Source organism: Caballeronia hypogeia, from assembly GCF_001544875.2.
Taxonomy (GTDB): domain Bacteria; phylum Pseudomonadota; class Gammaproteobacteria; order Burkholderiales; family Burkholderiaceae; genus Caballeronia; species Caballeronia hypogeia.
On record NZ_FCOA02000020.1, the window covers coordinates 1 to 57671 of the forward strand.

Annotated in this window: 45 protein-coding genes and 1 pseudogene (1 of these 46 running past the window's edge); 17 read left to right on the forward strand and 29 right to left on the reverse strand. The window is 60.8% G+C overall.

What is annotated here, in order from left to right:
* The first annotated feature begins 691 nt into the window (after positions 1-691).
* Positions 692-3004: a two-partner secretion domain-containing protein gene (locus AWB79_RS24920; RefSeq protein WP_061170118.1), complete on the forward strand. Its 2313-nt coding sequence runs from the start codon at positions 692-694 to the stop codon at positions 3002-3004.
* Positions 3005-3310: 306 nt separating this feature from the next.
* Here the strand turns inward: AWB79_RS24920 and AWB79_RS24925 are convergent, their stop codons facing one another.
* The 15 genes from AWB79_RS24925 to AWB79_RS24995 form a co-directional block, all read right to left on the reverse strand.
* Positions 3311-3898: a hypothetical protein gene (locus AWB79_RS24925; RefSeq protein WP_061170119.1), complete on the reverse strand. Its 588-nt coding sequence runs from the start codon at positions 3896-3898 to the stop codon at positions 3311-3313.
* A 40-nt stretch (positions 3899-3938) separates the two neighbouring features.
* On the reverse strand, positions 3939-4859 hold the full coding sequence (locus AWB79_RS24930) for a lytic transglycosylase domain-containing protein (RefSeq protein ID WP_198399091.1): 921 nt from the start codon (positions 4857-4859) through the stop codon (positions 3939-3941).
* A complete protein-coding gene (gene virB11 / locus AWB79_RS24935; RefSeq protein WP_061170120.1) occupies positions 4846-5868 on the reverse strand; it encodes a P-type DNA transfer ATPase VirB11 in 1023 nt (340 codons plus the stop codon). Before virB11 ends, AWB79_RS24930 begins: the two co-directional genes overlap by 14 nt.
* Positions 5869-5878: 10 nt before the next feature.
* Complete coding sequence (locus tag AWB79_RS24940; RefSeq protein ID WP_061170121.1) at positions 5879-7129, reverse strand: TraB/TrbI/VirB10 family type IV secretion system protein; 1251 nt, start codon at positions 7127-7129, stop codon at positions 5879-5881.
* A gap of 1 nt (position 7130) precedes the next feature.
* A complete protein-coding gene (virB9, locus tag AWB79_RS24945) occupies positions 7131-7856 on the reverse strand; it encodes a P-type conjugative transfer protein VirB9 (RefSeq protein ID WP_374728565.1) in 726 nt (241 codons plus the stop codon).
* A 78-nt stretch (positions 7857-7934) separates the two neighbouring features.
* Positions 7935-8609: a VirB8 family type IV secretion system protein gene (locus tag AWB79_RS24950; protein WP_061170123.1), complete on the reverse strand. Its 675-nt coding sequence runs from the start codon at positions 8607-8609 to the stop codon at positions 7935-7937.
* Entirely contained in the window at positions 8606-9466 is an 861-nt protein-coding gene (locus AWB79_RS24955) for a TrbL/VirB6 family protein (protein WP_061170213.1), read from the reverse strand. The genes AWB79_RS24950 and AWB79_RS24955 overlap by 4 nt, the downstream gene beginning before the upstream one ends.
* Positions 9467-9468: 2 nt before the next feature.
* The gene (locus AWB79_RS38455; RefSeq protein WP_074169423.1) at positions 9469-9864 is read right to left on the reverse strand and encodes a flagellar basal body-associated FliL family protein; all 396 of its coding nucleotides are present in this window, start codon (positions 9862-9864) and stop codon (positions 9469-9471) included.
* A gap of 250 nt (positions 9865-10114) precedes the next feature.
* The gene (locus AWB79_RS24965) at positions 10115-10777 is read right to left on the reverse strand and encodes a TrbJ/VirB5 family protein (RefSeq protein WP_374728563.1); all 663 of its coding nucleotides are present in this window, start codon (positions 10775-10777) and stop codon (positions 10115-10117) included.
* A 2-nt stretch (positions 10778-10779) separates the two neighbouring features.
* A complete protein-coding gene (locus AWB79_RS24970; protein WP_061170214.1) occupies positions 10780-13413 on the reverse strand; it encodes a VirB4 family type IV secretion/conjugal transfer ATPase in 2634 nt (877 codons plus the stop codon).
* Between the two features lie 22 nt (positions 13414-13435).
* The gene (locus AWB79_RS24975) at positions 13436-13735 is read right to left on the reverse strand and encodes a VirB3 family type IV secretion system protein (RefSeq protein ID WP_061170126.1); all 300 of its coding nucleotides are present in this window, start codon (positions 13733-13735) and stop codon (positions 13436-13438) included.
* Entirely contained in the window at positions 13732-14109 is a 378-nt protein-coding gene (locus AWB79_RS24980) for a TrbC/VirB2 family protein (RefSeq protein WP_061170127.1), read from the reverse strand. The genes AWB79_RS24975 and AWB79_RS24980 overlap by 4 nt, the downstream gene beginning before the upstream one ends.
* 27 nt (positions 14110-14136) lie before the next feature.
* Positions 14137-14436 (reverse strand): hypothetical protein, encoded by a 300-nt coding sequence (locus AWB79_RS24985; RefSeq protein WP_198399093.1) that lies wholly within the window; start codon positions 14434-14436, stop codon positions 14137-14139.
* Between the two features lie 229 nt (positions 14437-14665).
* Positions 14666-14944 (reverse strand): hypothetical protein, encoded by a 279-nt coding sequence (locus AWB79_RS24990; protein WP_061170128.1) that lies wholly within the window; start codon positions 14942-14944, stop codon positions 14666-14668.
* Between the two features lie 53 nt (positions 14945-14997).
* Positions 14998-16503: a replication initiation protein gene (locus AWB79_RS24995; RefSeq protein ID WP_061170129.1), complete on the reverse strand. Its 1506-nt coding sequence runs from the start codon at positions 16501-16503 to the stop codon at positions 14998-15000.
* A gap of 1364 nt (positions 16504-17867) precedes the next feature.
* Here AWB79_RS24995 and AWB79_RS25000 point away from each other — a divergent pair.
* From AWB79_RS25000 to AWB79_RS25020, 5 genes are all read left to right on the forward strand, one after another.
* On the forward strand, positions 17868-19088 hold the full coding sequence (locus tag AWB79_RS25000) for a ParA family protein (protein ID WP_061170130.1): 1221 nt from the start codon (positions 17868-17870) through the stop codon (positions 19086-19088).
* On the forward strand, positions 19085-20062 hold the full coding sequence (locus AWB79_RS25005) for a ParB/RepB/Spo0J family partition protein (RefSeq protein WP_061170131.1): 978 nt from the start codon (positions 19085-19087) through the stop codon (positions 20060-20062). Before AWB79_RS25000 ends, AWB79_RS25005 begins: the two co-directional genes overlap by 4 nt.
* A 1192-nt stretch (positions 20063-21254) precedes the next feature.
* Entirely contained in the window at positions 21255-21581 is a 327-nt protein-coding gene (locus AWB79_RS25010; RefSeq protein WP_061170132.1) for a hypothetical protein, read from the forward strand.
* Between the two features lie 744 nt (positions 21582-22325).
* Positions 22326-22529, forward strand: coding sequence for a cold-shock protein (locus AWB79_RS25015; RefSeq protein ID WP_061170133.1), 204 nt, complete (start codon positions 22326-22328; stop codon positions 22527-22529).
* 349 nt (positions 22530-22878) lie between these two features.
* Positions 22879-24915 (forward strand): site-specific integrase, encoded by a 2037-nt coding sequence (locus tag AWB79_RS25020; protein WP_061170134.1) that lies wholly within the window; start codon positions 22879-22881, stop codon positions 24913-24915.
* A 109-nt stretch (positions 24916-25024) separates the two neighbouring features.
* Here AWB79_RS25020 and AWB79_RS39665 read toward each other — a convergent pair whose 3' ends face one another.
* Positions 25025-25600 (reverse strand): hypothetical protein, encoded by a 576-nt coding sequence (locus AWB79_RS39665; protein WP_157695840.1) that lies wholly within the window; start codon positions 25598-25600, stop codon positions 25025-25027.
* Positions 25601-25695: 95 nt separating this feature from the next.
* On the opposite strand from AWB79_RS39665, the gene AWB79_RS25030 reads away from it, so the two are divergent.
* Entirely contained in the window at positions 25696-26277 is a 582-nt protein-coding gene (locus tag AWB79_RS25030; protein ID WP_061170136.1) for a recombinase family protein, read from the forward strand.
* 107 nt (positions 26278-26384) lie between these two features.
* On the opposite strand, the gene AWB79_RS25035 is transcribed toward AWB79_RS25030, so the two are convergent.
* Positions 26385-27644, reverse strand: a complete 1260-nt coding sequence (locus AWB79_RS25035; RefSeq protein WP_061170137.1) for a putative Na+/H+ antiporter — start codon at positions 27642-27644, stop codon at positions 26385-26387.
* 280 nt (positions 27645-27924) lie between these two features.
* On the opposite strand from AWB79_RS25035, the gene AWB79_RS25040 reads away from it, so the two are divergent.
* The 3 genes from AWB79_RS25040 to AWB79_RS39670 are packed head-to-tail and all read left to right on the forward strand — an operon-like array spanning position 27925 to position 28933.
* Positions 27925-28197, forward strand: a complete 273-nt coding sequence (locus AWB79_RS25040; protein ID WP_061170138.1) for a CopG family ribbon-helix-helix protein — start codon at positions 27925-27927, stop codon at positions 28195-28197.
* On the forward strand, positions 28185-28475 hold the full coding sequence (locus AWB79_RS25045) for a type II toxin-antitoxin system RelE/ParE family toxin (RefSeq protein WP_061170139.1): 291 nt from the start codon (positions 28185-28187) through the stop codon (positions 28473-28475). The genes AWB79_RS25040 and AWB79_RS25045 overlap by 13 nt, the downstream gene beginning before the upstream one ends.
* Before the next feature lie 20 nt (positions 28476-28495).
* Complete coding sequence (locus tag AWB79_RS39670) at positions 28496-28933, forward strand: hypothetical protein (protein WP_157695841.1); 438 nt, start codon at positions 28496-28498, stop codon at positions 28931-28933.
* A 21-nt stretch (positions 28934-28954) separates the two neighbouring features.
* Here the strand turns inward: AWB79_RS39670 and AWB79_RS25050 are convergent, their stop codons facing one another.
* The 4 genes from AWB79_RS25050 to AWB79_RS25065 all read right to left on the reverse strand — a co-directional run bounded on the left by AWB79_RS25050 (position 28955) and on the right by AWB79_RS25065 (position 32140).
* Complete coding sequence (locus AWB79_RS25050; RefSeq protein ID WP_061170140.1) at positions 28955-29254, reverse strand: hypothetical protein; 300 nt, start codon at positions 29252-29254, stop codon at positions 28955-28957.
* A 13-nt stretch (positions 29255-29267) separates the two neighbouring features.
* Positions 29268-30350, reverse strand: coding sequence for an IS630 family transposase (locus AWB79_RS25055; protein ID WP_061170141.1), 1083 nt, complete (start codon positions 30348-30350; stop codon positions 29268-29270).
* Between the two features lie 423 nt (positions 30351-30773).
* Positions 30774-31592 (reverse strand): bile acid:sodium symporter family protein, encoded by an 819-nt coding sequence (locus tag AWB79_RS25060; RefSeq protein WP_157695842.1) that lies wholly within the window; start codon positions 31590-31592, stop codon positions 30774-30776.
* Positions 31593-31738: 146 nt separating this feature from the next.
* Positions 31739-32140, reverse strand: a complete 402-nt coding sequence (locus AWB79_RS25065) for a YidH family protein (RefSeq protein WP_198399094.1) — start codon at positions 32138-32140, stop codon at positions 31739-31741.
* A 423-nt stretch (positions 32141-32563) separates the two neighbouring features.
* On the opposite strand from AWB79_RS25065, the gene AWB79_RS25070 reads away from it, so the two are divergent.
* The 4 genes from AWB79_RS25070 (at position 32564) to AWB79_RS25080 (ending at position 37306) form a co-directional block, all read left to right on the forward strand.
* Entirely contained in the window at positions 32564-33988 is a 1425-nt protein-coding gene (locus AWB79_RS25070) for an anaerobic sulfatase maturase (RefSeq protein ID WP_082862460.1), read from the forward strand.
* Between the two features lie 171 nt (positions 33989-34159).
* Positions 34160-35650 carry an arylsulfatase gene (locus tag AWB79_RS25075; protein ID WP_061170143.1) on the forward strand — a complete coding sequence of 497 codons (1491 nt, stop codon included), beginning with the start codon at positions 34160-34162 and terminating at the stop codon, positions 35648-35650.
* A gap of 703 nt (positions 35651-36353) precedes the next feature.
* Complete coding sequence (locus AWB79_RS40575; RefSeq protein ID WP_232470999.1) at positions 36354-36989, forward strand: hypothetical protein; 636 nt, start codon at positions 36354-36356, stop codon at positions 36987-36989.
* On the forward strand, positions 36938-37306 hold the full coding sequence (locus AWB79_RS25080; protein ID WP_232471000.1) for a hypothetical protein: 369 nt from the start codon (positions 36938-36940) through the stop codon (positions 37304-37306). Before AWB79_RS40575 ends, AWB79_RS25080 begins: the two co-directional genes overlap by 52 nt.
* Positions 37307-37410: 104 nt before the next feature.
* On the opposite strand, the gene AWB79_RS25085 is transcribed toward AWB79_RS25080, so the two are convergent.
* The gene (locus tag AWB79_RS25085) at positions 37411-38304 is read right to left on the reverse strand and encodes an IS4/Tn5 family transposase DNA-binding protein (protein WP_063963536.1); all 894 of its coding nucleotides are present in this window, start codon (positions 38302-38304) and stop codon (positions 37411-37413) included.
* An 818-nt stretch (positions 38305-39122) separates the two neighbouring features.
* On the opposite strand from AWB79_RS25085, the gene tnpA reads away from it, so the two are divergent.
* The 3 genes and pseudogenes from tnpA to AWB79_RS25090 all read left to right on the forward strand — a co-directional run bounded on the left by tnpA (position 39123) and on the right by AWB79_RS25090 (position 40580).
* Positions 39123-39446 carry an IS66 family insertion sequence element accessory protein TnpA gene (gene tnpA, locus AWB79_RS41180; RefSeq protein WP_445343939.1) on the forward strand — a complete coding sequence of 108 codons (324 nt, stop codon included), beginning with the start codon at positions 39123-39125 and terminating at the stop codon, positions 39444-39446.
* Positions 39447-39490: 44 nt separating this feature from the next.
* Positions 39491-39748, forward strand: a complete 258-nt coding sequence (locus tag AWB79_RS40965) for a hypothetical protein (RefSeq protein WP_198399095.1) — start codon at positions 39491-39493, stop codon at positions 39746-39748.
* A gap of 97 nt (positions 39749-39845) precedes the next feature.
* Positions 39846-40580, forward strand: a pseudogene (locus tag AWB79_RS25090) (Crp/Fnr family transcriptional regulator).
* A gap of 409 nt (positions 40581-40989) precedes the next feature.
* Here the strand turns inward: AWB79_RS25090 and AWB79_RS25095 are convergent.
* From AWB79_RS25095 to AWB79_RS25125, 7 genes are all read right to left on the reverse strand, one after another.
* Positions 40990-41667, reverse strand: coding sequence for a carbonic anhydrase (locus tag AWB79_RS25095; RefSeq protein WP_061170145.1), 678 nt, complete (start codon positions 41665-41667; stop codon positions 40990-40992).
* Positions 41639-42997 (reverse strand): DUF2254 domain-containing protein, encoded by a 1359-nt coding sequence (locus tag AWB79_RS25100; protein ID WP_082862461.1) that lies wholly within the window; start codon positions 42995-42997, stop codon positions 41639-41641. The genes AWB79_RS25095 and AWB79_RS25100 overlap by 29 nt, the downstream gene beginning before the upstream one ends.
* Positions 42998-43686: 689 nt before the next feature.
* Positions 43687-45780 carry a site-2 protease family protein gene (locus AWB79_RS25105; RefSeq protein WP_061170146.1) on the reverse strand — a complete coding sequence of 698 codons (2094 nt, stop codon included), beginning with the start codon at positions 45778-45780 and terminating at the stop codon, positions 43687-43689.
* Positions 45780-47129, reverse strand: a complete 1350-nt coding sequence (locus AWB79_RS25110; protein ID WP_061170147.1) for an efflux RND transporter periplasmic adaptor subunit — start codon at positions 47127-47129, stop codon at positions 45780-45782. The genes AWB79_RS25105 and AWB79_RS25110 overlap by 1 nt, the downstream gene beginning before the upstream one ends.
* A 10-nt stretch (positions 47130-47139) precedes the next feature.
* A complete protein-coding gene (locus AWB79_RS25115) occupies positions 47140-47907 on the reverse strand; it encodes an efflux RND transporter periplasmic adaptor subunit (RefSeq protein WP_061170148.1) in 768 nt (255 codons plus the stop codon).
* Positions 47888-49516 (reverse strand): TolC family protein, encoded by a 1629-nt coding sequence (locus AWB79_RS25120; protein WP_232471003.1) that lies wholly within the window; start codon positions 49514-49516, stop codon positions 47888-47890. Before AWB79_RS25120 ends, AWB79_RS25115 begins: the two co-directional genes overlap by 20 nt.
* A 22-nt stretch (positions 49517-49538) precedes the next feature.
* A protein-coding gene (locus AWB79_RS25125) for a cadherin-like domain-containing protein (protein ID WP_061170149.1) crosses the window boundary here: on the reverse strand, positions 49539-57671 show its 3' portion. The gene runs 2367 nt beyond the window's last position; the window shows 8133 of its 10500 coding nt (coding positions 2368-10500); the start codon falls outside the window, past its right edge — the gene reads right to left on this strand; the stop codon is at positions 49539-49541.

Sequence of the window (57671 nt, forward strand, 5' to 3'; positions counted from 1 at the left end):
CGGTGCTCGATGCTTGCCCATTTTGGCACCCCCTTTTTCCAAAGGATAGGTGTCCGTTTTGGCGGGTCAATCTCAAAAAGGACGCGTCGAGGACATGAGAGGCACTCGAATTTTGCTGCCCGTTTGACCGAATAGCGGCCATCTGCCTCGATGTCGGCGACCGTCTCTTCATGGCCGAGAACAGCAGCTCGATGAGCCTTCTACAGAGCTGACATTTAGGTCGCTCGCGTGAGCTTTTTCTATGATCTGTCTGAAAGCGAACAAACGGCCATGAAGGGACCTTGTTTCGTGGCATCGCTCGCACCTTCAGAAGGCCGGTCAACTCAGTAAACTGTCATTCGGAATACGCGGGCAGTACCGACGGGTAGCGAGCGCCTACGACTTGCTTCCGTTGCCGAGCTTCGGCCGTTCAGCGCACGGCCCGTTGCCCCCGCAGGTACAGGAGACAGAGTTTGGGCGTCGTCGAGCAAGTGATCAAGGATCGTAGCCGCCGCACAAGAGATGGTCGCGACCTCAAATGATCACGTACACGTTGCCGACTTCCGGACTATTATCCGCTCATGACTGGATAAGCTACGCTTGCACGGTGACTGGATGCCCGCTGGGTGCGGCTGTCAGGGCAAAGGAGGGAAACATGCAACGCTCGGCGTCGTGTTCATGTATTCGCGCCCCAAGTCAAAGTTATTGCCCGATGCGATCGTTCGTGCTCGGCCTGACGTTTGCCTACGCCATCGCTGGATACGCCGCTCCGCCGCTTCCGAGCGGGGGACAGTTCGTCGCAGGCAGCGGGGCTATAGTGACCGGCGGCCAGTCGGTCACGATCAACCAGACGTCGTCGCGCGGCGTCATCGACTGGCGCAACTTTTCGATCGGGTCGTCGCGCACGGTGACCTTCAACAACGGCAGCGGCGCGACGCTCAATCGGGTGACGGGCGGCGATCCGTCCGCGATTGCGGGGCAAATGCACGCGAGCGGCAGCGTTTATCTCATCAATCCGCAGGGTGTGCTCGTGGCTCCCAACGGCGTGATCGCGACGGGCGGGCGCTTCGTAGCATCGGCCCTGACTATCGATCCGAACGCCTTCATGCAAGGCGGGCCGCTCACTTTTTCGGGCGGAGGCAACGGTGCGGTAATCAATCTCGGCAAAATCGGTTCGAGCGGCGGCGACGTGTTGCTCGTGTCGCGCATGGCGGTGATTAACGCCGGAAGCATCGATGCGCCGAAGGGAACGGTTGAACTGGTGGCAGGCAATCAGGTGCTGTTGCAGGACGCGTCCGGCGGGCAACAGGTATTCGTGCAAGCAGGAAGCGGTGGCACGGTGATAAACGCGGGCACGATCGAGGCGGCGCAAGCCAGCTTGCAAGCGGCTGATGGCAACGTGTATGCCCTCGCGGGCAACAGCGCTGCGATACGTGCGACCGGCACTACGACCCGCGATGGTCACGTCTGGCTCGTCGCCGACAAGGGCGAAGTTCATGCGGACGGCACGATCATCGCGACGAATGCGGACGGTAGCGGCGGTGCCGTTGACACGCGCGCATCGACGCTCGACATTGGCAACGCGACGGTGCTTGCGGGCCATTGGACGTTGAGCGCGCCGATATTCACGATCGACGGGAACGCTGCCAGTGCCATCTCGCGCAGCCTAGGCAAGGGCACATCGACGAACGTTATGACGACAGGCGCGAACGGCGATATCACAGTGAACGGCAACGTCGAGTGGCAAGGCGGCGCATCGCTTGCGCTGAATGCCGCGCATAGCGTGTCGATCGTCCCCGGTGCGGGTATTCGCAACATCGGCGGCGGCAATCTGACCGTTCGCGCCGATGCAACGGGTGTCAACAACGGCGGCGGCGCCGGCAATCAAGGCACGATCGATTGGTCGCGAAGCAGCGGCATCGTCAGTCTGTTCTACGACATGAACAGTAGTTATTCGGCCGGCACTCTGCTCGCCAATCGATGCTGGCCGGGCTTGCCCTTCAGCGGCTACGTCACGCAGATCACGGCGTACAAGCTCGTGAACAACGCCACGGACCTCGGGAATGTGTCGCGCGATCTGAAGGGCAACTACGCGCTCGGCAAGGATATCGACCTGAAGACGACGCAGAGTACCTCCTTCAATCCGATCGCCCCGGCCGACACCGCACCGTTTGCCGGGCAGTTCGATGGCTTCGGCCATGTCGTCAGCAACCTGAATATCCAGGTCCCAATTCAGGGATACGTACGGTATGCCGGGATGTTCGGCGTGATCGGATCGGGCGGCGTCGTGCGGAACCTCGGGGTGGCGAACGCCAGCGTCGAGGGCGGTATGGGCGGCAGTTACGGCGCGCTCGCCGGCCGCAACGATGGCGTCATCGCGTATGCATGGTCAACCGGTGGAGTCGGGTCGGGTGCGCCGTTCGGCGGCATCGGGGGCGGCGGTCTCGTCGGGTGGAACAAGGGCACGATAGAACGGTCGTGGAGCGGCGCATCGGTCGGCGGCAATGGTTCCTATGGTGGTCTCGTCAACCAGAACGATGGCTGGATCGTGCAGTCCTATGCGAGCGGTTCGATCAACGTCGGCGGCTCACATGGGAGCGGCGGAGGTCTGGTCGGCGTGAACACCGGGCTCATTCAGCAATCGTATGGCACGGGCCGTGTCGGCTCGCTGGTAGGAGACGGCGCACTGGTCGAATACAACGCCAGCACGGGCGTAATCGAGGAGTCTTTTGCCGTGGGGTGGTCCAGTGATCGACCCACGCCCGATACCTATGGCGCCATCGCCACGATGAACTCGGGGACGATCCGCAACGACGTTTACTGGAACAAGGAAACCACGAATCACCCGAACGCGGTGCATTTCGCAGAGGGCGGCAGCGCGCCGCCCCCGACGAACGGACTGACCACTGCGCAGATGAGCAATCCGGCGAGCTTCGTGTCGTGGAACTTCGGGCCGTCAGGCGTCTGGGCGATGCCCGCCGGCGCGACGTATCCCGTATTGCGGTGGCAACTGACGGCGCATTGAGAACCCTTTGCGGCCCGTAACGTCGCCTCATTTAGCGACCGCACTTATTCAGGATGCGACCTTCGTTCGGACAAGTGGCGAGCGGAAGAAGAGGGTCGAAACTGTGAGTTGGCGAATGCACGAGGTGGCCGTCCCGCTTCGCGACGACGTTAAGTCGGCACCCCCCAGTTTGCTGACGTAAAAGATAGCCTCATCGTACATCGGCAAACGCCGAGGTCTGCTGGACAGATCGCCTGGCGATTGACCGGAGCTCCGAACACAACGGGGCGTCCGGCAGGCATGGGTCCAAGTGCCGGCGCCCTCCTCCTAGTAGCGCACCCGCTGCTGCCACGTCCGATCAACGAAAACGTCGATGGCTCGCGGATTCTGCGCGGGCTGCCACAGCACTTTGTCAAAGACGTTCACGGTGTACGCATTGTCGTAGGTACCGGTCGTGTACGAGCCGAGCTGCTTGCCGACGCACGCCCGCGCACCCGTGCTATAGGCGTAGTCGTTCTGGATCTCGGATACCTGCGGCTGTCCCGTCTGTTCGAATGATCCATCGCCGCCCCACGATCCCGGCGCATTGTCGCCCGATCTCTGATGCCCTTGCACGGCAACCGATCCGCGCACGGCAGGTTGTAGCGGGGCTGGACAAGGGTCATACGCGTCATAGACCTCTCGCGCGTAGCTCGAGCCATCATTGCCGTCCGCTTGATCGCACTTCGGGAATGGCCGACCTCTGCCGAGATCGTGATAGAGCTGATCGATTGGCGGAACGCAGTCCGACACTCCTTTCGGGCCACCGTTCGACGCTGGATTGGCTAGACACAGCAGCACCTTGCAACCGTACTCGGACGCGTGTGCGGATGCGGCAACGCCGATGATGAACAGCACGACGATCAGTTTCTTCATGGTATTTTCTCCGAGGCGCGTGTTGCTTGCAAGAAAGCGCTCAATTCACGAACCGAACGAACGGGGCGTCCTGCGACGCGCTGTTTGCCGTCGCCCGTCGCGCCGGTACGGCCTGCGATTCCTGTGACGTCGGCACTTGCTCGGCCCGAGTTTCGGTAACCGCCGGCGCCGCTGCAGCGCTCGGCGTCATGAATTGGACCTTCACGGCGGAACCCTTGCTGGACCCCGCAATCGCGGACGCGGCAGGCTGGTCACTCTCCTGCGCCCCTTCCGCAAAGATGACCCACTGCGCCGTCGCCGCGCGTGCCATGGGCGTCGTCGGCCGAGTAGCTGGGTGAACGGCCACTGGACCCTCGGAGCCTTCGGGCTTCACAGCCGGTACGACCGGAATCGGAATCGGCGGAGCGGCCTCCATGGCGTTCGCAACGACCTTCTGCACATAGCTCGACTGGCCGGCTTTTTCCGATCGGAAGCCGCGCGTGAAGTTGCCCGAGTAATAGCAACTGAACGCGGCCCGCAAAGCGCGTTGATCGTCACTGATCTGCGCCTTGGCCCGAAGAAAGCAATCTTTGAGAATCGCACCGCCCGCCTTGAGGTTACGGCACGGGTCGAACACGGTCTCATACCGCTCGCCATACCGGGCGAAGTTGGAGCGGTTGACCTGCCCCAGACCCAACGAGAAGTTAAAGCCCTGCCGCTCCAGCTCACGGGCCGTCGCCACCGCTTCGGCTAGGCTACGGGGCTGACGCTCGAGGCGGCCGCCCACGACGCCGATCGCATAGGGGTTCCACGACGATTCGGTACTTACCACGCCCCTGAGCGTGATCGGATCGACGTCCGGCGCGCACTCGGCCGCCAATTTTTCAAACGACAGGGGCTGCGTCAGCGTTTGCGCTCCAGCACACCACGGAACGGCGCCCAGTAAGCTGGTGATCATTGGGAGCAGCTTAGGCGCCTTCATACTGAATCTCCGAGACATAGCGACGACCGTCCCCACCGCGCTTGAATTGAACCACCACCTGGATGAGCGAGCGGGCGTAGCCGATAATCTGGTCTTTGCCCATCGGTGTGCCGAAGCGCATCACCATCTGCGCGAGCCGGTCGTACATCAAGCTCGGGCTATCGGCGTGAATCGTCGTAATTGAGCCGGTATGCCCCGAGTTGAGCAGTTCGAGATAGGAGTAGGCTTCCGCGCCGCGCAGCTCGCCCATGATGGGGCGATCCGGCGTGAGTCGCAGCATCGCTTCCAGCAGGTCCACCGCGGAGACTTTGGCCACGCCCTGCCCGCCACGCGAATAAAGCATGTGCAAGCAGTTCCGTTGTGGCGGCCGGATTTCGCGCGAGTCCTCAATCGTGACGACGCGCTCATGGTGGGGAATCTCTTTGAGGAGCGCATTCAGTAAGGTTGTTTTGCCGGCGTTCGTGCCGGCAGAAATGACGATATTCTTGTGCGCGCGAACCGCGCCACGCAAGAAATCTTCCCATTCGCGGGCCTTGTACAACTCCCGTAAGCGATCATCCGAATACGTCTCGTTCGCTACCTTCTGGTTCACATCAGTGAACGCGCCCTGCTTGCTGTACTCCGATAGTCCAATATCGAGCAGCGTAGGCTTGCGGATACAGAGGGCGATGGTCTGTTCCTCCACCGCCGGCGGCCGAACCACTTGCACGCGGTAACCGCCACGCTCCGCATCGGCGACACCATCGGAAAGATCGATCGGAATTGTCGCGGCCAACAACGGCCGCTCCCGGTCGGTTTCCTGATTCGTGTAAGACGCCGTCACATCGGCTAAGGACTCGAGCAACGGGTAGTTCAAATCCGGCGCGTGCACTCGCTCCATATACCGCAGGCCCTGCCGCCCCAGCCAGAGCTCTCCCGGTCGATTGACAGCCAGCTCAGTGACCGCGGAATCATCGAGATAGCCCACAATCGGCGCGAGCTTGGCCCGGAAGGACGCAATCTGCGACATCGCGTGATCCTCACTGTATGAACGTCACACCGTCGGCATGCTTCGACGCTTCGATTTCGTCCTTGTAGATCGACGCGAAGTCGAGATCTTTGTTCACGTAGATGCGAACACGGGAGCCGGCCGGCACGGTGATGGTGGGCGGGATATTGATGTACGGCTGCAGCACGGACTCCGAGGTTCGGGCAGCCGCCTCCTGCACCGACTGGCGGTAAGCCGCGGCCGAGTTGTACTGATCGCCCGAGCTCACGCCGGCGTTCGACGCGCCAGCGCCGATGATCGATAGCAGCGCGGACATGCCGAAAATTTCGGCAAAATGCGTGTCCACGATGCCACCCATGCCGGCCGTGCCGAGCTGGTCCCCTCCTGCACTATCCAGCGCCACTTGCACGCCATCCGGCCGCCGCACCATGTTCCAGATTACGAACAGCCGGTCCTGGCCCTTGCGTACTTCGGCGCTGTACACTCCGCACACCCGTGAGCCCCACGGGATCAGCTTGTTTCGGTCCTGCGCGCCGTACACATCGCGCTGAACGGTCGCGCACACCATGCCTGGCAGATCGGAGATCGCGCGTGGTTCAAGCACCGCTTCGATGACCTTGCCCTGCAAGACCTTGTAGGGGAGGTCATCGATTTGATTGGCCCGGCTCACCGCCACGCCGTTGCCCGACACCGCACGCGCGAAGCGCGAGTTCGCGTCCTGACCGCCTCGCTCGCCGCTACCCCCACGAAAGGCGCCGAGCGCACCCGTATTCGCTTGCCCTCGTTCGCCCCCCTCGCTATCCTCGCCGCCGACCGGTTGAGCAGATGCAGATGTCGAATTGGTCGCGTTCGTCGAGTTAGGTGGAATGATGGCTGACTTCATGCGCGCTTCCAACATGCGCCGCTCTTGCTCTTGACGCTGCATTTCCATCTGTTCGCGCTGGGCTCTCAACGGGTCATCGGATTGCGTCGCGCTAACCGGCGTCGTGGCCGGAGAGGAGGCCACTGCCGCGGCGCTGGCCAATTCCTGACGCTTGAGCTTGGGCACAGGTTTCCGCTCGGGAATGCTGAGGTCGCTCCCGCCAGACGCCGCCGCGCGTTCGCTCGCGCCGTGCTTGAGATACCAAACGGCGCCCAGCACCGCCGCGGCAACGACGGCGATCGCGATCCCGCGTAGCTTGGTCTTCCGACCGTCGGCGACCAACGAAGTGTGAGTCTGTTGTTCCCACTCGCGCACGGCCGCCTCGCGGTCTTCGTGCGGCCTGTCGAGTCGATCGGCCATGTCAGTGGTCTCCAACCGGACGCATTGAAGTACTCGTCCCGCGCCGATACGGGTTCGCGTTGTTCTGCACACAGAGATGGGAATTGCCGTTACGCAAGGTGAACAGACTGGCCGTGCGTTCGACCACGAGGTATTGCCCTTCTCGCCGTGTGTTGACGATCGACTCTGTTCCGTCGGGACCCACCGTGTACACCGAGGGGATCTCGGCGTTCTGATCGAACAGGAAGTAGGTGAACTGGCCGTCGTCGAACGCCCGGCTCAGTGCAATGGCGGTCTTGTCGCCCGACGTGCCGTAATCGAGATTGAGCCGGGAGGAATCGAGCCCGTTACTCGCGCGGCGTGAACCGCTCGCACCCGCATAGGTGTTGGTGTTCGCGTTCGGGTAGACGAAGCGCACGAGGAACGTCATGGAGGCGCGGCTTCTCGAACTATTGAGCTTGAAATAGTAGGTGCGCTTGTCGGTGATCACCGTCAGATTCGTGGCCGCGTTGGGTTCGACTGGCTTCAAGAAAATCCGGTTCTGGTACGGAACCGTCTGCCATGCAATCGAATCACCTAAGCTCACCACCTTGACCGTCTCATCGTTAGCAAACTCGATAGACGTCTGATACCCATAGGTCCCGACGATTTCATAGACCTGGTTTGGATCGTATGGCACCTGCTTGACGCGATCATCCGTCACCACCGAATGAGGCGACTTCGCGGCGTACGCGGGGACCAAGACCATCGAAATCGACGCGCCGGTGGCAATGGCAACAACAAGGTTTGCGTTGATTTTCATGGTCCGTTTCCGTATGCAAGCCGGCTATTGGCGGCTCAGTTCCTGATCCTTGCGGTATGAGGTGGCGGCAAAGCCCAGGGCGTTTTCCCAGCGATCACCAAGCACGAGTGGTTTGAACGTGAAGGTGTAGCGAACGAGCGCCGTGTAGTAATCAATCTTGGGGGCACTACCCGGCTTTTCGATGATCGACTGGAACGACACCTGATACGCGTCTTTTCCCAGCGAGGTGATGCCGGTGATTTTTGGATAGCGACGGCCACCCGGACCAAGTTGATAATACGGGTTGGTCGGATTATCGGGGCTGGTCTCTGCGTCATATTGCGCCGCGATTGGCTCTGTTGAGTGCAGCCGACAGAGATCAGCGAAACGTTGTCTCCAGTCAGGGTCGAACGTGTTGCAATACATGATGAAGTCGTACACCTGGCTTTGAACAAAGCTTTCCTGCCCCGTAATCGTTTCTCGTGTGACGACCTGCTGTTTCACGACGTGGCCGTTCGCGTCGATGACCGACACCACCGGAATGACCGTGTGAACGGTCGCGAGGACCGTGACCGCACTTGCCAGACCGCCGACGACGAACAGCAGAAGGCCAATGAATAGGTACGCACGGTTGCGCTCCTGCTTCAGCTTGTTCGAGCCGCCCAACTGCGCGGCCTGGGTCTTGGTGTCTCCTAGAAATGTTCGCTTGCCGAATTTCATTTGCCGACGCCTCTTGACATCATCATGCGGGCGAACATCACTAGCGTGCCGGTCGACGACGAGGCACCGCCGGCCAACGCCGATGCCCAGCTGCGGACGCTCAACATGAATAGGATCAAGACGCCCTCAACGATGACGAGTTGTGCGGTTTGCTCACTGGTAGCAAAGCCGTCCGATTGCGCCGCCTGCCCCGCAACATCAATCGCATCGCCGAACGCAAGAAAGCCGAAACGTACAATGGCGATCACGAGAATATAGATAAAGCAGAAGGTAAGCATCTTGCTCACCCAGTTCATAAACCACCGCCGCGTTTCTTCAAACATTAGGAAACCGATGAAGAGAGGACAAAGGACCATCGTGATAGCAAGGCCGAACTTGGCGATCGTCATGTACATCAGCGCGAGAACGAACAAACTGCAATTCACAACGAAAAGCAAAATTCCGTCACAAATCATCGCAAACTGATAAAGGTTCACGCTGCGAAGGCGTTCCGATACAGCTTCCACATTGCCCCATAGTGCGTCGAGCATCTCCGCCGTTGGCTTTCCAGCCATGATCGTGGCGGCCGCGCCTTCCATGAACGATAAGAAGGCGCTGTAGATCACTTGCGCTAACGCTCCCCAACTAAGGGTGCTGAATACTGCTACTGTCATCACGCACTTTGCCAATACATCTTTCCACTGCATCGGTGCATGACCAGCGTAGACTTTGTAGCCAAAAAGCGCCCAATAGAGAATCGCAGCTAGGTAGATCGGTGCCGAGATTGCCCCCGCGATAGCGGGATACGTTTGCGTTAAAAACGACTGCGTGACACCGTCGGCCGCACCGACCAAGCCCTGCAGGGTCAAGGCCGACATGGCTATTTGCTCCCCATCACCGAGCGCCAATGTGCCCGCACGTTTGCATCTAGAACTTCTTCTCGATTTATCGCCGTGCCTGTGTCGTGAGTAACCCGCCTCCTGATCTCGCCGACACAGAAATTGAAGTTCCTGGACTTTGCGTCCACTTTCTCGAAGACAATTTCGCCGCATCGAATTGGATACAGGGAAACCCATTGTTCCAGTTGCGCTTTGTCAGCGGTTAATAGAGGATTGCTCGCAGGCACCACAAGCACACTACTGCCCGATGGCGGCGCTAGAGGCGCCGCACTTGATACTTCAGGGTTCATCGGCTGCTTCGGAAAGAAGTAGTACACAGCCCCACCAATCGCGACGACAACCGCGAGCCCCGAGACGATCATCCAGAGATTACGCATCGGCTTTGCTCCCGAAGTAGGACGTATTGAGGTTCTGGAAGGCACATGCGCACGGCGACTTGTCGAACTTGTTTGACGTACTCGTGCAACCGGTCGCCAGAGCCACGAAGAGCAACACCACGAAAAGGCGCCACCCTTTTTGGAGAACTTTGAGGAGTGGCCAAAACGTCAGTATCGCCGGCAAGAAAGCGAATAGGATTTTCATATGGCGATCTCCCTTGACGTCCGTGCTTACTGCATGCGGAAAAGGCTACTGGCCTGTGCGACGAAAATACTTCTGTGTTGCTGCGGTCGCTTGATTCTGCTGATTGAGCATATTCGCTTGCAGGTTCATGTTCATGGCATTGAGCTTCGCCATCGCACTTTGCAACATGCCGTTTTCACTCGAAATGCGGTTCTGTAGGTCTTGCGCGTCCTTGATGTTGCTCGTTGAATCGACTTGCTGGCTCATCACCGCCAGATTATTCAGGTGCGTCTGCACTTCCGAATACAAGGTATCGCCGCCAGCCATCGCGGCCCGCACCGAGTCCGTGCTCATCTTGTAGGTCGTGGCATTTTGCGCCTGTGGATCAGCAAAGAGATCTTGCGGCATGGTATTGATCAGCTTTTCGTAGTAGCTTTGCCTGGCGCCAAACGCCCCACTCTGCTGTTGCGCCACGACTTCTTGCCACGAGCCCGGCACCACCGACGCTGAACTCATCGCTTGATTCAGACCAATCTGCCCGCGGCCGTAGCTACCGGTGATCGCGGCGTATTGGCTCTTGAGCGTTTCGTATTGCTGCTGCATCTGCGTCAACTGCTGTTGTAATTGAATCATCGTTGCGGCGTCGAATGTCGGGATACCCGTGCAAAAAGCCGGCACCGGCGCGCCAAATGAAGCGATCATCGTGACGACAACGAGGACTTTTCTCATGGTCATGCTCCTGGGCGCTTGAGGTTGTGCGTATTCTTGGCAATCGAACGTGCCATAAACACCGGTACCCACTGCTCGGGATCATCGGTTCCCAACTCACGAATGATTTGATCCATGAGCGCCACGCCCTTGTCGTTCGACGAAAACACTGGGATGAACTCGGGCAGCTCTGATAGATCGAACTTCGCCTTGATCGACTCATTCCCGCGTCGAATCAGGAATGTGCGGCTTTCGACGGGCGTGTCCCGCACGAACTCATATTCCGCGGCCGTCAGCCCAAGCACGTCCACGAGATCAGTCCGCCTGGCTTCGCTGTTCGGCAGATAGATCTTCGTTGCCGTTTGCTTCAGAATCGAGTCGGTTTCGCTGTATAGATATTTCGCGTCAGGTGTGACGAAGACCAGCAACCCGTTCTTGCGCCGAATCTGCATGATGTAGCTGTCGATCTTCTCGCGCCAATATGCATGCTTGACCAGGTTTTGGCCTTCTTCCAAGACCAGGATGAACGGCTCTCCGTTCATCGCTTGCTCGATGCGATGAAACGGGTAGCTCAGCACGACCGGGAGTTCGGGCCGCGCCACGCCGTCCTTGATGAGTTGCCGCATCTCGTAGCAGTAGTGCCGACAGGTGCTCAGATCGATGTTGTCATGCGCGTTGTCGAACACGCCCCAATTCGCACCCATGTGACCGTTCGCGCCGTGCCATATGCGCATGTCTTTTGCCAGCTCGGCTTGACCGAAACACCACGCAACATTACGTAGACGACGGTCTTCTTCCGGCAGCTCGTAGTTTTCCTGAACGGCCCTCTTGAAGCGCTCGATATCGTCGGGCGTGATCCGTCCGCCGTAGCACGTACGCATCAGCGAAAGCAGCTCAACCAGGTAGGCGCGATTCTCCGGTGTGTCGGGTAGCTTCATCGGATTCCAGCCGGTGCTGCCCTGTACCGTGAGCGTTGTGTGCTGGCCGCCCATCGCGCACATAAAGACCTTCGCCCCCTCGCGGTTGTCAAACCAGAACACCCGTGGCCGAGCCTTGTCGGCCATCGTGATCAACGCCGACAACAAGGTCGTCTTACCCGCTCCAGTGTCCGCCGCAAAGCCCGTATGACCTGCCACCATCCCTTCCATTTCACGATGGAAGTTGAAGTAATAGGCGGTGCCGCTCTGGGTCTCGAACGGCATGATGGCCGGCCCCCATAGGTTGCCGTCGATCTTCCCGACCGCGAAGTTATGCAACGAGGCGAATCCAGCAAAGTTGCTCGACTTGATCTTGCCGCGGCGCCCCATGAAGTGTTGCGCCTGCCCAGGCAACTGAGCCCAAAAGAAGGTCTCCACCGCGAACCACTCGCGCACCGGCTTGACGCCAAGGTTGACGAACGCCTTTTTGAGCAGGCCAACTGCTGCATCCAGCTCGGCGATCGTCTGCCGCTTGTTCTCCGTGGGATCACCGAACTTCGTCGTCGCCGGCACGTGCACGAGCATGCTTAGGTGATGCAGGCCGTTCACCGATCGACCACGAGTCAGGTCTTGCAAACCCTGGGTGATCTCGTCCCTATCTTCGTCCGCCGTACCCTCCCGGTCATTGACCACGATACGCCGACGCTCCTGCTTCATATCGTGTTCGGCTGTAATCCGGTCGGTAAAGAAGAACGACTGCGTGATGATGTATTCGACCGGCTGACGGAGGAATTCGTCAAGCATGCGCGACGGCGTGCGCGAAGGCCATTCAGCCATGCTCAGCATGGCACCGGCGCGTGTACCGCTCAGGTTCTGAACGGCCATCATGTTGCTGACCATTCTGAAATCGAGATACGACACCGCGAGCGTGCGGTCGAGCTGCAGCTCAGTTAGCGGTACGCGCTCGTCTTCCAGATTGATGAGGTAGTGCAGGAAGGCCCCTATCTCGGTGTAGTCGGCACCGAGGAAGTCGAGCACGTCATCGCGCCTATACGCGTCGTGGTCGCCGTGTAAGCCCTGAAACTCGTGCCATCCCAGCTTGAACCGCTCGATGGCAGTCTGCGCATCGGTTCGACTGACGCGCTCACGTACGAATTCCGGCCTGCGTTGAACGGTTAGTTTGCGCGCGCCGTAGCTCGACAACGTTTGCGCGATCAAGTTGGCAGCATCGTTGAGGTCTTTTGCCTGATCTTCGAACGACTCAAGATCCTCTTTCGTCACGCTCGCGCTCGACATGAGTGAAAACAGCCGGTCCAAAACACCGGGCGCACCTTGCCGGAAACGGTTACGGACGATGGATATGTAAATTTCGTTCACGAAGAACGAGCGCGCTTCATAACGCTCCCGCCAAGCTTGATTGAAGCGCTGCGCGAGCCACGTGCCGCCCTCCCCTGTCGGATACTGATTCATCTTGCGACGAACCAGATGGACGTACACGCCACGGTCGCTATTCGCGATCGAACGCAGCACCGTGTTGCGACGGCGCTCGAACTGCTTGACTTGGGCTGCGCTTAACGACTCGAAAAGGAGACCGTCGAGCTTGATGACCTGCAGCAAGCCGTCATCCTTGGTGATGACGGTTTCATCGTCGTAGTGCACCGTGTACGGAATCATGTCGCTCAGGGCCATTTCCCTGGCGTCGGCGACGGCACCTTCTGGCGTCGGCATCGACAACGACATGTCGAACTTCTCCTTTAAGACATCAGCGAGGCGCATAGCGTCGGCATCCCCAGAATCGTTTGTTCGGACACGTCTTCAGGTGGGTCGCGGCTGACAGGATGTCGAACAGGTACACGTCTTTCAGGCAAACAAGGTAGCTCATCAGCAGCAGAACGGGGATGCATGCCGCAGCCCAAACAGATCGGGTGATCAACGCAGCCATACCGGGGAAATAAAAGCTCATCGCCAGACTGGCGAGCGTCAGCCCGCCGATCATGGTGGGACGGGTCATCGCCGCCACGAGCGATTCGCCCTCGTCGTCCATTTGCGCGTCGTCGGTCATGAGATGGCCCCCACGGAACGAGAACGAAGATCAGCGACGATATTCGGGGCGAAGAATACGAGGGCAATGCCAAGTCCCCAACCGCCAAGCGTCATCAGGTCGATGCGACCGCTTTTCCAGCGATAGCCCTGAATCGCTAAGGTGATGATCCCGATGTAGTAGCCCCACTCGAACACGAGAAGTTGCGTGATCGACTTCAGGAATGCCGTAATGCCGGCGAACGCTCCCGAGGCGTCTTGTGCGTAGGCGAACTGCGGAAGAAATACGAAGGCGAGCATGATCACATTGCTCGTCAGATCAAGAAGTTTGTCTAAATCCCCTCTCTTGCATGGGACTACTAAATGTTCCTTTTCGGTACCGTTGCCCTCTTTCATTATGGACCTCGCAGCTTGTGAGTTTTCCTACGTCGAGAAGACCACAGACACTGTCTTGGTGTGCGGACAGCTCTCCTTGATGAAATCGACGGCTATGTCCAAACGCTTCCAAAGCTTGGTTTTGCCGAGCGCAGTAACGACCTCGTACATTTTTTCCTGCGCGGGTAGCCTCACAGTCATTTGCCACCACCGGCTACCTTCATGTTCTGTTTCAGCTAGGTAAACCACGTAGTCCGGTTGAGCCTCGTCGAGCACGGTCAACTCTTTTTTGGTCAGGGTGAGCACTTCTTCCTCGCTGTCGCGAAACAAAAACGGAAGTAATGCCACGGCAAGGCTCAGTTTTCCACGTTTGATACGGGTTTTTTCACGAATAACATCTTTCGTGTCACGATGAAAGTGATTTGATTAATATAAAAGCACAAACATTAGATGAATGCAAGGAAGAAAACGCTTGATCGAAGGGAAATTTGACCATGGCGCCGCGCTTCGCCGTACCGTTTATGGTCGAGAAAAGGCAATTAGACGGTGGTTGCCTGCCGATTTGATGTGAACGCTTTCAATCGTTTGCGAATCTGCCCAGAGGATAGTATCGGATATTTATCTGGAGAATCGTGTGATCGCTTCGACTCAATCGCTTCGATGAACGGATATCCAGCGCCGCGAGTTGCTGCCGGGACGGCGCCAGCCCCTCGCACTTGCGCAGCAGCTGCAGCGCAATGCCGGCGACAGCGGCGCGTCGTCGCGACGCTGCCGCCTCGTCTCGGGCGGGCCGGCCGGCGAAGTCCTTGCTATCGAACGCATCCCCGCAGCCAAGTGTGATCAGAAGTCTACGCATGCGGTCACTGTGTTACGGCACTTCTCAGAGCAAAGCTTCGTACATGCTCGCAGTCACCCGCGGCGACTGGCCTCTCGAGCGGCTTTTCTGAGTTCGCCCGCGACGAAAGAGGTGAAGGTGTCGGCAACGCTGGGCCACCGCATGATATTGGTTCCGTTGACTTCAGCCGGCTTGAGCCCCTGTCGTGTGATGGCGCGCTGCCCGATGGTGCTTGCCGCAACGAACTTGCGGACCAACTCATCTCTCGCTTTCTTCTCGGCCGCGTCGAAGAACTTCCGAGCAGCGCCCTTCTCGTCTTGGCGCTGCTGGTCCGCTGCGGCATCAGCCGCGGCCACACTCTCGGCGACGGCTACCTGTCGGGTTTTCTTCCCTTCCTCCTGCGATTCTCGCTGACTCCTGCGCAGCTCTACGTCCCGGTCCGCGGTAGCCACACGGTAATCTTCGGCCAAGGCTTTCATCAGGTAGGACGACGCCCTTCTGATGACGTCGCCTTTGGCGATCCTGAACCGGGTGTAGTCGATGGCTTGCTCGATGCGGGCATCTGTCCAGACGTGCCGGTTTTCCCGGATTTGAAGGAACTGCTTCGCGTCGAGGCCAAATTCCTTGTGGAGTGTCAGGTACAGCGCGGCCGATTCCATCATGTCGGCCTGCGCTGCGGCCGACGCTTCCTTGCGTTTCAACCGAAAGCGAATCTGGTCCTTCTTGCGCGACCCGGGCGTACCTGCGCGTGTTTCATAAGACATCTCGATGTCGGACAGGTCGTTGATTTGCCTGACCGCTGGTTCGAGGTAGTCGCGCTTGAAATACTTGAATTCCGCATTGTTTGCCCACGACTTTCCCGGCAGGTTCCGAATCAGCTCGAGCGACAGCCACTCCGTCATACCGCCTGGCACCGCGGGCAGCACGTGGTCGTAAATAGCCCGCGCGTAGATAAGCTTGAACTTCGAGGTGGTCAGCAGACTCGTCCAGTACGAGCTTTCCGGGTCCTTGATGAGCCGCTGAAGTTCGACAGGCACCCGGAAGCGGATTCGTCCGTTGCGTACGCTGACACGGCCAATCAGTTCCAGCCAGTCGCCATCCTCGTCGTTGACTGGAACTTCCCCCGCCTCGACGTCTTGGTCGACGTCTTCCACGTCAACGGCGTCCTCATCGCCGTCGGAGACGTCACGTGAAATATCAGTCATGCGCCCTTTCGAGTCGACCGATACGGTGGGCGCACTGGTAACCTCGAGCATGGACGACTTCACGCTGCGGATCACACTGGAGAAATGCTTCTTGTTGTGACTGTCGTATCTCATCAGCCATTTGAAGAAGCTCAGCGAAACGTCGTACGCCTCACTGATTTCCCGTTCCTGCGCGACGATAAAATAAGCAGCGTCGACGAAGCGGCGGGCTGACAACCCGAGGCCAATGATGCGTGCGAATACGTTGTTCTTCTGATAGCCGATATCCTTGTCGGAACTTATTGCATCAATGGCGGTACCTGCCGGCGCGTTCTCGACGAACAGGTCGAGCGCGTACTGAAGCGGAGTCACTGTTCTTTCGACGCTGCTGGCCATGTTTCGCGGGCATCCGTGAACTTAAAATTTTCTGGACTCTAGCACGCAAAGGTGAGATGTCAATAAAAATCTCTCACCTTCCCTCGCCGCACAAGACGATATGTCTCACCGTCGCGACACGATCTCTCACCTTAATGAGCGCTGCGTGGCGCGAAGCCTGTCCGGACAGCCTATTCCGGAGTTATTCACAGCGTCCGACACTAAACCTCACCTCTGGCGGCGAAGGCGCTTTCCGTCTCACTTAAATGGACACCAAATCTCCCGTTCGTACCTCAGCATCTCACCGGAGCGGACAAAGTCTCTCACCTTCAGCCACAGCATCTCTCACTTTTTGGCGGCAACTATCTGATTTCAGGCGTATCTGGTCGCGCCTGTTAGTTTGTTGGTCTGTTTTGTTTATAAATAGAACCAACTAACCGGCTGAACCATCAGCCGGAAGCCTCTCTTTATAGCGAGTGAAACTGGCCGGCAGAACTCAAGCTACCCAGTGGCGCCCCTGCGTTTTAGATCGCATCACCCCTGGCGATCATTTTCGGAGAGAGAGTTAGCGGAGGGACCGTCCTTCGAATTGGAGGACCGCGAGCTTTTCCGCATCATGAAAGGTGAGAGATGTTGTCCAAATAGGTTCAGTCCGTCCAGCTGAAGTTGACATAATCTCTCATCTTTGGCCGCGGGGCTCAACATCAGTGTAGTGAGGAGACGACGCCGCGCCAAATCCTACAAGTGTCACGACTGGTGACACTTGAAAAAACGGCGCAGGTGCAGCGTCTTTGCAGGGACAGTGCTGAGATCGCGTCAAAAAGGCTCGTATTGCGGTCGTGCCGTGCGAGATGGCCCGGCATTGTCGTGCGGACTATGAAAGGTGAGAGATATTGTCAGTCTTGTGCCCAGTTTCGAGGTAGCGCTGGGCTCACCTCAGCGCTAGATGCACAAGCTTGTGTATCCAGTTGCGTTGGCGCGGGCGACTAAGGTGAGAGACTGACGTTTTTTGCCTATGGTCCTCCGCTGTTTCGGCACCTTCTGATTGGTTCAGCGACATTGACTCCCCTCTTTGACCGTCCCGATCCCCAACGGGGATATCGAAATGTAATTTTCGTCCAGCCAAATTCAGGCAGTTGCGGTTTCGAGACACCCTTTCAAGAGGAAGCGCTTCCAAAATCTCTCACTTCTCGGGCGGTTGCCGACTTGCGAAAAATGAAGGTGAGAGTCTTTGTCCGGAAATCGCGAGCGTTTTCCAACGGCGTGAGCGGTCAGTAGTCGCGGAAAAACAATGATTTACGGAACATTCTTGATCATAAGGCCGTCAATCACACGTAGTTCCTGTATTCTACGTTTAGACCAATTTTCCAAGGGAAAACTTCTAAATGGCGAATGTCAGCCAACCAATGCCAATAGATCTGACCGTGACCTTGGCGCAAATCAGTGATTTCGCTGATGTTGTCACGGACTATGCAACCGAGTTGCGCGACCAAATTCTAGCTCCGCGTCCACGCAAGGCCCCGCCGATGTTCACCACGGGCGAAATCGCTGAGCTGTGCGGACTGACTCGCCAGCAAGTGCATTATCAGGTGTCAAAAGGTGATGGGGTGTTACCCGAGGGACAGTCGACTGGAACTGGGCGCAGCCGCAGCAGAATGTTTACGCTGACCGAGGCGCGCACGTGGGTTCGGCGAGTCTCCGATATCTATCAAACCCCCCTGGTCGAAGGGCCGAGCGACGCTTTCGAAGGAAAGGTCATCATTACGTCGCAGCTCAAGGGCGGATCTGCCAAGACGACTACGACCATGTGCCTTGCACAAGGATTGAGCTTGCGCGGACGGAGGGTGCTCGTTATTGACCTCGATCCCCAAGCTTCGTTGTCCGAGTTGTGTGGCCTCTATGCGGAAAAAGAGGTCTTCCCCGACGACACTGTTCTGCCCTTTGTGTACGACCAGAAGGTCGAAGGCGGATTGCTTGCTAGGGTTCAGTCGACCTATTGGGACGGACTCGACATTATTCCGGCGCACACCGAACTGGTCGGAGCCGAATATCACTTGCCCGCGATGCAGCTGAAAGTGCCTGGATTCAAGTTTTGGACGGTACTGCGTGATGGACTCGCACCACTTCGAAAACACTATGATTACATCCTCCTCGATACGTCGCCTTCGCTTTCCTATCTCAACCTGAACGCGTTAATGGCAGCCGATGCGATGGTCATGCCGATGGTCCCCGAAAATCTGGACTTCTTCAGCTCCTTGTCGTTCTGGCGTCTCTTCTCCGATGTTGCGAAGTCCTTTATCCGCTTCGAGACCGACAAGAAATATGACTTTGTGTCTGTGCTACTCACGCGTGTCAACAACGGCCCGACAGCTGCGACGCCGGTTGTGCGCACTTGGGCGCACGGCGCCTATCGCCATTGGCTGTCGCAGTTCGAAGTGCCCGCGAGTTCAGTCATGAGTTCGGGAGCGCTCGCTTTCACGACCGCATTCGACATCAGCAGTACGCACAGTCAGGCAAAATCGCTCGCCCGGGTCAAACAGCCCTTAATCGACTACTGCCGGTGGATAGATGATCAGTTCGTCAAACAGTGGAGATCTGCACAATGAGCAACCTTCTTCGAGAACAGCTCTTGGCCAAGACCGCGGGCATCAAGGCGACAGATGAGAGATTGCCGAACGCAGCTCGTCGTGCTGCCAGAACTGAAACGGCGCCCGGGATGGCGGGCGCGCTGGCTGCGGCACAGCTTCGTGTGCAGGAACTGGAGTCATCGGGCACGGCTTCGGAACTGGCGGTGTCTGAAATCGTGCCGAATCCGTGGCAGCCGCGCCGCGTATTTAATGAAGCGAAGCTATCCGAGCTTGCTGAGTCAATTCGCGAGGTGGGGCTCATGCAGCCGGTTGTAGTTCGCCGCTTCGAGTCGGGTTACCAAATTGTGGCTGGAGAGCGGCGCTGGCGCGCTCATAAGCTGGTGGGACTGAATTCCATCAAGGCCGTCGTAATTGAGTCCTCGGATCAAGACATGGCAGTGCTCGCGCTCGTCGAGAATGTCAGCCGTGATGACCTGACCGATTATGAAATATCGTTGTCGATTCGACAGACCGAGATGGAATTTCCGAATCGCACGCGACTAGCTGAGGCGCTTGGGATGTCACGCCAGGGGCTCTACCGCTTCCTCTCATATGGGACTCTTCCCGAGTTCATGCGGAAGGACCTTGACCTTCAGCCGGCGCTGATCTCCGCGACTGCTGCGAACGACATCTCGGTGGTACTTAAGCGGCACGGAGATGCCGCTGTCGAGGCTGCCATGGACCTTTGGCCTCAGGTCGTCAATGGAGATCTGCTGCAAACAAAGTACGCCGCCGCGATTGCGGCGCGCGTTGTCAAATCCAATGGAATGAATGGCGACGGTGGTCGCACCATTGAGAAATTTTTTGCAGGTAAAGCGCAGGCCGGCAATATCACCAAGGACTCTAGTGGCTTCACGGTGAAAATCAAATCCGGAATGCTCAGTGACGAGCATGAAAAGGAGATTCGGCAAGTGATCGCGAGGCTGTTTTCGAGCCGGCCGCGCGCGCACTGAAGCTACCCAATCAGAGACTGTCTTTCCAGCCCGCTGTCGCGGGCTTTTTATTTCCGCGGCCAGCAACGAGATCAGCCCCTACCCGTCCGCCTGTTTCCCGAGTTCTCGATCACTTCTCCGCGCTATGCCGACCTCGGAGTGTCACGACTCGTGACACTCCGAGGTCCTTTGAAAATTTATTTTGTGAGAGGCCGTCTTCGCTTCTTTGTTCGCTCGCTCCTTGGTCGCCCGAGCGGCGGTAGTGACGACACGCCACCGGCCGGTCGGGTCCTGGCGATGGCCAATAAAAAGTTGTCACGACTCGTGACACTCGATCGAGATGGATCCCATGGCATCCCCTGGTTCGGACGCGCAAAGCGAGCACCGTCTCTCCAGCGAAAAGAGACTCGCGTCGCTGGCGACGACGTGCAAATTCAAAAGTGTCACGACTCGTGACACTTTGCATCGCAATCGCGAAATGCTCGATTTACGCCGGTCTGACCGAATTGGTTTCGTGCGCAGCGGCGTCTTACTTGGCCCGTTGAGTTGTCGAGCGACATGTTCGCCGATACGCTCCGGACAACGAGCGTACCGGTGGCTTCCCACTCTAAGCCGGTGCCTGCCCGACACGGGAGCACGAGCGCATCCGTAACCCATAACGTCGGGTCGACCAACAAGCCTTCGACCGTGGCGTTAATCCGCCGGCCAGATCCGGGTATCTGGATGATCTGCGGGCCACCGGCACGCGCCCTGGCATTACACCAAGAAGCGCTGACAATCACAAAGCCACGCTGGCGATCTGGGGCAGGTCTACGGAATGCGCGGAGGGCGCGTAGGCGTTCTGGCTTTCAGTCGCGTCTGTCGTCATACCTAATCGGAGGCCACGTGACGCGATCGCCTCTTTTTCAGCCGGTGGATCGTGGCTTGAACTCCTGTCCCGAATATGTTGCTCAAACGAGAATGGACATCGTCAGGCAGGCGGCGGGCCAATGCGGAAAGGTGGATAAACGCAACTACCGATCTCTTTAGAACGCTGCTGACCGCCTACTAATCGTGGCGAGCCCCGAAATCGAGTGGGCGGTCTGAGCCGGCAGGGTCGGCCGGAGCGGCAACACCCGCACTGATCGGCGACATCGAGCGCGTCTGGCAGCTGTACACGCGAATCCGGCTGAAAGGAGCGGCCGGCCGAAGGTCCTTCTTCAACCGGCCGTCCATGCACTATGACTCGTTTGGTTTCGTCGACGAGGGCAGCGACCAGGCCTTGCAGCTCATCGACCCGGTGGCGTCGCTTGCGGTGTTGCGCGGTGATAATGTCGAGCAATCCTCCCGATGCCGATGCGCATGTAAGCGACTTCCTTCGCAAGACTGCGACTCGATGGGGATGTCGATCAAAAGTTTGAACTTCGTCAAACAAACGAACCAACACGCACTCGGCACGGAGGCGCGCGAGGAGTTTGCCGAGCCGTCATTGACCGCGTATCTCGTCGCCGAAGTGTCGATTACGATCGTAGCGGTGTCATTAACCCTTGAAGCGCGGTGACGCGCACCATTCCAGCCTACTAGGGCGTCAATATCGATTTGAACGGATGCGGCTCGTCTTGGAGAGGAAGGGACAACGAGAAGTGATGACGTTCGTCGGGGGCGTCGGTGAAGCGTGCGGCGCGGTCAGCCCAATCGGGCCTTTGAGACTCTGGCGGTCAACTTTTTCGACGGGGCGACCGGGATCGTGAATGGGATCGGCCTGAAAGTGTTCCCCCTAGAAAAGCGAAAGGCCCCAGAGTAGTCCCTGGAGCCAGACGCCGGCCGCGTCGTCGCAACCCATTTGACCGCCATGTTAGGCGTGCCTAAACCGGTCGGTCAAGCACGCTCAACCCAACCCCGTCCTCGGCGCGCCACACGCCTTCCCCCCTCGCACGCATCCGCCGTTCGGCGGGGGAGGGCAGTCGTTCGCTGGCCCGATTCCCACCCACGCTTCACGACCTCATTCTCTCCCCCTTCCTCGCGTCGCCCACGTCATTTCCGACGGCGTCTGCGGGCCGTCGCGGCGCAACAGGGGAGGGGTGTCCCGGCGGCTGGCTTCAAGCCTAATAAGCGTTACCAGGATTGAGCGATGCTCCACCTAGGTGAGCATCCAATGCGCACACGGCTCTCGGTACGAAGGAGCGCAACCCGAACGAAGCCGACGGTGACTTTTGCCCAGTTGCGCGACTGACGGTGGCCGATCAAGATAGCATCCGGCGCTCGCGAGGGCGGCGCCGTCATCAACTTTCAAGGTCTATCAAAAATGGCAACCGGTACGGTCAAGTGGTTCAAGGATGACAAAGGGTTCGGCTTCATTACGCCTGATGGTGGTGGGGACGATCTGTTCGCGCACTTTTCGGAAATCCGCGGGGAGGGCTTTAAAACCCTCAAGGAAGGGCAGAAGGTGAGCTTCGACGAGAAGATGGGGCCGAAGGGCAAGCAGGCAGCGAACATCAAGCCGGCGTAAGCGAGGCTGGCATCACGGCGCCCCGACGATCGAGCGGTTGTCGGGGCGTCAGAAGGGCAGGGCAGCGGGCGGAAGTCGGCGGATTGAGGCCAGGAAGGACGTGAATAGCGAAACTCGCCTTGTCTGCTAATTATCATTAGCAGTGAAGGGTTTAATAGGTTTTTTGGGGTATAGTCCGTTTTACGCCTTGCTCCGAGCCAGTAGGGGAGGGCGTTCCAGCCAATTCGGCCTCATTCGGCTGCACGCGAGCTTTTAGCGATTGCGTTGCCGATGCACCTGCCGCCCGAACGGCGGTCGAGTCGAGCGCGGCGACGCGCATGGACGACACCCGATCTCACCTCGAACCCCGATGGCGAACCAGCCCCAACAACTGACCCTGCCACCGCCGCGCACTTACACGCGCACCGACTTCACGGCGCTGCGCGCGTTCGTGCAACGGGTGCCGTCGGCCACCATCGCGCGGCTGTACTACGACGCCGAGCGCGCGCCGCACGCCGCGACCCCGGAAGCGGCCGAGCGTTACCTGCGGCAGATGCGCGACGACCTCGTCAGTCTCGCGTTGCTGCACGGCTCACCCGTGCTGGCCGATCATCTGAAGGCGTCCATCAAGCAGCACGGCAGCGCGCGCCTCACCGCCGTCACGCTGCGTATGGTCGAACAGGCCGCGGGGCTCGCGGCCGCGACGCCGACGCTCACGCATCCGGTCGAACTGTGGTTTCGCCCGCTCATCGCGCGCCGGCTGATTGGCGAGGGCATCGCAACCCTGGGTGCGCTGATCGGCTACTGCAATGCGCGGGGCGGCAGCTGGTGGCGCGCGGTGCCGCGCATCGGTCCGTTGAGGGCGGCGACGCTGGTTGCGTGGCTGCGCCGTCATGAGAAAAGTCTGGGTATGCGCGTCGCCGACGATGTCGACGCGCGCCCGCTCGAACTCGCGGTGCGTTCAGCAGGTCAGCAGGATCCGATCGTGGTCGGCGGGGATCCGAGCGCGCCGCGACTCGCACCGTTCGAAGCCTTGGCGGTGCCGGCCGAGCTATCGGGCGGGGCAGGGGCACAGGGGACCAGTCGCGGGCTGAACCGCGCCGGTACCTTTGCCTTCATCCGGGCCGAGCACGATCTGGCGGCGGTGCACGCGTACCTGCATCGCTACCGCGATCGACCGGTGACCTTGCGGGCGTACACGCGGGAACTCGAGCGGCTGATCCTGTGGAGCGTGGTCGTGCGACAGAAAGCCCTGTCCTCGCTGATGGTCGAGGACTGCGAGGCGTACAAGGATTTTTTGGGGGCGCCGTCGGCGGCGTTCACCGGACCGAAGCGCCCGCGCAGCAGCGGACGCTGGCGGCCGTTTGCGCCCGAAGGGTTGTCCATCGACAGCCAGGCCTATGCGGTGCGCGTGATTCGGGCGGCGTTCGCGTGGCTGGTCGAGGTGCGCTATCTGGCCGGCAATCCTTGGAGTGCGGTCCAAGATCCCGCCACCGTGATTCGCGAGTCGACCGTGCAGGTCGACCGCGCATTGCCGGCCGAATTGTGGTCCAAGGTGCGGCGGCTCCTCGATGCGCAGTGCGACCGGTCGCTCGACTTCGGGGCACTAAGCGCGGTACCTTCGACGACGATGGATGCGAGCGGGGCGGCGACGGCGCGAGCCTCACAGGACGTGGCGCGTCAGTGGCGCGCCGCGCGCGCAGCGATCCTTTTGATGGGTGACTCGGGCCTGCGCCGGGCCGAGGCGGCGCAGGCCCGACGCGAAGATTTGCGTCCGTCCGAACTCGCCAGCGAGCCCAAACCGGCGCGAAGGTCGAAAGCGGCCGGCCGTGCAAGCGCCGAGTCGGCCGCGCCCGCGCGAACGGTGTGGACGTTGAGTATTGTGGGCAAGCGACGTCGGCAGCGCACGGTGCCCGTGAGTGGACCCACGGTTGAGGCGCTGCGCGCCCACTGGGCCGACCGCGGGCTGAATTTTGAAACGAATGCCGCAGGCCCGCTGATCGCGCCGACCTGGATTCCTGGAACCGACACGGCTCACGCCCGACACGAGTCCGGCGAGGCAGGGGGCGTCGATGCGGTTGGGGTATCGGCCGGGGTCCCTTACACGGCCGATGCGCTCGGTCGACTTGTACGCATGGCGGTCAAGCGTCTCGTGATCGCGCTGCGCGCCGATCCAGCGACGCTCGCGGAAATGACCACGGAGGACCTCGTGCAATTGGTCAACACCTCGGCGCACGCGTTTCGACATACCTTCGGTACGCAGGCGGTGGCGCGCGATATGCCGACCGACGTCGTGCAGTCGATCCTCGGTCATGCGTCGTTGCAGACCACCTCCATCTACGTCAAAGCGGAAAAGCGTCGCATGCTCGAAGCGGCCGCCCGGTATTACGCTGACGAAGACGAATGACGTCGTGCGGCATCGAGTGCCCGTGATCGCCAGCACTTGGCATCGATCGGCACCGATCGGCAACGAGGACGACATTTTTCAACTCGCGATGCATCCGGTGTAGAGCGATCTACGTATCTTCGTACCGGGTGCCGACCAACGCGTCGTAGTCGCTTGGCTGTGCGCTCGCGATCGCGCGCATCAGCGCATCCAGGGCGGTGCGATTATCCAGTTCACGTGCGAGCACTCGAGCCGTGCGTACGGTTACCTGTTGAGACCGCGGGACGCCATCGCCGTCGACCTGGAAAGTAAAAACGTGCAGCTCGGGATCGCCGTTGGCTGCCGTCTGATGGGATGTGATGGTCGCGTTCATGACGAAAATAGGAAGCTTTTCGTCGTCTAAAGCATCGCCCGGTCCTGAAAGGGTGCACGCGTCCCTTGATGCGTTTTTTATGCCCGCTACATCCGTACCCTCCCTTTTTGAATGCTGGCGGCATCGACTAAAATGCCATGGCAGCACATCTTCACCCCCAGGGAGAACCGAAGTGCTGACGCCGGAAGGCGCCGACGACGCCGAAACCATCGTTCGACCATGCACGAGCGGAGGCTGGCAGGTTGAAGTGCCGACCTCGGGTGGGGTCAACGTCACAATCGTCCCGACGGAACAGGACGCGTTGGCGCTTGCGCGTTCGATCGGACCGACCATTCAGGTGCGCGTACTTCCCGCAACCGAATGCCAATCCTCCCGAAGTGCTTTAGATCCCGATCAAGTCTAAAGTTCGCCAGCTGTCGTTTGACCCCATGACGATTTTTGTTCTCATCCGCGACGAGGACCAGGTCCGTCGCCAGTGCGCTATGCGGAGCATGGACTCGCTCCATCATCTAGACGTTCGCAACGAAGACGTTTTCGTCGGTCAAGCGCTTTCGACCACGCCGGCGTCGGAAAGACCCGTCTTACAGCACGTCATTTCCCGGCTATGGCCGGAAGATTTACTCGTCGTCTTCGATCTCGCGTCGCTTGGCAATGGCTACGCGGATGTGCTCGGCACGCTGCAGACGATCCAAGCGAAAAAGGCGGCAGTCGTCTGCATTTGCAGAACGGACGCGGGGACGGCGGTCGTCCGAGGCGAGACGCTCAGCGAGACTTTATTGCCGGTGATGGAATTGGACCACCGACTTCGCGCGTTGCGATCCAGTGAAGCCGTTCAACAAATGAAACGCGATGGAACGAGCATGGGCCGGCCCAGTTCACTTGATCCAGACTTGCGGCGGAAGGCGCTAGAGGCACTCGCGGCTGGCAACACCGTCACGGAAGTTGCGCGATTGCTGAGCACTTCTCGACAGACCATCATGCGCCTTCGAGCGTCGAACAGAAAAGAATAGCGACTGTAGAATGGTTGATGAGGTGGGCGGCTCTCCTCCAAACCAACAACGCACCTCGAATGGCGACCGCACGTCGAGAATCAGTAATGAGCGATAGTATCCGTGCGCTACAAAAGAAGAAAAGCCAGCCCCGCGGTGATGGTGGGTAGGAAGGCGGCGACGAGTAATCGCAGCGGGCTCACCGCGCCCCCGCGAAAGCGATTGCCCAGTATCGCGAGGCCAGCTGGATTGGGCGCGTTAGCAATCACGGTCAGTCCGCCTCCCGTTACCGCACCGGCCACAAGCAGGTACTTCGCAGTGTCGGACAAACCCGGAATGAGCGATCCCAGGTAGGTGATCGCTGCATTGTCCATCACAGCCGTCAGCCCAGTGGCCCCAAAGTAAAGTGCAAGCGCGTCCAGCGAACCGACGACAGGCTGCAACCACCATTGCTGTAGTCCTCCGAGCACAATTAGGCCGCCAAGGAAAAACGCGACCAGAAGACTCTCACGAAGCATGAGGGGTGATTGATGGCGCTCGTACGCTTGCGTATATCCGAGGAAAAACAGAAAGGCCCCAATGAAGACCACCGCATGATGCGAGTTGATAACAACCAGTGCGAGGAATGCGAGGTGAACCAGCGTAACGCCCACCGGGACGCGCTTCGAGTGCGATGCGTCTGCGTCATCGCTTGAGCTCGGCGGCACGCTCTTAGCCGCGAGCGCTACGAACAGGGTTGCATTGACAAGCACGGCGAGCGCGGCTTTCCAGCCAAAGGTCGCTGCCATAAACCGTGTGTCCCATCCCCAGGAACTGGCGACCATCAACACCGGCGGAGCCGCGTAAGCAGTCATGACGCCGCCGATCGACACGTTCACGAAAAGCAGGGCGAGCCCGAAATACTTGACCCGTTCGGAAACCTGCGCGGCGAACAATCGGTCGCGCAATAGGAGCGCAGCGAGGGTCATGGCCGCCGGTTCAGTGATAAGAGAGCCGAGAAGTGGGACGGCGCAAAGCGAGAACCACACAACGGCCACTTCGGAACGCACCGGCAAGAATCGAGACAACGCCAACACGACGTTGGTGACAAGCACCAGAATCGGCCGACTGGCCGCAATCACCATGATGACGAAGACGAACAGCGCCTCGGTAAACTCGCGGTGTTCGAGATAGTCCACTGTCGGCGCAGAGCCGACGAGCGCCCACATGATGAGACACAGAACGAGTGCCCAAAATCCGAACACAATCTCGACTTCTGCCAGGAAGTGAAATACGCCGGCGTGCCGTGGGAAGCGGTGGCCAAGCGTTTCGATTCGTGCGACCGCGAACGTGTGGGCGAGTGCAAGGGCGAAGATGACTGCGGCAGCGATTTGGACGGAATGCGGCATAGGTGGAGGACAGAGGGATGCGGGGCTGATAGTGCGTTGGCCTGCAATCTTACAATATGCCTTCGTGGATCGAACTCCATACAACAGGTGCATGCCTCACGCCTCGAAGGCGCTCCTAGACCGGGCCGCCGGCCAATTTGTTTTTCAGCACCTCCGCCACCGGCTGAGCCGATGGCTTGCCAGCGCTCGCGAGCCTGGGCTTTGTTTCTTCTGAGCACAGCGGGGAGGATTGCGATGCGCTATAGTATCCGAAGGTACTACCTCTGAATACAGGTGCTACATGGCGACGAGTATCAAGCTCGATGATGAGTTGAAAAGCCGAGTGCAGCGGCTCGCTGGTCTGCGCGATCGCTCAGCGCACTGGATCATGCGTGAGGCCATTACTCAATACGTTGACCGCGAAGAAAAGCGCGAGGCGTTCAAGCAGGACGCAAAACGAGCCTGGGACGATTATCGGACCACGGGTCTTCATGTTACGCACGAAGAAGCCGACGCATGGTTGGCGAAATTGGAAGCTGGCGAGGACGCGGAGCCACCTCAGTGCCACGAGTGATCTGGACGCCGCCTGCACTCAATGATGTGCAGCGCCTGTTTCGTTTCCTCAAATCTCAGAACATCAACGCTGCGCGCCGCGCTGTTGCGGCGATCCGCGCAAGCGTGAAAGTGCTAGCGGACCAGCCTCGAGCAGGCCGCCCCGCTGATGAAATGGATTGTGAATTCCGTGAATGGATCATTGACTTTGGAGACAGCGGATACGTCGCCCTCTACCGTCTCGAGGGCGAGACGGCGGCCATCCTAGCTGTCCGTCATCAAAAAGAAGTGGGCTATTAGAACATCGTCGGGCAGCGTGTTTGTTGCTCGACGTGGCCGACAAGAAAGCGTCTCTAAGTAACGTTAGTAATCCTGATAAAGCGAATTATCGGGATGGCCTTTCAGCGGTAGAATGGGGCTTCCCCCATTTACCTGAGGGGGCAGGGGCCCGTGGCACAAGGCAACGTCGGCATTGCGGGGGGGGGGGCGGAGAGGACGATCAGCACGAGGACGACCATCACGATTTCGGCGCCACCCCCGATCCGGAAATCGCGCGTCTCGTCCTCGAACTCGACCGCAGCATCATGCGGCGTCGCCGCGCGGCGGCGCTGCGCCAGATCGTGCAGGGGCAGCCCGTGCCGCCTCCGATGCAGGTTCCAATGAAGCACAACCGCATCGAACTGCTGGTACTGACCGCCCTGGTCTCGATCTATGGGCCCTCTCTGTTCGGCGCCGACTTCACTCCGGTGCTGGACTAGTACAACATCCCGTAAATACCTTTAATAATTATCGGGCTGCAAATAAGGCTGTAAGAGCGTGACGACGACCTCGGCCATCTCGTCGAGTGAGCCTGTTCCCGGCAGCGGTTCCCATCGGCCGGTGTGGCTGCGAAAGGCGGCACTATAACGATTGCGGGCGAGCTCGGTAAGGCGCGCCACAACCGTCGGGTCCTCATCATCGAGACGTTTGATCAGCAGGTGCCGCCCGTAGGCTTGTGTGAGGATCTGCTCATGGCCGAGCAAGCTGCGCAGTTTACGCTGAAGTTCGTCCGCGTAATGTTTGGTGGGTATGGCTGGCATGTCTGTCTCTCGATTACGATGTGCCCGTTTGCAACGGATAGCCCCGGAAAGTCCATTTGAAGGGGCGTGCTGCCTGATTATGCTCGTGCGTAAACTGCTCGGTGCGCTCGCGCAGGTGCGCGGTGCTGGTATGACTGGCATGGCGTAGCACCCGACGCGTGTAGCGAGCAAACCACAGTTCGATCTGATTGACCCAACTCGCGTGCAGCGGGGTGAAGTGGAAGTGAAACCGCTGATCATGCCGCTCGTTGAACGCCTGCCAGACGGCCTGAGCGCGATGCGTATTGAGGTTGTCCCAAATCACGTGCACCTGTTTGTCCGGGTGAGCAACCGCCACGCGCTCCATGAAGGCGACCAGGTCGTCCTGGGTGCGCCGCTCGCGGCAGTCTGCCAGCACCTCTCCGGTATGCACATCAAGCGCGGCAATCAGCGCCTGAGTGCCGTGCCGGATATATTCAAACTCCCGACGACGCAGCCGTCCCGGTGCCGGCGCGTGCCCCGGGTGCTTGCGCTCGATGGCTTGAATGCCTGTCTTCTCGTCGATGCTGAGCACCACCGCATTTTTGGGCGCCTTGCGGTACAGCTTGCAAATCACATTGACCTTCTCGCGAAAAGCCGGGTCGGGACTGTGTAGCCATTGCTGGACCCGGTGCGGTCGAACGTCGCCAGCCTGCAGAATGCGCTGCACATGGCTGCGGCTGATCTGTTCGACAATGCCACGCTCGATCGCGCGCGCCACTATCTCGTCCAGTGTCGGCGTAACCCGTCCCTCGGGTTCGTGTGCTTCACATGCCAGCGCAATCAACTGCAGTCGCGTTTCTTGCGTGATGCGTGGCGGACGACCGCTACGCTCACCCTCGCGCAGGCCCTGCGCACCGTGCTGTGCGATGCGCTTGCGCCACGCGCAGACCGTCTGCACCGATACGCGCAGTTCTCGAGCAATCACCGTATTCGGATGTCCTTCGTGCGCCCACAGCGCAATGCGTGCCCGCATCACATCTCGCTGAGTCGCGGTCTTCCGCTCGATCAGCGACAGCAGTTCTTCTCGTTCTTTCTTCGCCAACTTCACTGGCGTTGCATGACGACCTTGGCTCATCCCGACATGTTAGCCAACGCAATTATTTAATCAAGCTATTTAGGGGATGTTGTACTAGTTCGCGGAATGCGGTGCCGTGGTCCTGCTGCAGCAGGACGTGTTGGTCAACCCGGCCAACCCGGCCAACCCGGCGAACTCAACTGAGCCTGCCGGCGCCGGAGCTCCGTCACTGCACCCGTGTCGATTTCGATAGGCGCCCGGCGATGTCAACTGATTGAAACCGAGGATGTTCGCCTGACTCCCGATTGAGTGAGATAGTTCGAGGACGTGACGCAGTGGCCGGTGCAGTACCAGCGAACCGGTCGGCGCGCGCCAGCCTGCATACAGGTTCGTGGATAAGGTTAGTACCTGACTTCGCAGCCCAAACGATGGATATCTTTCGAATATCGTATTGAACGCGCAGCGGGTGACGGACGCTCGCGCTTATCGACGCCACGTGAGATAAATGCTTGAAACGACGATCACCGTGAGAAAGTAAGCGATGATCATCACCGAGGTTTTTATGCCAACAAATTCCCCGGCGACCACCACCGCAACCCCCACATGACGCGTCGCGCAAGCTATGGCAAGCGACGTTCGGTCATCCCGCGCCGGTCCCCCTAGCAATTCACCGAAGGTCAGTGCGCAGATCATCAACGCCACGAGCGCGAGTATGGCTGGCCAGCTCATGTCGGATACCAATTGCCAGTTGACGATCAGCAGCATGAATCCGGATATTGCCAGGACGAGGCCGGCGATTGCAATCATGCGCTCCGCAAGTCGCTCCGACCACAGGGGGAAAAGCGCGTGAAGCGCCATGCCTATCGCAAGCGGTAACAGAATGGCTTTGGCCACCGCTATCGACACGGTGCCTGGTGGCAGGGCCACAGCGGCCTGGAAATAAGCGCCAAGGGCTGCTATCCAAAAAGGCACGGCGACGATAGCCGCAAGAGAGGACGTCACCAGCAGGCTGAAGATGTACTCCTGGTTGCCCAGCTTCCGGAGCTTTTTTGGCAACATTGGCGCTCCGGAAGAGACGGCGAGCACCAGCATGGCCGCTTTGACGCCGGGCTCGATCGGGAGCGCCAGCACAAGACCGAAAGCAACCAACGGGACCAGCAGATACATCGCGCCAAGCGAACGGACCATGAGCATGGGCCGCCGCCACAACCAGGTCACGTCTGCGGGCGACGCTCCCGCGCCTACGGCAACGATCGTGACGACGACCGAGACCTTCAGCAGGATCATCAGAATTTCAGTCACGGCATGAGCGCCTTCGGTTGATTGAAGCGGTGGTACGCGCGCTGAGAACTTTAGATAAGCGCAACCGCGAGTGTAGTCACAGGGTTGCAATATCGGCGCGATCAGGCTGCCCAGGATGACGATCGGGCCGCGTACTTCACTTTGCCTCAGAGGAGCCTGATGATGATGCTCAGAAAGACGAAGCTCCCCGAACAGGCCATAACCAGTGCAATAAAAAACGGGGGTCGCCAGACGCTAACGCGTCGAAAGCTGCGTAACTGGGAAATTGATGCCCAATACTCAATCGTGCCCAGCACCATCGAGACCGTACCCATGCCAGTGAGGAAAAGCCCTACGCTTCGGGGGCTGTTCGGATGTGCCAGATGCACGCCGGCATCTTTAAATCCTTGCAACACCTTATAGATAGTGAATCCGAAACTGATCATCGAAAGCGCGGTACGGATCCATGCCATTAACGTGCGGTCGGCGGCCATCAGCGTGCGTGTCGCCGCTAAGTCAGTTCTATCCTCGGCCAATTCGTTCGTCGATCGTGCTTCCGGGTTAGTCACGCCATCTCCGAATGGATTGCGGGGCCGCGCGCAGGCCGGAAAGGCCGGGCGGCCCCGCAGGAGCCGGGCCAGCATACGCGCCAACCTAATCTAGTTCACCTTAAACGCGATTGCCAGGCTCTCCAATCTTTTAAGCGAAGTTTTAAAACGAAATGGTGAAATGCTCTGCTTCGTTTCAATGCTGTTTGCATGGCAGGACCGCCGCAGCGTCGTATTCAGCCAGATCGCTCAATGCGTTTAAAAGGGGGAAATATCAAATTGCGTTTGCTTTCCCTAACCATGCAGCCTTAAATACCCAAGACGTCTGTGTTGCGAGTCGCGAATTGCGCGATATCGGGACCGACATCTCACCGCCACATGGACGGCATCGCCACGCAGATTAAGGTCTTGCTGACCCGCTGACTGTCACAGGGGACCATCGCAATGGAAGCCACGTTGCTTTCTCGCACCGCAGCATCCGTTCAAGATCATCTATCAGTTTCCGAAGCCTCGTTATCCGACGCGCCGCCACGCTTTCATTTACTGGCCAAGCCAAGCGGATCTACCTGCAATATCGATTGCAAATACTGCTTCTTCCTGTCGAAGGAGGCGCTTTACCCAGACGAAAAGCATCGCATGTCGCAAGTGACGCTCGAAACGTATATCCAGCAGTTGCTCGAGTCGCATCGCAGCCCCGAAGTGACGGTGGCGTGGCAAGGTGGCGAGCCGACGCTGATGAAGGTCGAGTTCTTCAGGCAGGCGGTTGAACTGGTCGAAAAGCACCGCAAACCCGGCCAGGTCGTGCAGCATACCTTCCAGACCAACGGCATTCTTCTTGACGATGAATGGTGCGAGTTTTTCAAGAAGAATAATTTTCTTGTCGGGCTCAGTGTGGATGGTCCACGTGCGGTACACGATGCATATCGCGTCGATCGCCACGGTAACGGCACCTTCGACATGGTGATGCGCGGATGGAACGCGTTGCGCAAGCACGCGGTGGAGTTCAACATTCTGTGTACAGTCAACGCCGCTAATCAGCATCACGGCCGCGCGGTTTATCGTTTCTTTCGCGACGAACTCGGCGTGAAATGGGTGCAGTTCATTCCGATCATTGAACGCGCGACGGAACAGACCATTCACCTGGCCAATCTTGGCTGGAGTGAACAGGGTGGCCGCAAGCGTGTGCTCTACACGCAGACAGGCAATCTGGTCACCGAACGCTCCGTCGGGGCAAAGCAGTATGGGCTCTTCCTGATGGATGTCTTCGAAGAATGGGTCCGGCACGATGTCGGTCGCGTCTTCGTTCAATTGTTCGATGTCACGCTGGAAGCCTTCTTCGGTCGCCATCTGCTGTGCATTCATGCGCCGACCTGCGGCTTTGGCCCAGCGCTGGAATATAACGGCGACCTTTACGCGTGCGATCACTTCGTCGAACCAGGATACCGGTTAGGCAATATTCACGAGACGCACATGGTGAAGCTCATGGCTTCGCCCAAACAGCGCAAGTTTGGCATCGACAAACGTGACTCGCTGACCGCGCAATGCAGAACTTGCGAAGTCAGGTCGTTATGCAACGGGGGTTGCCCGAAAGATCGCTTTGCACTCTCGCGCGACGGCGAGCCGGGCCAAAACTACCTGTGTCAGGGACTTGAACTGTTTTTCACGCGATCACGGCCCGCCATGGAGAAGATGGCAAAACTATTTCGCGAGGGACACCCTCCGTCCGACATCATGGCAATCACCGCAAGCGAAGATAAGCGACGCGGGCCGTATGCGCCATGTACGTGCGGCAGCGGCCGTAAATTCAGATTTTGTCATGGCGACAAATCGCCTCGCGCCTCCTTCGAAGCAGCGACGCCGGGGGCATAGCATTACAGCACAAGGTTGATGAGCCGCCCAGCAGGCAATGTTCGCTGCTTCCCTGCCAATGCGCGACATCGTGTTGACGTTTTGCTGCTGCTGTTCAGTCATTAATGCAGCTTCTTCGCCCGATCTGAAGACAAGCCGATCGGGTCCTATCGGAAAGGAGTCGAAGCAATCATGGCAACAAAGCAACCGAATATCCTGATACTTTGGGGCGACGATATCGGCTGGTGGAACATAAGTTTTAACAGCCGCGGGCAAATGGGTTATCGAACGCCGAATATAGACCGTATCGCCAACGAAGGCGTTGCCTTCACGGACTACTACGCACAGCAGAGTTGTACTGCCGGACGTGCCGCGTTCATCACCGGACAGAATCCGATTCGCACAGGGCTAACCAAGGTCGGCATGCCGGGCGCTGATCTTGGCCTGTCCGCAGAGGATCCGACCATTGCTGAAATGTTGAAGCCACTCGGTTACGTCACGGGTCAATTCGGAAAGAACCACTTGGGCGACAAGGACGAGTTTCTTCCCACCATGCACGGCTTCGACGAGTTCTTTGGCAATCTTTATCACCTGAACGCCGAGGAGGAGCCTGAAGACCCGGATTACCCTAAAGATCCTGCGTTCAAGAAGCGCTTCGGACCGCGTGGTGTACTGCATTGCTGGTCAGATGGCAAGGGTGGGCAGAAAATCGAAGATACGGGTGCGCTCACAAAGAAGCGCATGGAAACGATCGACGATGAGACGACTCAGCACGCGTCTGCTTTCATCGACCAGGCTCATAAAGATGGCAAGCCGTTTTTCCTCTGGTACAACACCACGGCAATGCATTTCCGAACCCACTGCGCAGAAAAGCACAAAGGCAAGAGCGGCCAGGGCGACTACAACGACGTGATGGTTGCACACGACGAGAACATCGGCAAAATGCTCGCGAAGCTGGATGAACTTGGTATTGCCGACGATACCATCGTGATGTATTCAACTGATAACGGCCCGCATTTCAACAGTTGGCCCGACGCTGGGATCACGCCGTTCCGCTCGGAAAAGAACACGAACTGGGAGGGCGGCTGGCGCGTTCCTGCATTCGTGCGATGGCCAGGGAAAATTCCGGCCGGCTCAATACTGAACGGGATCGTAACCCATCAGGACTGGATGTCGACCTTCCTCGCCGCAGCGGGCGAACCCGATATCAAAACGAAACTGCTGAATGGTCATAAGGCTGGAGACAAGACATTCAAGGTTCACATAGACGGCTTCAACATGTTGCCCTATCTGACCGGCGAAGTGAAAGAGAGCCCGCGTCAGTCGTTTTTCTATATCAGTGACGACGGTGACATCATGGCAATCCGTGTCGGTGACTGGAAAGCGGTATTGCGAGAGCAGCGAGCGAAGCAGTTGGCGTGCTGGTCTGAGCCGTTTGTTCCGCTACGGATTCCCAAGATGTTCAATCTGAGGCGAGATCCATTCGAGCGCGCCGACGAGAACTCGAATACCTACTACGACTGGATGATTTCCCACGCGTATCTAATCTACGGGATGCAAGCCGTGGTGGCCGCTCAACTCGAAAACTTCAAGAAATATCCGCCCCGACAAAAGGCGGCCTCCTTTAATCTTGATGCGGTGATGCGCCAGCTCGATGACGCGGGAGGCGGCGCAGGGCATTGATGTGTGCAAAGTCTGAATAATCGTGCGGCTCAGCAATGTGTAGATTGCTGAGCCGTTTTGCTCTGAGTTTCTAACCGGATTTCCACTGAGTTGCAATCCTTCTTGATTTCACCAGAGACTATGGCGACGCGAAGGCCATGTCATGAATGACTGTTCGGTTTCGTAACGACGACGCGCCTGCGCTGGCATGTGCAGTCGAACGGCTGGTTTAAGCGACGAAGCGGACTCATGGGCCGGAGAGGTCGGAGGCCGCTTTGGGTCGAATTCGCTCATCCATGGGGAGTAGCTTGCGTTCAAGACGACTGGAGCATGAATGGCCGGCCTCCTTGGTTCGTGAGGCGTCCCGGCATACGTCGATTAACGCCTTCATAATTACTTTATCCTCTGGCACGGAACAATCAGGGCAACTCGGGCGCAAGGACCTTTTGAACGGATCGCCCCGCCAAGAACGAAACCTACAACTTTGATACGGTTCGCGGTATCGATTCGAGGTCACGTACTTCCGAGTCATCGCATGCCTGTTTAATGGACCCGCGAACGACGAAGCCTCGGACCAAAACGCCAAACCGCGCCCGTTGAGGGTGAACCGCACACCGGCGGCTTGGCCGCGTCGTTGAAGGCGCACGTGCGACCTATACTTTTCTTCGGTTCGAAGAGGCATTTCGACGAACACGTGGGTTGGACGTCCTGACGAGGTGCCGCGATGAACGATGCCACCGGAATGAGCGGAAACTCCCCGTTGGCGAGTCTGCGCCAATACTTTCGCAATCTGGGGCAGAAGAAGGGAGAGGTCTTGGTTCGCGAGCCCGGAGCGCGAATGTTCGGCGCACCGGTGGACGTGCATATCGAAGCGGATCGGCAGTGGGAGTACGCCGCGCTCAGTCAGGTTGTGTACGACAAGGCGGAAGCGAGCAAGACCCACGCACGCAGGGGCGTTCCGCTCAAGCCGGATTATTCGAAGCGATCGTTCGATCCGAACATGGCGCTGGCCGAGGGCGACCGGTCGGAATGTGAGCAATTTCCCGGTGAGGAACTCAAGCCGAAACCGGCGAAACGGCATTTGCGCGTCGAAGTGTGGCGCAAGAGTGACCCGACTGAAGTCGCCGTGGTATCGCCGGAACCGTCGCGACGAATATCGAAGACTGGATCAGCAACCTCCGCTGGTTCGTGCCCAGGCACCACGACGAATATAGCGAACTCGTCTCCGCGTTCATTCCGGAGTTCATCAAGATCTTTGAGCAATGTTTTCCTGAAAACCCGCCCGTCATTCATTCGACCGGACATTCTTTGGGCGGTGGACTCGCCCAGCAATTTGCCTATGCTCTGCCCAACCATATGAAGTTCGAACAACCCAAAGTGATACAGGTGTTCGCCTTCGATCCGTCGCCAGTGACCGGGTACTACACCTTGGGCAAGACACTGCGTGTGAGGAACACGGTGGGCATGAAGATCGATCGGATCTTCGAGCGCGGTGAGGTACTTGCGACGGCGCGCTCGCTCGTCGCGTTGATTTATCCGCCCTCGACGATTAATCCAGCGATACGCGCCGTGCGTTACAACTTCTACGGAATCCATAACCCGATACGTGCGCACAGCATCGCGCGGTTGACGGAAGGTTTGTATGAGGCGCGGACAGGCGGAAAGCCATCAATATGAAAGTGGGCGCCAGATCGGCAGGTGGCTTGACGACGAACGAACATCCGTGTCGTCCGCCGTTTGCAGGGCTAGCGAAATCGGTCAGCGAGTCGACGTCCTTGCAATTACCCACAGTCGTCCCGTGCAAGTTCATAGCCTAGCTGAATGTCAATCAGGCGTCGCATGCCGCGCCACACGACCGTATTGCCTGGCGGCGGGTCGCTGGCACGTGCAAGGTAGCCGCCGAGCTGCGCAAGCTTGATGAGGCTGCGCAGCAGCGGCGGAGCCTGTGCCATGCGAGGCGTGTCTTTAACGACCCGATCGAGGAGTTCGACTTCTCTTTGTGTGACCGCCAACTGGGCGGGCGCATGGGCAGCGCACCGGTTGAGCATCGTCAGCCAGAAGATGCGCCAACTCAGGATACAGAACACCGAGATAAGATTGGCTAAGCGATCGGCGGTACGCAGCTTCGATTCTTCAGCCTTGCATCCCGACTTCAGAATCTTATGGCAGGTCTCTATTTTCCAACGCATCGCGTACCAGTCGAGCTTTTCGATAGCGTCAGCGCGAGATTTTACTGGCAGATCAGTGATCAACTTCCACTCGATCGGAGGCCGACCGGCGGGTGCGGCCGCCTCCAGAGCATGAATGACGGTCAGACGTAGGTCGGGATAGCGACGCTGCTTGTAGAGCTCAGTTTTACCCACAAGTCCCGACCGCGATGTCGTATCTTGCAGTACGAGAATCGGGCCTTCCGTCGCCCTAAAGCGCTCAGCACTCGCCTGGAAATGTCCGCCCAGAATATCCTGCTCGCTTACTCGCTCATTGGGCAAGAAGCGGTAAGCGCCTTTCGTGTTCGCCCAGTCTTGGCAGGCGAATGGAATCGTTTGTCCCACGCCCGACCATAGTCTCTCTAACAATGTTCGAAATCGTCTGCGAAGCCTGGCATCTTGAAAACTGCTATCCGTCACCTCGCGATTGATCCAGTCCTCGCCATCTACTCGGCCGGCACCAGTCATTTTCTATCCATAGGTGTCCTAACGTAGTGCAGGCCAACAGAACTTTCTATTATGATGTGGGTAATTGCAAGGTCGACGTCAGACGTACGCGAACTGACAAGAGCGGAGCACTGCGCCGCGGGACGACGTCGGGCAGAGTTCGGCCATCAAGCGACATTCTCCGATCGCTTCTTTAGCCGGTGATGCTCAGCTTTGAAAACACTGCCTGAGGCCAAAACAAGCGTGGGGCGGTTCCGGGGCGAAAAGCCGTGCGCGTACCTTACTTGCAACATTTTTGCTTGTTTGGAATGATCGCTTTTGATCTGAGTTGACGGAGGTATGAGGGCTCGCAAAGCCCGCTGTAGTTGGTCCAGCCCCAACATCGCGGCGTTCAGTGTCTTACTTCTGCGAGTCACTCGGCCGCTTAAAGCCAAACGTGCAACATCTCTGAAGTAGGTTGTTCATAAGCTCCACGACTATCGTTACATCGCGAATAAATCGAACTAATAAAGGCTTGCAAACGTTAAACACATTTTTACAGTGTGGCTCATGAAGAGAAACCGTTAGATCCAGTTTCTCTGTCGTCTGTTCAAAACTGAATCAAAACGGTTCGTGCCTTCGACGTACGCCAAGATACATTCAGACCATTCAATACTGGGATGCGGTTTCTGGCCCCTGGCACGCCTTTTGCTAATGTATGACGAATCACAAACGACAGCCGCCAGCTTATTCGAACGGAGGGCAATAACGGTTGCTACGTATCCGTCAGCGCATCCCGTGGTTGACTGGACGTCGATCAAATATCCACGATTTTCCGCAGTAGACCGTACGAGACACAGATCAGCGGCGTTGGGACTCGACGTTTCTGTCGCGAACAAGGCCTTGCCGTCAGCACTTTCGGGCTGTGGCGCAAGAAGTTTTCGGGCGAAACGCCTTCAACGGGTCCGCTGGCCGTGACGGCCGACGCCGCGTTTGTCATTGCTCGCCTCGAAGGTGAGCCTGCGGCGACACCATCATCTGCGTCAGCTGATACGTCGCCATCGTCATCGACGCGTGATCGCGTTACGTTATCGATCGCCGGCGTTCGCATCGAATTGAGTGGCGTGCATGCCGAGCGCATTGTGCGCTTCGTGCCCGGACAGCTTGGGGGTGCGCGGTGCTGATCGCCGCTGACGTCCGAGCCTACATCTGCCGCGAGCCGGTCGACATGCGCAAGTCGATCGATACGCTGTCGTATTTGGTCGAACCGCTGCTTGCGCAGAAGCCGGCTTCGGGCAATCTGGCGCGAGATGGTGACAGCATGGAATCCCTGGCGAGGGCGTCGCGCGCGCGTTTGCACAGAAGCTCGGTCCACGGCGTCGTCGTCCATCGCATCACTCCAATCACCACGATGGCCAAACCTTCGCATCATGCACGCCAACACTCAAGACGGGTTGCGCTGACGGATACGTTGCTACGGGGCTGATCGCAAAAAAAGTTTCGATGAACGCCACACAGATGCGCTCACGAATTGCAGGCCAGAGAAACACAGAGCAAAGCGCACAGACCAGGCGAATAAAATCATGTTGACTCTTCAATCCGACCTGCACGGCAATCATCTGTTGGGCGCGCTTCCGGCGCATGAATGGCAAGCCATCGCGCCTCATCTCGAACTCGTTCAATTGCGCACTGAGCAGTTGCTGTGCGATTCTGGACAACGCATTCATCACGTGTATTTTCCGACCACGGCAATCATCACGCTGCTGCACACGATGGAAGACGGCGGTTCGGTTGAAGTGGCGGCCGTCGGTCGTGAAGGAATGACGGGCGTGCCAGTGCTGACTGGCGGTGACACGATGCATACTCGCGTGCAGGTGCAGGGCGCGGGCTTCGCGTATCGAATGAGCGCGAGTGCGTTGCGCGAACACTTCGGTCGCTCGGATTTTCTGCGTCGCCTGATGCTTCTGTACATGCAGGCTCTCCTCACGCAAGTGGCGCAAACGGCCGCGTGCAATCGTCATCATTCGTTGAGCAAGCAGTTGTGCCGCTGGCTGCTGATCCAGGCGGACCGTTCGTCGTCGGATCAGATGCGAGTGACGCAGCAGATGATCGCCGACATGCTGGGCGTGCGCCGCGAAGGCGTGACCGGAGCGGCCGGCAAGCTACATGATGCAGGCTTGATCCATCACAGCCGTGGCTGCATCAAGGTGCTCGATCGCGCCGGGCTCCAAGCGCGTGCTTGTGAATGCTAAGGCATCGTCAAGCGTGAATTCGAGCGGATGTTGCCGCGCGCGCGTCAGGCCGAGGCCGTTGCGTGACGGGTAGAAGCGTTGAGTATTCACAACGCCTGGAAACGGGCTTTCATCGCTGGTGATCTCGCTCGCGGAACGGAAGCGTTCCAGCGTTCCGTTATGGTGGATCATTGTCTTTGGCGCGAACGGCATGTCATGATTTCGGATTCCTGAGCGGTTGGCGCCGACCTGACTGCGAAGCATCTCTTTCGGAGCGACGTCATTTTCATCCGCACCTGTTCGATGAACCGTCATTCGCCTGCACTGTCGCTCGAACATCCAGCCGCCGGTTCCATTTAAGAACCGGCGATCGATTGGCGATAGTAAAGCGGTGCTTTCGGTCAATAGTTGCCATTCGGGCAGCTAGAGTTGGGTGGCAAGGTCGTGCTACTCTGCTCGCTCATTAGCGTAAATTGATCGCCTTGCTTCTGCAGCTTCACCGCACCCGCGCGGCAAGGCGTGCAATGATGCGGTCAGCCATCGCACGGTCGATGACCTCGAATGACCGGCTCGTGCGCTCATAGGCATACATGTCGCCAGTCGCGATGTCGAACCACCAACCGCTTAATACCAGCGCCCCGGCTGTGACCTGCTGGCGGACGATCGGATACGTCATCAGATGCTCGAGCTGAACGAGCACGTTAAGTTGTGACAATTGATCGTGCGGTTTCAGCTTGTCATCGAGCGGACCCTCATGTTCGAGGCGAAACGCTGCGTTGTTGGCGTGGTACAACCATTTATCGAGGTTCGGCGCTTTCAGCTTGGCGTTACGTATATACACGGCTTTCATCGCACCGCACTCGGAATGCCCGCACACAACAATATTCGCGACTTTCAACACCAGCACTGCGTACTCGATCGCGCTTGCTTCGGAAAGGTCACCGGTAGAGACCCCGTCGGCAGTCGCCGGTGGTACCAGGTTGCCGACGTTGCGCATCGTGAACAGAGCGCCCGGATGGGTCGAGGCAAGTAGGTCAGGCACGACCCGGCTGTCCGAGCAAGTGATGAATAGCGCATCAGGTGTCTGCGCGAGCGCCAGTTCGCTGAACCGCTTTGCATATTGCGGCAGCATCTTCTCGCGGAATTCAACGATGCCCATTATGAGCTTGCGCATGGCTTGCCTCCGGAAGGGCTAGTTGTTCGTCGTTGCGCCTCGAACCTCCGAGCCCTTGCGAGTCGGGGATGCGGGCCAACGCCAGGTCCTCCTGAAACGGATGCTTTGATACGATCGCGCGATCGAGCAGTGTCAATTCGACGAGCAATGCGTCGTGACGATGCTCCGGCAGGGTCTGAATGAGGTTCTCTATCGCCGCGCGCAGACGCCGCGCGACTTGAATGCTACCCGCGCCGCACTGTCGTATCTCGCGGAAACTGATATGTACGAAATCCTCCCAATTGGGCGTCCGCAAGATCACGCGCACTCGCCCCGACGTATCCGCTATCTCTTCGATGTGCAGAGACCGTTTGCCCACCATTCGCAACAGTCGGTGCAACTGGTCGATCGCAAGCACGGCCGTGGTCGGATCGTTGATCGCCGCCGACAGCGCTTTGAGCGCGATATCGACCAGGATGCGAAACGCGAACATGGGGTCTTGCTCCATCGTGCGTTCCCTCCCGACAGCGACAAGTGCGCACAGTCTGCGGTCGTCGATTGCGCTAGAGTTCCCGTACAAATAAAACAGGGGTTCGTCCACCGCGACGAAATCACCGACTTGCGGCACGAATTCGATGACTATGCCAGCACGCCGCGCCTTGGCTACCAGCATTTCCAGATTCACGGCCAGAGCGATGCCGGATTTGCCGCGCTGGCGAACAATGCGATCAGGAGTTCCTCGCTCTTTGTCACGTTCCGGCGGGGCAGGTACGTCTGTAGTCCGGGCGCGATAAACGCTCTCGATGACCGCAATCCCTTGCTCCCCGACGCGCGCGACGAGGCTTACAGGACGCAGAAATTTCGCGGCGTAGTCAATGAGGAAAAGGAAAGCGACGACCGAAGCGAATCCGAATATCGCTGTGATGAACACTTGAAGCTGGTGTACCTCACTCTCACCCATCCAGCCGAGCGTTCTATTGGCGAACAGCAGCGTGAAAACGAATAATCCCGAGATGCCACGGATTATGTTATCGCGCAGAAGTGTCGTTGCGATGATTCGCGGGGTGTATTGGCCGCCAGCAACTTGGATTGCGACGAGCAGTGACCCGAACGTAAATACCAGAAACGCCATGTCTGCGGAAACGATGTCCCCGACCAACGACCGGGCTCCGGTCATGGACAGCCCAAGAAAGCCGGTTTTCGGATCAAGCGTCCCCTGTTTGATCATCCACCGTCCCACCATTTCGGTAACAGGTTTCACCACGGCATAGATCGCGACTGCGATGAGCGGCACAGTCCACAGCGAAGACCTTAGGTAGCTCGTTAAGCTGTACCGGCGATTCCAGTCCATGCCTGTCTCTCCCTACGAATTCGTATCGCAGCGTCCACCAGGGTATTCGCGATTCTCCAGGTGAAACTGAGTCCGCTGGTCTTGGGTCGAGTTCCACTGGCCCGGACCAGACTACGGACAGTTGGACATTCCCGCTACAATGGTCCCTGAAATTCAGGCGGTCAATGAGACCTTCGTCCAACAGGCGGCGCCGCGCTACGGCGTCGGTCGCTCCAAAATTTAGGTTACCGAGATTCAATCGGTTTTCCCGAAACAGGCCGCGCACGCGATCGACCTCCGATTGCTATTATTCAAATAGCGACTATCGGTAACGATTTACTAGTTAGCTCGAAGTGTGGATGGCCGTTAACACCTTGAATCTGACGTCCGGGAAGCGCTTTTCTTGCTTCATCGGATGAGCATATCTATACGATTCGGCTACTTGGGGTACGAATCCAATCGACAAATCGATGCGAGGACCATGACGTCCAACGGTGCCCGATCGAAGTTGCCTTGCGAATCCCATCGCGCGCTCTCGATCGTTGTTGAAGACGGCTGCGTTCAGAACCCGGATAGGTCACAAGCTTCGGTCCAGGACAGGCGCGATGTCGCCACCCATCGAAAGGCCGAGCCTGCGCACGATAGAGACATCCGTTCGACCGACCACTTGCAGGCTCGCCGTCACCACGCCTTCCTCATGCGCGAACGCCTCAAAACCCGCTCTGCCGGATCAGCGCGCCGAGCACATGCGTGCCGCCTTCGACCAGCAGACTCCTGCGCGCACCATCGATCTGCAATTGCCCGCGCGTTTCCCACATGTTGACGGGCGGCGCATCCAGCCCGACGAGCACATGAAACAGCGCCGGGTTGGGAACCAGTGCGCCACGCTCCGACGACACCGCAAGCGGCCCCTTGTAGCGCGACGCGAGCATCGGGTGATCGAGCTGACGCACGCGTGTGGTGTCGATGGCGAGCACGCGCCCGGCGATCGGCGCAACCTGTCCGACGGGATAGAAGCGCGCCCGGTCGCCGACGGCGATGCGCTGAATCTCGTCCTGTTTGACGAACGCGTCGACCTGCCAGCTACGCGGATCGATCAGCACGCCCACCGGTACCTTCGGATTGATCCATTGCCCGGCGCGCCATTGCGGATCGACGTCGGTCCAAAGGCCCGCGAACGGCGCGCGCAGGCTCAGGCGTGCGATCTCCGAATGCGCCGCGGCAGCTTCCTCGTATTGCACGCGCAGGCGCTCGCGCACCGAGGTCTGCTGATCGAGCCCGTTCGCGTCGGCGATGAGACCCGCAAGGCGACCTTCGTAGCCGCGAATGCCGGCTTCGCTGCGGCGCATTCGTCCGGCGATGTCGGGTTCGTCCATTTCCATCAGCGTGGCGTCGGGATGGACCGGGCCGGCCGGCCGAATCGTCTGGATGCGCGCGGGAAACGGCACGAACACGCGCAGCACGCGCTCCGCGCGCGCGACGCCGTCCGCGTGGATCTGCGTGCGCCAGGGCACCGCCAGCAAGCCGAGCGCACCGGCGACCAGCACGCCGAATACGAGCCGGCGCCCACGCGCCACGCGCCGCCGATTCGCCCACCAATAACCCAGTTCGCGCCACACTGGCAGCAGGATGAACCAGCTCACTTCGACTGCGAACAGCATGATGCCGAGCAGCTTGAAGAAGAACAGATACACGGTGACCGCGATACCGAGAAACAGCACGAACCGGTAGATCCAGGTCACGAACTCGAACGCGACCAGCAGACGCCGTTGCATGACGCCGAACGGTTCGGGCCACGGATCGTCGAGGCCGAGAATCGCGCGTCGCAGGCTCACGCGCGCGAGCGCGGACGCCCGGAAGTGCAGGTTCGGAAAATCGAGCAGATCCGACAGGATGAAGTACCCGTCGAAGCGCATGAACGGACTCGCGTTGAGCGCGAGCGAGAGCACCCAACTGGTCGTCGCGAGATAGAGGAACCCGTTGCGCAGCGGCCCCGGATCGCTCAACGCCCAGCACAGCGTCGAGAGGCCCGCGAGCGACAGTTCGCACAGAATGCCCGCTGACGCGATCGCGAGCCGCTGGCGCGCGCGCTTGAGCTTCCAGCTTTCGCCAGTGTCGGTGTAGAGCATCGGCCACAGCACGACGAACGCCACGCCCATATGCGCGACCTTCAGCCCGAGGCGCGTGGCGACGATCGCGTGCGCCATCTCGTGCAGCGTCTTGGCGACGATGAGCGCCAGCGCGAAACTCAGCATGCCTTCGACGGAGAAGGACTCGACCACGGCCTTCGTGAACACGTCCCACTGCTGAAGCACGAGCACGATCCCGACGACGCTCGCGATCACGACGATGATCGGCGTAGCCGGCGTGAACAGCCAGTCGAGGCGTTTCGCGAGCCACGCGAGAAAGCGTTGCGGACGCAACAGCGGAATGCGGAAGAACAGATAGTGATGCAGCCACCAGCGCCACGTGAACCATCGCGCGCGCTGGGCGCATCGCAGACGGGCGAGCGTGTCGGGTGTCGGCTTGAGAAGTCCGTGCCGTTCGAGAAACGCGCGAAATGCGATCACCTGCTCGATCACCGGCCTGAGCGCGGTCTCCTGCCCGATCTCGCTGCAGATCTGCGCGGGCGGCCTGTCCCAGCGCAGCAGACATTCGAACTCCAGCCAGCCGATCCGATAGAAGCGGTTGACGACGATGTCCTGAATCACCCACGCGGGCTCGCCGTTTCGTCCCGGCGATGCTTCCGAGAGGCGCAGGTCTTCGCGCAGGGCGGGCGAGGGCGCATCGGGATCGATTGTCATCACAGTCCCGACCAGGCGCGCAGCGCGGCGAGCGGCCGGCGCAGCAGATAGTACGCGAGACTCACCGGCCGGCCATACAGCTTCGCCGTGCCGTGCAGGCCGAGCCGCGCATGCTCGCGCTCGCTCGCGCCGTCATCGACGCTCGCGAGCAGCCGGTACGCGACGATGTCATCCTCGGTCGCTTTCGCCTCGTAGCTCGTTTCGACGATGCGTCCATGCAGCGGCGCGAGCGGCCACGCAGTCAGATAGAGCGTGACCTCGTCGCCGGGATCGAGCGCGATGGCGTCCGCGACGGCCAGATGGATGAGGATCGCGGGCTTGCCCGGATCGGCGAGTTGCAGGATGCGCTCGCCGGTGATGACGGGCTTGCCGATCCAGTCGTTGGGATCGCTGAACACGGCCACGCCGTTTTCCGGCGCGAAGACTCGCGTGCGCTGCAACTGCGCCGTCACTGCGGCGAGTTCCGCGCGGCGCTGTTCCGCGACGCCGTTCAGCACGGTCAGCTCGTTCTTGCTCTGCGCGTTGTCGAAGGCGCGCTGGCTCGAGGCGGTCAGTTCCGCATCCGCGACGGCGACCTGTCTTTGCAGCACGTCGACACGGCTTTTCAGCGACGTTTCGTCGAGCGAGAAGAGCAGCGCGCCCGCATCCACGCGCTGATTGGGCCGCACGGCGAGCGAGGCGATGACGCCGTCGATCGGCGAGCTGATGATGCGCGCGCTGCCCGAGACGATTTCGGCGGGCGCGAGCACGGTCTGGCGCACCGGAACGAACAGCAGCAGCGCGGCGGCCGCGCACGCGACGAGCACCTGCCGGCGCGACGGCCGCCAGCCGAAGCGCAGGCTGCGCCGCGTGAGCGACCACCAGCAGTAGCCCCAGGTCTTGACCGTGCCGCGCAGCACGGCGGCGAAGGCGTCGGCGGGCGGATCGTCGAGCAGCACGAAGAGCAGCGCGAGCCGCTTGCCGTTGGGCGCATGCACCGGCACGCACCAGACGCCCTTCGGCCACCATTCGGCCCAGCCATCGGCGATATCGGGCGGCGGATCGACGGCGTCGCGCGCGAACCATTGCGGCTCGTCGCTCGCGAGTTGCGCCGCGATCCACGCGCTCGCGCGCCCGAGCCAGACGAGATAGGGTGAATCCTCGGCGGGCGAAGCGAGACCGGACGCGCACACGAGTTCGCAATGCCTGCCGCGATCGGCGAACACGAGCGCCTGACGAAAGGGCTGCACCGCGTGCAGATCGTTGGCCATCGTGAACGCGAGCGCGTCGACCGTTTCGGCCGCCATCGCGCGCTCGCGCAGCGCGTCCAGATAGAGCAGCAGCGGTGCGGGAGGGAAGGGTTCGTTCATCGCGGCTCGTTCAGGGATTCGCCGGAATCCGCGCGACGCCGCTCATGCCGGCGACGAGATCCTGCGGCGCGCCGTCGAGCTGTGCTTCGAGTTCGACCGTCTGCGCGACGGCGTCGACCCGCGCGTTGACCGCGCTCACGTGCGCCGGATAGGTCTTGCCGGTTTCGTGGATGGTGATATCGAGCCGGCTGCCCGAGCGCAGCCTGACGAGCAGCGCGGATGGCACGTTCAGCCGCACCTTGAGGGCGCCGTCGCTGACCAGATCGACGATCGGCGTGCCCGCGCTGACGGTCTGATAGGGCTTGACGTACACCTTCGCGATACGTCCGCTGAACGGCGCGATCACCTGGCAGTAGCCGAGTTGCGCTTTCGCGAGCGAGAGCGCGCCCTTGGCCTTTTCGACATCGGTGGATGCCATCGCCACCTCGATGTCCCCCGCGGCCTTCAGTTCGCGCAGGCTGCGCTTGGCGGCGAGATTCTGAGTCGCCATGTTCAGTTCCGCTTTCGCGACATTCGCGCGCGCCTGCACTTCGGCGCAGTTCATTTGCGCGATCACGGCGTTCTTTGCGATCGGCTTGCCGAGCGACGCGTGCAGATCGGTAACGGTGCCGTTCATTTCACTCGACAGCGTGGTTTCGAGACTGGGCGCGAGCAGCACGCGGATCGCGTTGGGATCGTCGAGACCGTCGCCGGCGGGTTTCGCGGCCTGCGCGAGCGGCAGGACGAACAGCAGAAGCGCCGCCGCGCGCCGAAAGCGTTCAGCGCACGGATACGGCATCGCTCGCTCCGGCGGGGTGGGCGACGAGCGGTTGCTTCATCGAAGGCGCGGGCGGCGACATCTGCCCGAACGGCGCGAGCGGTGCGGCCGAATCGGGCGCGGGAAGCCTCGGCAGATACTCCTCCTGCCGTGTCATCGTGCGTCTGATTTCGAGTGCGAGCGTATCGACGTCGTCCTTCGCGATGGCATCGGGCATGACGTCATAACCGAGCGAGTTGTAGAGCCGTCCCCACGCCGACTGGCAGTCGGAATACGCCGCCTCGCGCAGATAGCGCGACAGCAGATAGCGCCCTTCGGCGCGGATCACTTCCAGCTCGGACCCGATCGACGACGTGCGGGCGGCGTTGGCGTAATCGAGGAGATCGTGATCGACCCGCAGGCTGTCGTCGGCGAAGCTCAGTTCCTGCAACGCAAGCTGATAGCGCAGCGAGCCGATTCGCACTTGCGTGAGAATCGCCATCGAAAGCGCCATGCGCCGCAGATTGTCGGTCTGCTCCTGCGAGGCGGCCTGCTCGTTGAGCGCCGGCAGTTGCAGCAGCCGGAACAGGTTCAGCGACACGCGCACGCCCACCGCCGCCCAATAGTTGTTGTAGAGATAGGTGTTGGAGTCGTAGTTCACATTCATGTCGATGCCGATGTTCGGCCACAACTGCGCCTTGGCGATCCTGATGTCGTTCTCGTTGACGCGCTTGCGATACCACTCCTCCATGATCTCCGGGCGGTTCTGCAAGGCGATCAGTTCGAGCGTCGGCTGCGGCGTGGACAGGGGTGGCAATGGCAGCGCGCCATCGTTGGTATCGGCGAGCACGAGCGGCGTGCCGGGCGGCAGCGACATCAGCGCGACCAGTTCGGCTTGCGCGAATTCGAGATCCTGGCGGCGCACGGTCAAGAGCGAAATGGCGTCGAGCAGCGCGCGCTGATAGGCCAGCACGTCCTGCCGTGGCATGAGTCCCTTGTCCTGCGCCTCGTGTGCATTGCGCAGCGCGGTCTGGGTGCGCGCGATCAACTGATCGACTTCCGGTTTCAGGCGCTGCGCGGACAGCGCGCGCCAGTAGGCGTTGCGCACATCCTGAAGCACGTTCTGCGCGACCTTGCGGCGGCGCTCCTCGGCCATCAGCATCTGGTCGGAGCGTTGCTGCGTGCGGTAATACGCCATGCCGAAGTCGATCAGGTTCCACGTCATGCCGAGCGACACCAGTTCGTGATAGCGCTGCTCCGACGTGGACGGCCGCAAGCTCACCTGACGATCCTCGATGCCGATCGACGTTCCGCCCGAGTCGTTGCTGCGATACGAATAGCCCGCCGAAGCCACCAGTTGCGGCAAGAGCGCATTGGTCGAAACATCGCGCAGATTCGCGGCGAGCGCGCTTTCCATCAGCTTGAGCCGGTAGTCGAGGTTGTACTTCAGCGCGCGCGCGGCGGCCTGATAGAACGTGATGGGGCCTTTGACCGGCTCCTGCGCGTCGTACATGGCGAGCTGGTCGGTGACGACGCGATCGCGGATCTGATCGGACGTCGCGGGTTGCGGCTGAAGGGACGAGCAGCCCGCGAGAACGCACAGCGCGAAGGCGGCCGCGGCTCCGGACAGATGCGGCTGAGGTCTTGGCATGGCGCGAATCCTCGTTCGAGAGCTAGCGGCTGGCCGTTCTGCCGCGCCCGGCGGGCAGCTTGCGCGCAGCTTCATGCAATTGCGACGCGAAGGCTTGCGCGGTCTTTGCGGGCTCCTTTTCGACGGGCGGATGCATGCCGTCCGTCAGATGGTTCGCGAGCGCGGCGAACACCGAAGGGTCGGCGAGCAGGCCGTCCGCATCGAGGCTCACGCGTCCGTGCCGGCCGAATATCCACGCCTGATCGAAGGTGCTCGCGAGCTGGCTGTCGCGCACCGTCCGGCCGACGAATTCGCCGGGCTGAAGCTCGGGCATCGTGCGGGACGCCAATGACGTATCGGGTTCGAGCGGCCAGCCGATCTGGCTGCCGTCCGCCTCGCGCGAGCGCTCGGTCGCGCGCACGGCATCCGCCTCGACGACGGGCGTCACGAACACGACAGGCACGAAGTTCTGTTCTGTCTGCGCATCGGCCGTCGTCGCGAGCGCCTGGTTCCAGTACGGGCCCGCGCTTGCTGGCGGAATATAGGGCGATGAGATATCGAGATGGATCACCAGCGCGGCTTGCGCGGTCGCGCCCGCGGTGTCGCTAACGATGTAGGTGAACGTGTCCGCCAGCACCTGACCGAGCCCGGCCGCCGCCAGCACTTGCGGGTTCGTCAGGTCGATCGCGTAGGTGTACGTGCCGTCCGCGTTCAGCGTGAGCGTGCCGTAGCGGCCTGCAAGCGCATGTCCCGGCGCGGCGGTGGCGCCGGTTTCCGACTGCACGCCGGCGACGTCGAGATGATCGTTCGCATCGGCATCGGCGTCATTGGGGAGCACGTTGCCGCGTGCCTGCGGCGCGGGCGTCTGATCGCTCGCGACGTTGCTGTCGTCGTGCGGGGCGGGTGTGTCGTCGGCGCCGTGGATCGTGACCGTGAGCGTGGCCCGCGAGTTCGCGCCCGCCGTATCGCGCATCTGGTACGCGAACGTTTCGGTGAGCGTGTCGCCGCTCGTGCGCAGCGCCTGAACGGCCGCATTGCCGTTATCCACGACATAGTCGTAGCTGCCGTTCGCATTCACGACGAGCGTGCCGTAGTGCCCCGCGAGCGCGTGTCCCGCTTCGGCGCTGCCGCCCGCGTCGTTCGCGATGCCCGCGACCTGCTTCGACTCGCCATTGGCCGCACTGTCGACGTCGGTATCGTTGGCGAGGACGTTGCCGGTGGCGTCGCGTCCCGGCGTGCCGTTGTTCACGCCGCCGGCTTCGATCGCGGTGCTGCTGTCGTCGCGCGCAACGGGCGCGTCGTTGCGGCCTTCGATGGTGACGCGCAATTGCGCCGTGCCCTGCGCGCCGAGAAAATCCTCGCTCGTATAAGTGAACACGTCCTGCAGCGTCTGGCCGCTCGTGCGCAGCGCCTGCACCGCAGCCGATGCATTGTCGACGGCATAGCGCCAGGTGCCGTCGGCGTTCATCGTCAGGGTGCCGTACGCGCCTCGCAGCGGCGTGCCGACCGCGCCGCTTTCGCCCTGCACGGCGCTCACATGGATGGCGTCGCCGTCGGGGTCCGAGTCGTTGGTGAGCACGTTGCCCGATGGATCGACGCCGGGCGTCGCGTTGTTCACGCCGCCCGCCTCGACGGCGCTTGCGGCGTCGTCGCGGACGACGGGCGCATCGTTGCGGCCGCGCACGACGATCGTGAGCTGCCCGAGGTCCGTGAGGTTGCCGCGATCGCGCACCTGATACGTGAAGACGTCATTGACGGTTTGCAGCGGACCCAGCGCGATGACCGTCGGATTGGTCGTATCCACGCGATAGAGATAGGTGCCGTTCGCGCCGATGAAGAGCGTGCCGAACTGCCCTTGCAGAATCGTGGCGTCGACGTTGCTGCTGCTGCCCGGTGCGATCGCCGACAACGGCTCGGCCGCGGCCTGGCCGCCTGCGCGGGCCGCGTTGCCGCTGAGCGAGTCGGTCTGATCGACGTCGGTGTCGTTGGCGAGCACGTTGCCGATGGCGTCGAAGGCTCTGCCGTTGCCGATATTCGCCGAAGCGAGGGCAAAATCGTCGTGGGCGACGGGCGCGTCGAAAGCGCCGCGAATCTGCACGGAGATCTGCGCCGTGTCGCTCGCGCCCGCTGCGTCGTGCATGCGGTAGGTGAAGGTTTCCTGCACGCTTTGCCCGACGATCAGGCGTTGCACGGCAGGCAGGCTGTTGTCGACGGCGTAGGTGTAGCTGCCGTCCGGGTTGATCGTGAACGTGCCGTAAGTGCCCGCAACAGAGGTCGCGCCCGCGACGGCGGCGAAGTTGCCCGGCGACGCTTCGGCGCCGGCGCGCACGCCATCGACGGCTTTGGTGTCGCCGGCGTCGACGTCCGTGTCGTTGAGCAGCACGTTGCCGGACGGATCGACGCCCGGCGTCTGGTTGAGCGTGCCGCCGGCTTCCATCGCGCTCGCCACGTCGTTTTGCGCGACCGGATTGTCGTTCCTGCCGGAAATGACGATGTCCAGCTCCGCCTGCGCCGCCGCGCCGTGCGAGTCCGTGACCGTGTAGGTGAAGCGCTCGGTCAGAAGGTCGGACGCGAGCCGCAACGCCTGCACATTCGGGTTGGCGTTGTCGACGATATACTGCCACGCGCCGTTCGCGCCGAGCGTCAGCGTGCCAAAAGCGCCGCGCAGCGGCTGGCCCAATGTGCCCGCCGTGCCCGCGCCCGACGACGCGCCCGTGCGGATCGCCGATACCGTCAGCGGGTCTCGCTCGGGATCGCTGTCGTTGGCGAGTACGTTGCCGGACGGATCGACGCCCGGCGTGACGTTATTCGCGCCGCCTGCTTCCACCGCGCGGCCGGTGTCGGTCTGAGGCGTGGGCGCATCGTTCACGCCAGTCACGGTGACGACGAGTTGCGCCTGATCCGTGAGGCCGCTCGTATCGACGATCCGGTATGTGAAGGTTTCGGTGAGCGTCGCGCCGGCCGCGAGCGCGCGCACCGCCGCGTTGTTGCTGTCCACCGCGTAGTCGTACGCGCCGTTCGCGCCGATGCGGATCGTCCCGTACAGGCCCGCGATGCTCGTGCCGTTCGCGGCGGTCGTGCCTCCGGCGACCGCCGTGAGGCTGCCGCCCGCCGCTTCGGCGCCCGTCCGGACGCCGTTCACCACGAGAAGCGTGTTCGGATTGTCCGTATGGTCGACGTCCGTGTCGATGCCGTTGCCGCCAGGTTGCGTCGTCGTGCCGGGGCGGCTCGCCTGCGTGATGACGTTGCCGGTGGCGTCGACGGGATTCACGCCGGTGGTGGCCGAACCGGCGCTGGCCGCGCCCGCGTCGTTGCTCGCGACGGGATTGTCGTTCGCGCCGTGGACTTCGATCCGCAACTGGGCGAGATCGGAGAGCCCGCCCGCGTCCGCCAGCGCGTAGGTGAAGGTATCGACGAGCGGGGCATCGGCGGGTACGAGCGCCTGCACCTGCGCATTGTTGTTGTCGATCACATAGCGATACGAGCCGTCCGCGCCGATGATCAGCGTGCCGAACGCGCCCGCGATGCTCGTGCCGTTGCCGCTCGTCGTGCCCGCCGCGATCGTCGCGAGCGGCGCGTCGACCGCGCTTTCGGGCCGGTTCGTGATGCCCGTCACGCGATGCGTTTCGCCGTTCGCCGCGCTGTCGACGTCGGTGTCGTTGGTGAGCACGTTGCCGATCGCATTGCTGCCGGGCGTGCCGTTCGCGACGCCCCCCGCTTCGGTAGCCGTTCCGTTGTCGTCGACGCCGATCGGCGTGTCGTTCGCGCCGTGGATCGTCACGGTGAGCGTCGTGCTGGCGCTCGCGTTCGCGCTGTCGTCGATCACGTAGGTGAAGCGTTCGGTCAGCGTCTGGCCGGAGAGCCGCAGCGCCTGCACGGCGGCATTGGCATTGTCGACGACGTACTGATAGCCGCCGTTCGCGCCGAGGCTCAGCGTGCCGTACAGCCCGGCGATGACGCCACGCCCCGTGTTCGGCAGGAAGATGCTCGTGCCGCTCTGGTTGGCCACCTGCACGACGCGCAGCGCGTCGCCATTGGTGGCGATATCGACGTCCGTGTCGTTGGTGAGCACGTTGCCGGTCGGATCGACGCCCGGCTGCGCGTTGGCGTTGCCGCCGGCTTCGGTCGCGCTCGCCGCATCGGGGACGGCCACGGGCGTGTCGTTGACCGCCGTGATCGTGATCGGCAGCGTGCTGGTGGTAATGCGCGCATCGCCCGCTTCGCCGGGAATGCCGTTGCCGTTGAAGTCGCCGAAATTGCCGCGATCGTTGGTGCTGACCGTCAGCGTATCCGGGCCGTTGAAGTTCGCGTTGCCGAGATATTGCAGGTTCGCGAGCGCGCTGTTCAGCGAGGCGAGCGTGCCCGTCAGCGTGAGTGTCGCGGTGTGATCGCCCGATTCGGTGACGCCGGCGGGCAGGGCGCTCAGAAAAAGCGTGCCGTGCAGCACGTTGAGCGCGACCTGAAGCGTGCCGCTGCGCGCGTCCACATCGCTCACCGTGATGCCCGCGAGACTGAGCGTCGTGTCTTCGAATCCGGTCGGCGCTGCGGGCAGCGTGTTGACAGGCGCATCGTTCTGCTCGACGTAGCCGGCATTGGCGCTCGCCGTGCCACCATCCGCGAGCGTGAAGCCGACAGTGCCGAGTGGCGTGGCCGTGTCGCTGTCGATACGCACCGCGAGCGCGCCCACCGGCTGCGGATACGTGATCGCGCCCGTGGGCGCCTGAATGCGATAGACGCCGAGCGGCAGCACGCCGAATGCGTAGTGTCCGTTCGCGTCGGTGGTGGCGGTGTAGACGAGATTGTCGGCGGTGGTGGCGAGATTGCCATCGACGCCTGCCCACGTCAGCGTGACGGTCTGGCCGGCAAGTCTGGGGCCGTCTGGCGTGGCCGATGCCGTCGCGGATGCCGTGTCGTCCCACAGCGTGCCGCTCACCACGCCGAGGCCCGCCGCGCTCGTGCGAACGTAAGTGTTGGGACTCGTGCCCGCGCCGGTGCGCTCGCCGTCCGCCGTGCCCGCGACGCCGACGCCCGAGCCGCCCCAGTTCGTGAAGCTGTCGGGCAGGCTGGTCCAGGTGAGCGTCGCGTTGGTCGGCGCGATGGGCGCGCCGTTGGGCACATCGGCGGAGTAGAACACCTGCACCTGGCTGTTCACCGCGAGTTCGGCGAAGGTGACGCGAAACCCGTTGCTCGTGTCCACCGCCGCGCCGATGCCCGCGAGTTGCGCCGCCGTGTAGGTCGTGCCGTTGATGACGAGATGGTCGAACGTATAGCCGGTCGCGCCCGTGAAGCTGTCGGTGAGCACGACATCGTAGGCCGGTGACGAGCCGCTCTGCGTGAAGCGCACGTCGACCTGAGCCGAGCCGCTATTCGCGCCGACGCCCGGATCGAAGCCGTACACCTGCTTCTGCACGCCGCTGAAATTCGGCTCGACGATATCCTCGCGCACCGTATCCGCCGTCGACAGCAGACTGGCGCCCGAACGGTCGACTGCGCTCATCGTGAGCGCCGCGCCCGCGACATTCGACGCCTGATTGGCCACGCGCGTGTTGAATTCGAGCGAGATGCCTTCGAGATCGGCGTCGCTGTCCGGATTGACGATATTGCCGAGCCGGAACGTGATCGTCTCGTTGCCGTTGGCATCCGTGGCAACGGCGATGTTCGCCGCGTTGAGCACGCCCGTGGGCGCGGCGCCCGACAGGTCCGGCGTGATCGGCAGCGCCTCGGGGCTGGTTTCGTTGCCGGTTTCGTTGAGCGTGCCGCCGGTGACGAGACTGGTGATGTCCGTCGTGATGCCGTTGTTCGAGATGAACACGATGCGCGCCGTGCCGTCGTTGATGAAGCGCAGGCCGTTCTGCAGCGTGATCTGCAGCGAGTAGTCGTTGGTGGCGCCCTCGGCAAGCAGGGAGACCACGCGGTATCGAATCACTTCGCCGACGGTGACGCTCTCGTCCGATGCGTCGGTGGGCGAGGGCGCGGGCGTGTCCGTGACACCGCCCACGCGCGAAATCGTCACGACCTGCGCGACCGGCACCGTCAGCGTCGCGCTCGTGCGGTAGTCGTTGAGCGCGCCGCTATTGAGCAGGCCGTCCGCGCCGGTGCGCTCGCCAGCGGGATCGGCGCTCGCCGATGCGGTGCCGTCGAGGCTCGTCCAGCGGGCCGTCGCGGTGTTGTCGAACGACGGCACGCTCGCCGCCGACGCGAGCACCGTTCCGGACACGCGGATCGTCACGCTGCCGCCTTTCGCGATATCGACGTTCGCGCCCGCCGCCGTGCGCAACTGGCCGCTCGCCAGTTCGAAATCCGGGCCGCCGTGATTGGTCGCGCCGTTCTGGTACGTGACGCCCAGGATCGCCAGATTGCCGAGCTGCACGGGCAGCGTATCGAGAAAGCTCACGTCGAACGCGTTGAAATCGGTGGCGGCCGCGCCGTTGCTGATCGTGATGTCGTACTCGACCGTGTCGCCTTGGTCGACACCGAATCGCGGCAGCGCGGGCGTCGTCTGCGTGACTTGCAGCGTCGGCTCGCGGATCACGACGGTCGGCGCCGCGCCGCTCTGCGCGACGGTGCGATCGAGCGCGGCCGCGCCGTTGGGCGTGTCGCCGTCCGGATCGCTGTAGACCAGCCGGCCTGGATCGGCGAGCGTCACGCCCGCCTGATTGCCGGTCGTGTTGCTCGCCACCAGATGCACGCGGATCACGAAGGAATCGTTCGCGCCGATGTTGTCGGCGGTGGCGGTGGAGGTCGCGAAGGTCCAGCGCGCGCCCGCGCCGTCAGCGCCCAGTTGGCCCGACAAGGCCGCGACGCTCGCCACGCTCACGCTGCCGTTGAAGTCCGCCGCGAGCGCGGCGCTGCCCGCGGCGGTCGTGATGATCTGATAGCCGAGCCCGCCGTTGAAGCTCGTGTCGAGGCGCAGGCCGGCGGGAATCAGGTCGTCGACACGCAGATTGCGCGTGCCGCCTTCGGGCAGCGTCACCACGATGTCGTAGGTCATGCTTTCGCCAATCACGAGGTCGCTGCCGGTCGTGTGGCTCGCGCTCGAATCGGCGTTGTCGAGCGTGCCGCCGCCGTATTGCACGCTGACGGTGGGTGCGGCGATCTGCTCGTTGGCCGTGTCGGTGAGGTCGGTCGGCGTGAAGTCCGTGCCGCCCTCGACGCTCGCGTAATGCGTGAGCGCGGCGCTCGTCCGCAGCGTGCTGCTCGCGGCGATGCCATTGACGACCGTCGCATCGTAGGTGATGACGACGACGTTCGCGCCCGCCTGATCCGCTGCCGTGCCAGCGCGTCCGGCGATCAGCGTCGCGACGCCGCCAGCGTCGAGGAACGTGATCGTGTTGCCGCTCACGCTGTAGTCCACGCCGGCCGTCAGTCGCGTGCCGTCGCCGCGATAGATCGCGAGATCGGCCGCCGCGAGACTGCCGCCGACGAACTGAAGCCCGCCGGGCAGGGTGACGGTGGTCGAGGCGTCGAACGCGCCGCCGCCGCCCGTGTTCTTGATCGCGGTGGCAAGACGCACGGTATCGCCGCCGTCGATGCCGCTGACATTGCCATCGACGGCGGTGACGTTCGTGACCGATCCCGCGAAGGGCACACCGGCGCTGCCCGGCGCATTCCAGGTTCCGGTCGTGCCGGACACGGCACCGTCGCTGCTAGACACGACGCCCTGCCGGATGTCGAGCACCGGTTCGGCGACGGAGGCGACCACGGCGACATCGGACGATACGAGCGGCGTGTGCGCGATCGTCGTGACCTGGTTCGACTGCGCGAGCACGTCGAAGGAGCGCTGATCGGCGTAAGGCTGATCGCCCACGCGCATCGTGAAGAGAACCTGGATGGTGCTGCCGCCCGTCGCGTTCGTCGCGAAGCTGCCGAAGTCGAACACGAGCGAGTTGCCGCTGCCTTCGCTCACGCTGATGAGGCCGCCCGCGTTCGTATTGGCCGCGCCGAAGCTCCACTGGCCGACGCCGCTTCCCTGCGTCCAGTTGATGCCGGTCGCGTTCAGCAGCGGCAGCGGCAGATAGGCCGCGAGCGAGAACTGCTCGTAGTCGCCGGTCACGAGGTCGTAGCGCAGGCTGAACGTGACGACGTCGCCCGGGTTCAGCTCGCCGCTCGCGGGCGGCGTCGTCCCGTTGACCGTGACGAGCGCGATATCCAAGTGACCCGTGGGCACGGTGCTCGT

Bases quoted from the DNA above. Each gene is read 5' to 3' on its own strand.
- AWB79_RS25120 (WP_232471003.1), bottom strand. From the start codon at position 49,516: ATGCCAAGACCTCAGCCGCATCTGTCCGGAGCCGCGGCCGCCTTCGCG.
- AWB79_RS39665 (WP_157695840.1), bottom strand. From the start codon at position 25,600: ATGGTCGGTCCGATCGAACGCGCAAGCGCCAACGCGTCCTGTTCCGTC.
- AWB79_RS24995 (WP_061170129.1), bottom strand. From the start codon at position 16,503: ATGGCCAGCAGCGTCGAAAGAACAGTGACTCCGCTTCAGTACGCGCTC.
- AWB79_RS25035 (WP_061170137.1), bottom strand. From the start codon at position 27,644: ATGCCGCATTCCGTCCAAATCGCTGCCGCAGTCATCTTCGCCCTTGCA.
- AWB79_RS25105 (WP_061170146.1), bottom strand. From the start codon at position 45,780: ATGACAATCGATCCCGATGCGCCCTCGCCCGCCCTGCGCGAAGACCTG.
- AWB79_RS24950 (WP_061170123.1), bottom strand. From the start codon at position 8,609: ATGAAATTCGGCAAGCGAACATTTCTAGGAGACACCAAGACCCAGGCC.
- AWB79_RS24925 (WP_061170119.1), bottom strand. From the start codon at position 3,898: ATGAAGAAACTGATCGTCGTGCTGTTCATCATCGGCGTTGCCGCATCC.
- virB9 (WP_374728565.1), bottom strand. From the start codon at position 7,856: ATGGTCTTGGTCCCCGCGTACGCCGCGAAGTCGCCTCATTCGGTGGTG.
- AWB79_RS25055 (WP_061170141.1), bottom strand. From the start codon at position 30,350: ATGAGCCAAGGTCGTCATGCAACGCCAGTGAAGTTGGCGAAGAAAGAA.
- AWB79_RS25015 (WP_061170133.1), top strand. From the start codon at position 22,326: ATGGCAACCGGTACGGTCAAGTGGTTCAAGGATGACAAAGGGTTCGGC.
- AWB79_RS25020 (WP_061170134.1), top strand. From the start codon at position 22,879: ATGGCGAACCAGCCCCAACAACTGACCCTGCCACCGCCGCGCACTTAC.
- AWB79_RS38455 (WP_074169423.1), bottom strand. From the start codon at position 9,864: ATGCGTAATCTCTGGATGATCGTCTCGGGGCTCGCGGTTGTCGTCGCG.
- AWB79_RS25000 (WP_061170130.1), top strand. From the start codon at position 17,868: ATGGCGAATGTCAGCCAACCAATGCCAATAGATCTGACCGTGACCTTG.
- AWB79_RS24940 (WP_061170121.1), bottom strand. From the start codon at position 7,129: ATGGCCGATCGACTCGACAGGCCGCACGAAGACCGCGAGGCGGCCGTG.
- AWB79_RS25030 (WP_061170136.1), top strand. From the start codon at position 25,696: ATGACGATTTTTGTTCTCATCCGCGACGAGGACCAGGTCCGTCGCCAG.
- AWB79_RS25100 (WP_082862461.1), bottom strand. From the start codon at position 42,997: ATGGACTGGAATCGCCGGTACAGCTTAACGAGCTACCTAAGGTCTTCG.
- AWB79_RS24990 (WP_061170128.1), bottom strand. From the start codon at position 14,944: ATGCGTAGACTTCTGATCACACTTGGCTGCGGGGATGCGTTCGATAGC.
- AWB79_RS24980 (WP_061170127.1), bottom strand. From the start codon at position 14,109: ATGAAAGAGGGCAACGGTACCGAAAAGGAACATTTAGTAGTCCCATGC.
- virB11 (WP_061170120.1), bottom strand. From the start codon at position 5,868: ATGTCGCAGATTGCGTCCTTCCGGGCCAAGCTCGCGCCGATTGTGGGC.
- AWB79_RS25005 (WP_061170131.1), top strand. From the start codon at position 19,085: ATGAGCAACCTTCTTCGAGAACAGCTCTTGGCCAAGACCGCGGGCATC.
- AWB79_RS24955 (WP_061170213.1), bottom strand. From the start codon at position 9,466: ATGTCGGCCTTGACCCTGCAGGGCTTGGTCGGTGCGGCCGACGGTGTC.
- AWB79_RS25075 (WP_061170143.1), top strand. From the start codon at position 34,160: ATGGCAACAAAGCAACCGAATATCCTGATACTTTGGGGCGACGATATC.
- AWB79_RS25115 (WP_061170148.1), bottom strand. From the start codon at position 47,907: ATGCCGTATCCGTGCGCTGAACGCTTTCGGCGCGCGGCGGCGCTTCTG.
- AWB79_RS25010 (WP_061170132.1), top strand. From the start codon at position 21,255: ATGCACTATGACTCGTTTGGTTTCGTCGACGAGGGCAGCGACCAGGCC.
- AWB79_RS25050 (WP_061170140.1), bottom strand. From the start codon at position 29,254: ATGCCAGCCATACCCACCAAACATTACGCGGACGAACTTCAGCGTAAA.
- AWB79_RS24975 (WP_061170126.1), bottom strand. From the start codon at position 13,735: ATGACCGACGACGCGCAAATGGACGACGAGGGCGAATCGCTCGTGGCG.
- AWB79_RS25070 (WP_082862460.1), top strand. From the start codon at position 32,564: ATGGAAGCCACGTTGCTTTCTCGCACCGCAGCATCCGTTCAAGATCAT.
- AWB79_RS24920 (WP_061170118.1), top strand. From the start codon at position 692: ATGCGATCGTTCGTGCTCGGCCTGACGTTTGCCTACGCCATCGCTGGA.
- AWB79_RS25040 (WP_061170138.1), top strand. From the start codon at position 27,925: ATGGCGACGAGTATCAAGCTCGATGATGAGTTGAAAAGCCGAGTGCAG.
- AWB79_RS24930 (WP_198399091.1), bottom strand. From the start codon at position 4,859: ATGAAGGCGCCTAAGCTGCTCCCAATGATCACCAGCTTACTGGGCGCC.
- AWB79_RS40575 (WP_232470999.1), top strand. From the start codon at position 36,354: ATGAACGATGCCACCGGAATGAGCGGAAACTCCCCGTTGGCGAGTCTG.
- AWB79_RS24965 (WP_374728563.1), bottom strand. From the start codon at position 10,777: ATGAGAAAAGTCCTCGTTGTCGTCACGATGATCGCTTCATTTGGCGCG.
- AWB79_RS25085 (WP_063963536.1), bottom strand. From the start codon at position 38,304: ATGACTGGTGCCGGCCGAGTAGATGGCGAGGACTGGATCAATCGCGAG.
- AWB79_RS25110 (WP_061170147.1), bottom strand. From the start codon at position 47,129: ATGAACGAACCCTTCCCTCCCGCACCGCTGCTGCTCTATCTGGACGCG.
- AWB79_RS24970 (WP_061170214.1), bottom strand. From the start codon at position 13,413: ATGTCGTTGTCGATGCCGACGCCAGAAGGTGCCGTCGCCGACGCCAGG.
- AWB79_RS40965 (WP_198399095.1), top strand. From the start codon at position 39,491: ATGCGCAAGTCGATCGATACGCTGTCGTATTTGGTCGAACCGCTGCTT.
- AWB79_RS25095 (WP_061170145.1), bottom strand. From the start codon at position 41,667: ATGCGCAAGCTCATAATGGGCATCGTTGAATTCCGCGAGAAGATGCTG.